The 57,671-nt window shown below is 36.9% G+C and carries 53 protein-coding genes, 15 tRNA genes, 1 rRNA gene, 1 pseudogene and 1 riboswitch; of the genes and pseudogenes, 15 read left to right on the top strand and 55 right to left on the bottom strand.

The features are described from left to right. The first annotated feature begins 118 nt into the window (after positions 1-118). Positions 119-1,144, top strand: coding sequence for an LCP family protein (locus BM012_RS14090; protein ID WP_372491554.1), 1,026 nt, complete (start codon positions 119-121; stop codon positions 1,142-1,144). A gap of 14 nt (positions 1,145-1,158) precedes the next feature. Here the strand turns inward: BM012_RS14090 and BM012_RS14085 are convergent, their stop codons facing one another. The 6 genes from BM012_RS14085 to BM012_RS14060 all read right to left on the bottom strand — a co-directional run bounded on the left by BM012_RS14085 (position 1,159) and on the right by BM012_RS14060 (position 9,773). Next, entirely contained in the window at positions 1,159-1,587 is a 429-nt protein-coding gene (locus BM012_RS14085; protein WP_061803209.1) for a GNAT family N-acetyltransferase, read from the bottom strand. Between the two features lie 410 nt (positions 1,588-1,997). Continuing rightward, a complete protein-coding gene (locus tag BM012_RS14080; protein ID WP_061803208.1) occupies positions 1,998-3,260 on the bottom strand; it encodes an Nramp family divalent metal transporter in 1,263 nt (420 codons plus the stop codon). A 187-nt stretch (positions 3,261-3,447) separates the two neighbouring features. Next, a complete protein-coding gene (gene mgtE / locus BM012_RS14075) occupies positions 3,448-4,806 on the bottom strand; it encodes a magnesium transporter (RefSeq protein ID WP_061803207.1) in 1,359 nt (452 codons plus the stop codon). A 95-nt stretch (positions 4,807-4,901) separates the two neighbouring features. Beyond that, positions 4,902-5,068: riboswitch (M-box (ykoK) riboswitch) on the bottom strand. A 66-nt stretch (positions 5,069-5,134) separates the two neighbouring features. Further along, positions 5,135-6,139 (bottom strand): zinc-binding alcohol dehydrogenase family protein, encoded by a 1,005-nt coding sequence (locus BM012_RS14070; protein WP_061803206.1) that lies wholly within the window; start codon positions 6,137-6,139, stop codon positions 5,135-5,137. Between the two features lie 116 nt (positions 6,140-6,255). Then, positions 6,256-8,226: an alkaline phosphatase gene (locus BM012_RS14065; RefSeq protein WP_061803205.1), complete on the bottom strand. Its 1,971-nt coding sequence runs from the start codon at positions 8,224-8,226 to the stop codon at positions 6,256-6,258. Positions 8,227-8,366: 140 nt separating this feature from the next. Next, entirely contained in the window at positions 8,367-9,773 is a 1,407-nt protein-coding gene (locus tag BM012_RS14060; RefSeq protein ID WP_061803204.1) for a SpoVR family protein, read from the bottom strand. A gap of 180 nt (positions 9,774-9,953) precedes the next feature. Here BM012_RS14060 and BM012_RS14055 point away from each other — a divergent pair, with 180 nt between their 5' ends. From BM012_RS14055 to BM012_RS14045, 3 genes are all read left to right on the top strand, one after another. Continuing rightward, positions 9,954-11,327, top strand: a complete 1,374-nt coding sequence (locus BM012_RS14055) for an aldehyde dehydrogenase (RefSeq protein WP_061803203.1) — start codon at positions 9,954-9,956, stop codon at positions 11,325-11,327. Between the two features lie 183 nt (positions 11,328-11,510). Continuing rightward, positions 11,511-11,762 carry a YhdB family protein gene (locus BM012_RS14050; protein ID WP_019393958.1) on the top strand — a complete coding sequence of 84 codons (252 nt, stop codon included), beginning with the start codon at positions 11,511-11,513 and terminating at the stop codon, positions 11,760-11,762. Between the two features lie 179 nt (positions 11,763-11,941). Continuing rightward, positions 11,942-12,526 (top strand): biotin transporter BioY, encoded by a 585-nt coding sequence (locus tag BM012_RS14045; RefSeq protein ID WP_061803202.1) that lies wholly within the window; start codon positions 11,942-11,944, stop codon positions 12,524-12,526. 30 nt (positions 12,527-12,556) lie between these two features. On the opposite strand, the gene BM012_RS14040 is transcribed toward BM012_RS14045, so the two are convergent. From BM012_RS14040 to BM012_RS13990, 11 genes and pseudogenes are all read right to left on the bottom strand, one after another. Continuing rightward, on the bottom strand, positions 12,557-13,087 hold the full coding sequence (locus tag BM012_RS14040; protein WP_061803201.1) for an NADPH-dependent FMN reductase: 531 nt from the start codon (positions 13,085-13,087) through the stop codon (positions 12,557-12,559). A 146-nt stretch (positions 13,088-13,233) separates the two neighbouring features. Further along, positions 13,234-14,997, bottom strand: coding sequence for a phospho-sugar mutase (locus BM012_RS14035; RefSeq protein ID WP_061803200.1), 1,764 nt, complete (start codon positions 14,995-14,997; stop codon positions 13,234-13,236). A 132-nt stretch (positions 14,998-15,129) separates the two neighbouring features. Further along, the gene (locus tag BM012_RS14030; protein WP_061803199.1) at positions 15,130-16,800 is read right to left on the bottom strand and encodes a glycerol-3-phosphate dehydrogenase/oxidase; all 1,671 of its coding nucleotides are present in this window, start codon (positions 16,798-16,800) and stop codon (positions 15,130-15,132) included. Positions 16,801-16,979: 179 nt separating this feature from the next. After that, positions 16,980-18,481 (bottom strand): annotated as a pseudogene (glpK, locus tag BM012_RS14025) (glycerol kinase GlpK). A gap of 19 nt (positions 18,482-18,500) precedes the next feature. Further along, positions 18,501-19,328, bottom strand: coding sequence for an MIP/aquaporin family protein (locus tag BM012_RS14020; protein ID WP_061803197.1), 828 nt, complete (start codon positions 19,326-19,328; stop codon positions 18,501-18,503). 183 nt (positions 19,329-19,511) lie between these two features. Then, on the bottom strand, positions 19,512-20,063 hold the full coding sequence (locus BM012_RS14015) for a glycerol-3-phosphate responsive antiterminator (RefSeq protein ID WP_061803196.1): 552 nt from the start codon (positions 20,061-20,063) through the stop codon (positions 19,512-19,514). A gap of 79 nt (positions 20,064-20,142) precedes the next feature. Next, positions 20,143-21,678, bottom strand: coding sequence for a bifunctional GNAT family N-acetyltransferase/carbon-nitrogen hydrolase family protein (locus BM012_RS14010; protein ID WP_061803195.1), 1,536 nt, complete (start codon positions 21,676-21,678; stop codon positions 20,143-20,145). Positions 21,679-21,834: 156 nt separating this feature from the next. After that, positions 21,835-22,233, bottom strand: coding sequence for a YhcU family protein (locus BM012_RS14005; RefSeq protein WP_061803194.1), 399 nt, complete (start codon positions 22,231-22,233; stop codon positions 21,835-21,837). Positions 22,234-22,487: 254 nt separating this feature from the next. Beyond that, complete coding sequence (locus BM012_RS14000; RefSeq protein WP_061803805.1) at positions 22,488-23,270, bottom strand: aldo/keto reductase; 783 nt, start codon at positions 23,268-23,270, stop codon at positions 22,488-22,490. Between the two features lie 168 nt (positions 23,271-23,438). Then, on the bottom strand, positions 23,439-23,843 hold the full coding sequence (locus BM012_RS13995) for a YybH family protein (protein ID WP_061803193.1): 405 nt from the start codon (positions 23,841-23,843) through the stop codon (positions 23,439-23,441). 102 nt (positions 23,844-23,945) lie between these two features. Further along, entirely contained in the window at positions 23,946-24,800 is an 855-nt protein-coding gene (locus tag BM012_RS13990; protein WP_061803192.1) for a cation diffusion facilitator family transporter, read from the bottom strand. A gap of 822 nt (positions 24,801-25,622) precedes the next feature. On the opposite strand from BM012_RS13990, the gene BM012_RS13985 reads away from it, so the two are divergent. The 3 genes from BM012_RS13985 (at position 25,623) to BM012_RS13975 (ending at position 29,424) form a co-directional block, all read left to right on the top strand. Continuing rightward, complete coding sequence (locus tag BM012_RS13985) at positions 25,623-26,921, top strand: tetratricopeptide repeat protein (protein ID WP_061803191.1); 1,299 nt, start codon at positions 25,623-25,625, stop codon at positions 26,919-26,921. Positions 26,922-27,026: 105 nt separating this feature from the next. Beyond that, positions 27,027-27,272 carry an alpha/beta-type small acid-soluble spore protein gene (locus tag BM012_RS13980; RefSeq protein WP_061803190.1) on the top strand — a complete coding sequence of 82 codons (246 nt, stop codon included), beginning with the start codon at positions 27,027-27,029 and terminating at the stop codon, positions 27,270-27,272. A 151-nt stretch (positions 27,273-27,423) separates the two neighbouring features. After that, a complete protein-coding gene (locus tag BM012_RS13975; RefSeq protein ID WP_061803189.1) occupies positions 27,424-29,424 on the top strand; it encodes a penicillin-binding transpeptidase domain-containing protein in 2,001 nt (666 codons plus the stop codon). 31 nt (positions 29,425-29,455) lie between these two features. Here the strand turns inward: BM012_RS13975 and BM012_RS13970 are convergent, their stop codons facing one another. Next, positions 29,456-30,241, bottom strand: a complete 786-nt coding sequence (locus tag BM012_RS13970; RefSeq protein WP_061803804.1) for an alpha/beta hydrolase — start codon at positions 30,239-30,241, stop codon at positions 29,456-29,458. 144 nt (positions 30,242-30,385) lie between these two features. Then, positions 30,386-31,213 carry a penicillin-binding transpeptidase domain-containing protein gene (locus BM012_RS13965; RefSeq protein WP_061803188.1) on the bottom strand — a complete coding sequence of 276 codons (828 nt, stop codon included), beginning with the start codon at positions 31,211-31,213 and terminating at the stop codon, positions 30,386-30,388. A 132-nt stretch (positions 31,214-31,345) separates the two neighbouring features. Here BM012_RS13965 and BM012_RS13960 point away from each other — a divergent pair, with 132 nt between their 5' ends. After that, positions 31,346-32,035 carry an FHA domain-containing protein gene (locus tag BM012_RS13960; protein WP_061803187.1) on the top strand — a complete coding sequence of 230 codons (690 nt, stop codon included), beginning with the start codon at positions 31,346-31,348 and terminating at the stop codon, positions 32,033-32,035. Positions 32,036-32,110: 75 nt separating this feature from the next. Here the strand turns inward: BM012_RS13960 and BM012_RS13955 are convergent, their stop codons facing one another. The 13 genes from BM012_RS13955 to BM012_RS13890 all read right to left on the bottom strand — a co-directional run bounded on the left by BM012_RS13955 (position 32,111) and on the right by BM012_RS13890 (position 42,623). Continuing rightward, positions 32,111-32,419 (bottom strand): gas vesicle protein, encoded by a 309-nt coding sequence (locus tag BM012_RS13955; protein WP_019393977.1) that lies wholly within the window; start codon positions 32,417-32,419, stop codon positions 32,111-32,113. Positions 32,420-32,435: 16 nt separating this feature from the next. Next, entirely contained in the window at positions 32,436-32,720 is a 285-nt protein-coding gene (locus BM012_RS13950) for a gas vesicle protein K (protein WP_019393978.1), read from the bottom strand. Continuing rightward, positions 32,707-32,937, bottom strand: coding sequence for a gas vesicle protein (locus BM012_RS13945; protein ID WP_061803186.1), 231 nt, complete (start codon positions 32,935-32,937; stop codon positions 32,707-32,709). Before BM012_RS13945 ends, BM012_RS13950 begins: the two co-directional genes overlap by 14 nt. 6 nt (positions 32,938-32,943) lie before the next feature. Continuing rightward, positions 32,944-33,768 carry a GvpL/GvpF family gas vesicle protein gene (locus BM012_RS13940; protein WP_061803185.1) on the bottom strand — a complete coding sequence of 275 codons (825 nt, stop codon included), beginning with the start codon at positions 33,766-33,768 and terminating at the stop codon, positions 32,944-32,946. Positions 33,769-33,780: 12 nt separating this feature from the next. Then, positions 33,781-34,035, bottom strand: coding sequence for a gas vesicle protein GvpG (locus BM012_RS13935; RefSeq protein ID WP_061803184.1), 255 nt, complete (start codon positions 34,033-34,035; stop codon positions 33,781-33,783). Then, positions 34,032-34,793: a GvpL/GvpF family gas vesicle protein gene (locus BM012_RS13930; protein ID WP_061803183.1), complete on the bottom strand. Its 762-nt coding sequence runs from the start codon at positions 34,791-34,793 to the stop codon at positions 34,032-34,034. The genes BM012_RS13935 and BM012_RS13930 overlap by 4 nt, the downstream gene beginning before the upstream one ends. Position 34,794: 1 nt before the next feature. Then, positions 34,795-35,706 (bottom strand): gas vesicle protein GvpN, encoded by a 912-nt coding sequence (gene gvpN / locus BM012_RS13925; RefSeq protein WP_082802505.1) that lies wholly within the window; start codon positions 35,704-35,706, stop codon positions 34,795-34,797. Positions 35,707-35,746: 40 nt separating this feature from the next. Continuing rightward, positions 35,747-36,010, bottom strand: coding sequence for a gas vesicle protein GvpO (gene gvpO, locus BM012_RS13920; RefSeq protein ID WP_061803182.1), 264 nt, complete (start codon positions 36,008-36,010; stop codon positions 35,747-35,749). Between the two features lie 63 nt (positions 36,011-36,073). Further along, on the bottom strand, positions 36,074-36,337 hold the full coding sequence (gene gvpA / locus BM012_RS13915) for a gas vesicle structural protein GvpA (protein WP_061803181.1): 264 nt from the start codon (positions 36,335-36,337) through the stop codon (positions 36,074-36,076). Positions 36,338-36,357: 20 nt separating this feature from the next. Continuing rightward, complete coding sequence (locus BM012_RS13910; protein ID WP_061803180.1) at positions 36,358-37,446, bottom strand: hypothetical protein; 1,089 nt, start codon at positions 37,444-37,446, stop codon at positions 36,358-36,360. Between the two features lie 339 nt (positions 37,447-37,785). Beyond that, complete coding sequence (yhbH, locus tag BM012_RS13900; RefSeq protein ID WP_019393988.1) at positions 37,786-38,964, bottom strand: sporulation protein YhbH; 1,179 nt, start codon at positions 38,962-38,964, stop codon at positions 37,786-37,788. 264 nt (positions 38,965-39,228) lie between these two features. Further along, positions 39,229-41,124 (bottom strand): PrkA family serine protein kinase, encoded by a 1,896-nt coding sequence (locus BM012_RS13895; RefSeq protein ID WP_061803178.1) that lies wholly within the window; start codon positions 41,122-41,124, stop codon positions 39,229-39,231. A 413-nt stretch (positions 41,125-41,537) separates the two neighbouring features. Beyond that, positions 41,538-42,623 carry a type II asparaginase gene (locus BM012_RS13890; RefSeq protein ID WP_061803803.1) on the bottom strand — a complete coding sequence of 362 codons (1,086 nt, stop codon included), beginning with the start codon at positions 42,621-42,623 and terminating at the stop codon, positions 41,538-41,540. 305 nt (positions 42,624-42,928) lie between these two features. On the opposite strand from BM012_RS13890, the gene BM012_RS13885 reads away from it, so the two are divergent. Continuing rightward, positions 42,929-43,447, top strand: coding sequence for a helix-turn-helix domain-containing protein (locus BM012_RS13885; protein WP_061803177.1), 519 nt, complete (start codon positions 42,929-42,931; stop codon positions 43,445-43,447). A gap of 13 nt (positions 43,448-43,460) precedes the next feature. Continuing rightward, complete coding sequence (locus BM012_RS13880) at positions 43,461-44,219, top strand: alpha/beta fold hydrolase (RefSeq protein WP_061803176.1); 759 nt, start codon at positions 43,461-43,463, stop codon at positions 44,217-44,219. A 12-nt stretch (positions 44,220-44,231) separates the two neighbouring features. On the opposite strand, the gene trmL is transcribed toward BM012_RS13880, so the two are convergent. The 3 genes from trmL to queG are packed head-to-tail and all read right to left on the bottom strand — an operon-like array spanning position 44,232 to position 46,799. Continuing rightward, positions 44,232-44,705 (bottom strand): tRNA (uridine(34)/cytosine(34)/5-carboxymethylaminomethyluridine(34)-2'-O)-methyltransferase TrmL, encoded by a 474-nt coding sequence (gene trmL, locus BM012_RS13875; RefSeq protein ID WP_019393994.1) that lies wholly within the window; start codon positions 44,703-44,705, stop codon positions 44,232-44,234. A 48-nt stretch (positions 44,706-44,753) separates the two neighbouring features. Then, a complete protein-coding gene (locus BM012_RS13870) occupies positions 44,754-45,626 on the bottom strand; it encodes an amidase domain-containing protein (RefSeq protein WP_061803175.1) in 873 nt (290 codons plus the stop codon). Positions 45,627-45,665: 39 nt separating this feature from the next. Continuing rightward, positions 45,666-46,799: a tRNA epoxyqueuosine(34) reductase QueG gene (queG, locus tag BM012_RS13865; RefSeq protein WP_061803174.1), complete on the bottom strand. Its 1,134-nt coding sequence runs from the start codon at positions 46,797-46,799 to the stop codon at positions 45,666-45,668. Between the two features lie 95 nt (positions 46,800-46,894). Here queG and BM012_RS13860 point away from each other — a divergent pair, with 95 nt between their 5' ends. Next, a complete protein-coding gene (locus tag BM012_RS13860; RefSeq protein ID WP_061803173.1) occupies positions 46,895-47,560 on the top strand; it encodes a B3/B4 domain-containing protein in 666 nt (221 codons plus the stop codon). Positions 47,561-47,665: 105 nt separating this feature from the next. On the opposite strand, the gene BM012_RS13855 is transcribed toward BM012_RS13860, so the two are convergent. Both BM012_RS13855 and BM012_RS13850 read right to left on the bottom strand, forming a co-directional pair. Further along, positions 47,666-47,739: transfer RNA gene (locus tag BM012_RS13855), tRNA-Gly, on the bottom strand. Between the two features lie 226 nt (positions 47,740-47,965). Next, positions 47,966-49,381, bottom strand: coding sequence for an amidase (locus tag BM012_RS13850; RefSeq protein WP_061803172.1), 1,416 nt, complete (start codon positions 49,379-49,381; stop codon positions 47,966-47,968). Between the two features lie 284 nt (positions 49,382-49,665). On the opposite strand from BM012_RS13850, the gene BM012_RS13845 reads away from it, so the two are divergent. Then, the gene (locus tag BM012_RS13845; protein ID WP_061803171.1) at positions 49,666-50,871 is read left to right on the top strand and encodes a NarK family nitrate/nitrite MFS transporter; all 1,206 of its coding nucleotides are present in this window, start codon (positions 49,666-49,668) and stop codon (positions 50,869-50,871) included. A gap of 26 nt (positions 50,872-50,897) precedes the next feature. Here the strand turns inward: BM012_RS13845 and BM012_RS13840 are convergent, their stop codons facing one another. Beyond that, complete coding sequence (locus BM012_RS13840) at positions 50,898-51,878, bottom strand: aldose epimerase family protein (RefSeq protein ID WP_061803170.1); 981 nt, start codon at positions 51,876-51,878, stop codon at positions 50,898-50,900. Positions 51,879-52,034: 156 nt separating this feature from the next. Here BM012_RS13840 and BM012_RS13835 point away from each other — a divergent pair, with 156 nt between their 5' ends. The 3 genes from BM012_RS13835 to BM012_RS13825 all read left to right on the top strand — a co-directional run bounded on the left by BM012_RS13835 (position 52,035) and on the right by BM012_RS13825 (position 53,000). Next, a complete protein-coding gene (locus BM012_RS13835; RefSeq protein ID WP_061803169.1) occupies positions 52,035-52,304 on the top strand; it encodes a hypothetical protein in 270 nt (89 codons plus the stop codon). Positions 52,305-52,345: 41 nt separating this feature from the next. Next, complete coding sequence (locus BM012_RS13830) at positions 52,346-52,603, top strand: hypothetical protein (protein WP_061803168.1); 258 nt, start codon at positions 52,346-52,348, stop codon at positions 52,601-52,603. A gap of 136 nt (positions 52,604-52,739) precedes the next feature. Beyond that, positions 52,740-53,000: a hypothetical protein gene (locus BM012_RS13825; RefSeq protein ID WP_061803167.1), complete on the top strand. Its 261-nt coding sequence runs from the start codon at positions 52,740-52,742 to the stop codon at positions 52,998-53,000. Positions 53,001-53,050: 50 nt separating this feature from the next. Here BM012_RS13825 and dhaK read toward each other — a convergent pair whose 3' ends face one another. The 17 genes from dhaK to rrf form a co-directional block, all read right to left on the bottom strand. Next, positions 53,051-54,799: a dihydroxyacetone kinase subunit DhaK gene (gene dhaK, locus BM012_RS13820; protein ID WP_061803166.1), complete on the bottom strand. Its 1,749-nt coding sequence runs from the start codon at positions 54,797-54,799 to the stop codon at positions 53,051-53,053. Between the two features lie 328 nt (positions 54,800-55,127). Further along, positions 55,128-55,877: a glucose 1-dehydrogenase gene (locus tag BM012_RS13815; RefSeq protein WP_061803165.1), complete on the bottom strand. Its 750-nt coding sequence runs from the start codon at positions 55,875-55,877 to the stop codon at positions 55,128-55,130. Between the two features lie 353 nt (positions 55,878-56,230). Beyond that, positions 56,231-56,311: transfer RNA gene (locus tag BM012_RS13810), tRNA-Leu, on the bottom strand. A 41-nt stretch (positions 56,312-56,352) separates the two neighbouring features. Then, positions 56,353-56,423, bottom strand: a tRNA-Cys gene (locus BM012_RS13805). Between the two features lie 13 nt (positions 56,424-56,436). After that, positions 56,437-56,511, bottom strand: a tRNA-Gly gene (locus BM012_RS13800). A 4-nt stretch (positions 56,512-56,515) separates the two neighbouring features. Further along, positions 56,516-56,590, bottom strand: a tRNA-Gln gene (locus tag BM012_RS13795). Between the two features lie 48 nt (positions 56,591-56,638). Further along, positions 56,639-56,714 (bottom strand) — tRNA-His (locus BM012_RS13790). A 10-nt stretch (positions 56,715-56,724) separates the two neighbouring features. Next, a tRNA-Trp gene (locus BM012_RS13785) sits at positions 56,725-56,798 on the bottom strand. Positions 56,799-56,806: 8 nt separating this feature from the next. Further along, a tRNA-Tyr gene (locus BM012_RS13780) sits at positions 56,807-56,891 on the bottom strand. A 24-nt stretch (positions 56,892-56,915) separates the two neighbouring features. Then, positions 56,916-56,991: transfer RNA gene (locus BM012_RS13775), tRNA-Phe, on the bottom strand. Between the two features lie 19 nt (positions 56,992-57,010). Further along, positions 57,011-57,086, bottom strand: a tRNA-Asp gene (locus tag BM012_RS13770). A 3-nt stretch (positions 57,087-57,089) separates the two neighbouring features. Continuing rightward, positions 57,090-57,166, bottom strand: a tRNA-Met gene (locus tag BM012_RS13765). 14 nt (positions 57,167-57,180) lie between these two features. Further along, positions 57,181-57,256 (bottom strand) — tRNA-Val (locus BM012_RS13760). Between the two features lie 30 nt (positions 57,257-57,286). Next, positions 57,287-57,361, bottom strand: a tRNA-Glu gene (locus BM012_RS13755). A gap of 13 nt (positions 57,362-57,374) precedes the next feature. Next, a tRNA-Ser gene (locus tag BM012_RS13750) sits at positions 57,375-57,466 on the bottom strand. A gap of 3 nt (positions 57,467-57,469) precedes the next feature. After that, positions 57,470-57,544 (bottom strand) — tRNA-Asn (locus BM012_RS13745). Between the two features lie 9 nt (positions 57,545-57,553). After that, positions 57,554-57,669, bottom strand: a 5S ribosomal RNA gene (gene rrf, locus BM012_RS13740). Between the last annotated feature and the right edge of the window lie 2 nt (positions 57,670-57,671).

The following is a 57,671-nucleotide window of genomic DNA, read 5'->3' as shown; positions in this document are numbered from 1 at the left end:
CTCTTCTTAAAATAATAAAAGAACACATTGTTCTCAATCGGTAAATAGACCTTTTATTAGCAGGGTTATTCAATCAAGAAATTGATTTTATTGATAAATATTCCTACGTTTACGACATATGGTATACTGTACAAAAGAACTATGTACAAAAAGAAACTATTATTCAGAGTGCAAGAGGTGCGAATCCATGCGACAAGAAGCACGAAGGCAAAGAAGAAAAAATCGCAAGAAACGAACTCGGAATTTTTTAAGAATTTTATTGCTTCTATTTTTGGTTGTAGCAGGTTATTCAATTTATCAATACATACAAGGCTTTGATCGTTCTGATTCTAATCTTAATCAGTTTCAAGATTTTAAAGGAGCTGATGAGCTTCCAACACGGACAAATGTTTTAATTCTTGGTGGAGACGCCAGAGGAGATGAAACACCGAGAACAGACACCATTATGATCGCACACTACAACTTTGATACAAACAAAGCAAAAGTAGTTTCTATCATGCGTGATTCTTATGTAAAGATTCCTGGTCACGGCAAAAATAAAATTAATGCAGCATACGCTATTGGCGGACCAGAACTTCTTCGAAAGACAATTAAAGAGAATTTTGGAGTGAATGTTCACTATTATGCTATTGTTGACTTCAAAGGCTTCCCAAAAATTGTAGACACCATTGCTCCAGACGGAATTGAAGTAGACATTCCATATGAAATGTCACATGGTATTCATATGACTTTAAAGCCTGGTAAACAAACCCTTCACGGTGAGGAACTTCTTGGATATGTACGATTCCGCCATGATGCCCAAAGCGATTTTGGGCGGGTTAAAAGACAGCAGGAAGTCATCGGAAAACTAAAGGATCAAGCAGTTCAAGTGACAAACATCTTAAAAATTCCGAAGCTAGCAGGCATCGTCAATTCAAATCTTGAAACCAATTTAGGCACAGGACAACTTGCATGGATCGCTAAAGAGTTTCTATCAAGTGATAATCGTGAAGTTGAAAGCTTCCGCCTCCCTATAGAAGACGGATTTACTGAAGAAAACCTAGGTGGTAGCATTGGTGCTGCTCTTGTTCTTGATATTGATAAAAATAAAGAAGCTTTACAAAAATTTTTAGATGATGAAAATGAAAAGTCGTCCAACCAATAAAGGTGGGCGGCTTTTTATGTAAATTCTCGCTTAAACGTATAGCTTTTTCTGTCAAAGCCTGCTTTTTCTTCATAGAAGCGGTGGGCATCGTGTCTCTGTAATCCAGATGAAAGAGTCATGTTAACACACCCCCACTTTTTCGATTTTTCTTCAACGAAACGTAGAAGTCTTTCTCCATGTCCTTTTGAACGCTCCTTTTCACTCACAACAAGATCACAAACCCACACAGAATGACCATCATAAAGCGTCAGTTTAGGCATATATCCTGCTGCAGCAACAACTTCTCCTTCCTCATTAAAAACTCCCGCTAGCTCATATTGATGAGCTTCCTTTGCTTCTTGAACCCTTTTTTTATACGTACCAATTGTTAAATGTGGTCTCAACTGATTTATAACAGGAAAAGCAGATAAAACTTCATCTTCATTTACTAATACTTTAATCATTTCTATCTTCTCCCCTACTTATTTTCTCTCTACTTCTAATATACTACAATATGTTATCCTAATTATAGAAGATAAAGAAAATTAATACAGTAATTATAAGGAAGGTTGATCAATATTCTAGTTTTAAAAAGATCTTTGTTTTTTCTATTAGGAGCTGGACTTATCTCACTTTTCATTAGTTTTGCATCCCCATCATTTGCACCCACACTCTCTTTTATATGCACGGGGCTTTTAATTTGATTGATTGCGGTTTTTATCCATGAGCTAGGGGATCTGATCTTTGGCCAACTGGTTGGGCCTAGACTTAACTTTCTTACTGCTAGACCACTTACAATCTACAAAAGAGACGGCAAACTCAAACTTTCAGAGAATAAACAAGAAACTCCCCCTGAATGCAGGGGGAGCTTTTTTTATACAAAGTCTAAAAGTAGAAAAAGATTAAGACCGATAACAAGTGCTGCTACTCCCCATGCTACAATCGTTGTTATTCGACGGTTCACAAGACTTCCCATCAGTTTCTTATTGCTTGTAAACATAATTAAAGGAACAAGCGCAAAACCAATCCCAAACGATAAAATCACTTGGCTAACTACAAGTGCTTTTGTTGGATTAATCCCTAGCGCGATAATAACAATAGGAGGAACAATTGTTACAAAACGTCTAACATATAACGGAATCCGTTTTTTAATAAAGCCTTGCATTACCATATCCCCTGCCATCGTTCCAACAGATGAGCTAGAAAGACCAGCAATCAAAAGACCAATTCCAAAGAAAACGGCAGCTGCTGGGCCAACAAGATTTCCTAATTCAGTGTATGCTACATCAATATCTTCTACATGAAGACCATTTTTGAAAAACAAAGCAGCAGCAACAATCAGCATACTTGCATTGACAGCTCCTGCAATAACCATTGCAATAACAATATCTACAAACTCAAACTGAAAGATTTTTTTACGTTCTGCTTCACTTTTTCCGACAACCCTTTTTTGAGTTAAGCCTGAGTGTAAGTAAATTGCATGTGGCATCACTGTAGCTCCTAGAATTCCAACAGCTAACAATAAACTATTCATTCCTTCTAGTCCTGGTACAAAGAGACCATGCATAACTGCTCCTGGTTCTGGTTTTGCATAGAATACTTCGATTACAAATGACAGGGCCACCATGAACAAGAGGCTGGTAATCCCCGCCTCAAGGTGTCTGGCTCCTCGTCTTTGCAGCTCTAAAATTAAGAAAGAGCCAACAGCTGCAATACAAGCAGACGGTAAAAGCGGAATATGAAAGAGCAAGTTAAATCCTAAAGCTGCACCAATAAACTCAGCAAGATCTGTTGCCATAATAACAAGCTCTGCCTGAATCCACAGTCCAATGGAAACCCATTTAGAAAAACGCTCACTTGCTACTTCAGGTAAGTTTTTGCCTGTTGCAATCCCAAGCTTTGCTGATAACGTTTGAATTAATAATGCCATAATATTGGAAAACAGAATAACCCACAGCAAAAGGTATCCATATTGAGATCCCGCTGAAATGTTTGTCGCAAAGTTGCCTGGATCAATATAAGCAACAGCTGCAATAAAAGCAGGGCCTAAAAAAGGAAGAAAACGTCTTATTCCTTTTGTTTTTCCGCTTAAAACATGTTGAGCAGGATCTATTTTATCCATAAACTGTTCACTCATTTTATCACCTTTTTACTTCAGTCATTTATTTGTCGCGAAACTATCTATTTTTCGATCAACTATATTTTTTTACCTAACGCAACTTTTAACATTATAATATTCCTCTCCCTTCTTATTGTCAATGAAGAAAGTGTCAAAAAATAAAAAGAGTAAAAAGAATTTTCTTCTTTTTACTCTTTTCCCCTCTTTATAATAAATGATGTAAGAAAACTGTAGCTATTTTAAAATAAATAAGCAGTGATAAAATATCGTTTAGCGTTGTAATGAGCGGTCCTGAAGCAATTGCAGGGTCAACCTTTAGTTTGGATAATAAGAGCGGAATAATAGTTCCTGCAAGTGTTCCAATGATTAAGGTAAAAACAAGAGATGAACTTACAACAAAACTTAATACAAGACTTCCTTGCCAAACATAAGCAATAATAAAAAGCAAAATAGAACAAGTAATTCCGATTAAAGCTCCTACCCCAAATTCCCGTAAGATAAGACGAGTAACAACTGCTTTGTTCATTTCTTGACCAACAATACCTCTTACAACAACAGCAAGCGACTGCGTCCCTGTATTTCCTGTCATTCCAGAAATGAGTGGCATAAAAAATGATAAGGCAACAACTTTTTGCAATGTTTCTTCAAACTGACTAATAATACTTCCTGAAATAAGTCCAACAAATAAAAGCAAAACAAGCCATGGAAGGCGTCGATAAGAAGCAATCCATACTTTTGTATCAAAATCGATTGATTTCCCTGTTGCTGAAAGCTTTTCAATGTCTTCGTTCGCTTCTTGAATCACAACGTCAATAATGTCATCAACCGTAATAATCCCAACAAGCACATTATTTTCTTCAACAACTGGAATGGCTAGAAAATCATATCTTTCAATAATGCTCGCAACTTCTTCTTGATCCATCTCTACAGGAACAGAAATAACGCGTGAAAACATAATGTCTTCAATTTTCTCATCCATCTCAGCTAAGATTAAATCTCTGTATGAAACAACTCCCATGAGTTGCTTTTCATTATTAATCACGTAAATATAGTTAATGGATTCGGCAAGCTCGGCGAAAATTTTTAGTTTGTCTACTGTCTCTCTTACAGTATATTGTTCAGGAATCCAAACATAGCGGTTGGTCATAATCCGTCCAGCTGTTTCAGCTTCGTATTCCATTAGTTTCTGAACTGCTGTAGATTCTTCTGTTGTCATCCCTGATAAATACTGCTCTTTCACATCTGGTGTTACTTCATCTAAAAGATGTGCAAGATCATCATTGTCCATTAAATCCAATACTTCCCCAAGGTCATTAACATTGATTTGTTCAACAAGCTCAAGTTGCTCGTCGCGATCAATTTCTTCAATAAGTGATGCTTGCTGCTCTGTTTCAAGTACATCTAAAAACTTAGGACGCTGTTCTTCTGAAAGCATCACATATATTTCAGCAATATCATAAGGCTGTAGTTCTTCAAGAATTACTTGAATACCATTTGTTTTTTCTTGTTCCAGAAGATGCGAAATTCTTTCTACGATTTCTTCGTATGTCATATCTTGAATCATGATTGATTCCCCCTCTCTTATGCTGCAACAAAAGCACAAAAAAAACACACCTTAAGGAAGGTGTGTTTTTGTTTTTTTGCATACTAAATAACGCTTCATACCCTCCATTCGTAGAGCTTTAGCACTGTACGGCATAGGTTCTAAAACCAGCTACGTTAAGAATTACCTTATGTCGATAATTCCTGTTGACCCATTGGCGTCTTTGGACATTTTTGGGCAGCAGCATTTCTCCGTACAGGAGCCTCACCTAACGAGGTATATTCTTTTGTCTGTGATGAGTGTAGCTAACATTGTAAAATAAGTCAACTACTATTATAACTGAAAAATGTTATTGTCCCCATCCTTCTACAACAATTTTTCCAATCATTTTTCCTTTTTCAACTTTTCCATGAGCTTGTCTCATATTTTCAGCATTGATTGGGCTTATTGTCTCTTGCAGAGTATGCTGTAAATTCCCCTTTTCTAACTCTTCTCCAACCTTGTTTAAAATATGATGCTGGTCAACCATATCATCAGTTTCATAGAGAGGTCTTGTAAACATAAATTCCCAAAAGAAAGAAATGCTTTTATCCTGTAAAAGTTTTAAATCGATAGGCTCTTCATTTTCAACAATAGAGCAAATCTTCCCTTGTGGACGAATTACTTTACTCATCTCTTTCCAATGTTTATCTGTGCTATGCAAACAGAAGATATTGTCAACGCTCTCCATTCCATGCTCTTTTAACTGTTCTTCCATTGATTCATAATGATTAATAATAAAATCGGCTCCAAGACCTTTACACCATTCACTTGTTTCAATACGAGAAGATGTTGCAATAACAGTTAACCCCGCCTGTTTCGCAAGCTGAATGGCAATAGATCCAACTCCGCCACCTCCATTAATAATCAGAATGCTTTCTCCTTCTTGAACATGAAGGCGTTGAAATAATCCTTCCCAAGCTGTAAGAGTTGTGAGCGGCATTGCCGCTGCTTCAGCAAAAGAGAGATTTTCAGGTTTTCGTCCAACAATGCGTTCATCAACAAGATGATATTCGCTATTTGTGCCTTGTCTACCAATGCTTCCTGCGTAGTAAACTTTATCCCCTTTTTTAAAAAGTGAACATTCTTCTCCTACTTCTTCAACAATACCTGACGCATCAAAGCCAAGAATTTTTGGTTTCTCTTCTTCTTTATCTTTTGGTGCCCGAACTTTCGTATCAACAGGATTAACAGATACTGCTTGTACACGAATTAATAAATCATGACCTGTAGGATTTCCTTGTTCGACTTCAACATCTACTAAACTCTCTTCATTTGTTATTGGTAAGTATTTATAAAGACCAACCGCCTTCATCTTTTTTCCTCCTTATCATTCCTTCTATCTTGTTCTTTCCTTTTATATTTTCCCACTTCAAAAAAGAAGAAACGCGAAAAGCCGCTGCGAGTTGGCAGCGGCTAAGTTATCTTGTTTTATTTTGTTAATACGCGGTGCATGAAGACAGAGAACTGATCACGCTTGATTTTTTCAAAAGGAGCATATGTGCCATCCTCTTTCCCTGTTGTAATACCGTTTTGGTAAAGAATTTTGACATTCTCTTTATGAGAAGGAGATACAGAATCAAGATCTGCTAGATTTACTTCTTTATTGTTTTTCTTTAAGTCAAATGCTTTAACAAGCACACTTGCCATTTGTTCACGAGAAAGCTTGTCATTTACACCAAACGTTCCATCTCCATAACCGTTAAAAATGCCTGCTTCTTTCAGAGCTGCAACAGCTTCAGCATATTCAGCATCTTTATCTACGTCTTTAAATGAATTTAAATCTTGTGGAACTGGTAAATCTAGTGCCCGTTGAAGCATAATTGCTGCTTGAACACGCGTTAACTGCTGTGATGGATTAAACTTTCCGTTGCTTCCTTTTACAATACCTTTTTCTGCTAATGCCATAATTGCTTCATAGCCAAATGTTTTCTCATTAATATCACTGAACTTAATTTTCTCGCTATCTCCATTACCTTTATGACTCTCTTCTAAAATTTTGAACATGTGCTTGGCTTGATCAACGTTATCACTCATACCTGCAAACATTTCTTTTCCAGGTCCATATGCATAAACAGGAACATCTTCACCAGTATGTGCTGTTGTTGTCCATCCTGTATATGAATGAGCATCAATGATACGCTCAATAGCGTTGTCAATATTTGTAACAAGAGCGCTCTCGTCTACTTTTTTCATATTTCCTGTCTCATCATCTACTTGTTGATCATTTTTAGCTGCTTGTTTTACGCTGTTTATTTCTTCTTTTGTTAATTCAAGGTCAAGGTATTTGCCTAATACAGATTCAACGCTCTCCCCATCAGCAATTTGCTGAGCCATAAAGTCTGGCGTGCGTTTCGCGGCTTTTACAGCTTCTGGAACCCACTTTTGTACACCTGAACCATTCTTATCATTTGCTCCTAGTGTGAAACCACCTGTTGAATGATCAGCTGTTGCCACGACAAGCGTATGCTTGTCCTTTTTAGCAAATTCAATGGCTGACTCGTATGCTCTTTCAAAGTCTTCTACTTCACTCATTGCTCCTACAATATCATGATCATGTGCTGCCCAATCAATTTGACTTCCTTCAACCATAAGGAAAAATCCATCTTCATCTTGTTCTAAACGCTCTAACGCAGAATCTGTCATTTCCTTTAGTGAAGGATCTTCTTCAGAGCGATCAAGCATTTTTGGCATTCCAACTTCAGAGAAGAGCCCTAAAACTTGTTTATTGTCGTCATTCAACATATCTTCACGATTAGAAACATAGCTATATCCGTCTTCTTGGAAGGCTTTTGTTAAATCACTATCATCTCTTTTAAAGTTTGTTAAACCTCCACCTAAAATAACGTCAATTTTATGTTCTCCATTGATCATTTCATTATAATAGTCATCTGCAATTCCATCTTTGTTTTTACGATCTGGATCATGCGCTCCAAATGCAGCTGGTGTTGCATCCGTTATATCTGATGTTGTAACAAGCCCTGTTGCTAAACCTTCTTCTTTTGCCTGCTCAAGAACTGTTTTTACTTCCTTTTTATTATGATCAACAGAAACAGCTCCATTGTATGTTTTATTTCCTGTTGCTAAAGCTGTACCTGCAGCAGCTGAATCAGTTATGGTATTTTGGGCATATGGATATGTACTTTGTAAACCAACTAAATTCGGATCAAAAGCTGTTGGCTCCATCTTTTGTGTTTCTTTATTATCTTTCATATAACGCTGTGCTGTCGTATATGACGTTCCCATTCCATCTCCAACAAGGAAAATGATATTTTTAATTTCTGGCTCTTTCTGCTCTGCCGCATCAACGCTTCCTGCGCCTCCGCCTAATAAACCGCTAATGGCAATAGTTGACATTGTTGCAAATGGAATTAATTTTTTCTTCATTGCTTTTTTGAACATTTCTGATTCTCTCCCCTGAATAAGTTAGTTTTTCTTTTCCATCTAAGATGATATCTTCCTTTCATTAACCTATTGTTAATCTAGCATTAACTTTTTATAAATATTAAAAGACGAGTGTCATATGTGACACTCGCCTTTTTTTACAAGATTTTTCGATGTACTGCATTTCCATCATATGAAAATAGCACTTGCTTTCCTTCTAAGCTCGTTTCCATATGAACAGTACGCCCCCAAAGCTGATACGTATATGGAAGTACTTTTTCTAAGTACTTCACATCAAGTTCAATATCTTCATACCAGTGTTTTAAATAAAGCTCTCCATTTTTCAGATAATCTCCATCTGTAACTGTGATATAAGGGAATCCTCCATTTACTCTCATACTTACAAGCTGATCACGCACTTCCGTCCATTGTTTATCAACAATTTTATAATCACGACCTTGCTTTGCAAACAGATACATATCTTCACGCATAACAAGATCTTTTGTTAAGTAATTTCGAATAAATGAAATATCAGATTCCACTTCACGTACTTCGAACATTTTATCTCGTCCTGAATTCGCTTTAACCCCAAGACGTTTCATTTCCTCCGTTGGGTTGTTATACCGCTCTTCAATATCTTCAAAGATTTTCAATCCTAAATAGTAGGGATTAATCGTTGTACGCGATGGCTGCACAACGTCTGCATTTAATTTAGCAAACTCAATGGCTTCACTGCTTGTTAGCTCCAGTTCACGAATGATACGTGCATGCCAGAAAGAAGCCCATCCTTCGTTCATTACTTTTGTCTCAAGCTGAGGCCAAAAATAAAGCATTTCTTCTCTCATCATCGTTAAAATATCGCGCTGCCATTCTTCTAATTCACGACTGTACTGTTCGATAAATAAGAGAATATCTTTTTCAGGCTGTGGCGGTAACTTCTTCTTCTTTTTTTTCTTCTCTTTTTTCACTTTATCTCCATCAAGAGCCCAAAGATCATCGTAAGGTGTTTCAACTGTTGTTTCTTCTTCCTCTTCTTCATCCATCGTCCAAGAAAGTTTTGGACGCATAAGAGATGGATCAATATGCTCCTGGATAGATAAAACAGCATCCAAAAACTTTTCAACCTCACGTTTTCCATGCAAAATTTCGTATTGGGTAATTCTTTCAGCAGTAGCTGCCATACTATCTACCATATCTCGGTTCGTATTGGCAAAACGCGCATTGTTTTTAAAAAAGTCGCAGTGTGCTAAAACGTGAGCAACAATAAGCTTATTTTGAATAAGAGAATTAGAATCAAGCAGAAATGCATAGCATGGGTTTGAGTTGATGACAAGCTCATAGATTTTACTCAATCCTAAATCATAGTGAAGCTTCATTTTGTGAAACTGTTTACCAAAACTCCAGTGCGAGAAACGAGTAGGCATTCCATATGATCCAAATGTATAAATAATTTCAGACGGACAAATCTCATAACGCATTGGATAAAAATCTAATCCAAAGCCTTCAGCAATCTCCGTTATCTCCTCAATTGCACGATAAAGTTGCTTTTGCTGAGTGTCGTTCATAGGCTCTCCCCTTTCACCTTCATATCCTATAGTATGAATATGCTTGTTTGTTCATGATGAAGAGATACATTTTTTCTCTCTTTTTTGTATAGAAAAAGAGAGAGAAAGACATTATTTGTTGTTTAGGAAAGGAAAACGTTTTATATTCTAAGAGAAGACCGGGTTATAAGGAGAGGTTCGATGAAAAACAGGATTTTATCTCTTATTGAAAAGCAGCGAGCTTTTTTTGAGACTGATACTACAAAAGATGTTGCTTTTCGCAAAGAAAACTTAACAAAGCTTAAAAGTGCTGTAAAACGCTATGAACAACAATTGCTAGATGCGTTGCAAAGAGATTTACATAAATCTGAGACAGAAGCGTATATGACGGAAATTGCTTTTATATATGAAGAAATTCGTTTTGTTCTAAAAAATCTTGATTCATGGACAAAACCTCAAAAAGTAAAAACACCTGTAAGTCACCTCGGATCTAAAAGTTACCTTTATAGAGAGCCATATGGTGTGACTTTGATTATTGCGCCTTGGAATTACCCTGTTCAGCTTCAGTTCTCTCCACTTATTGGAGCAATTTCTGGAGGACATACAGCCCTTTTAAAACCATCCGAATACACACCTACCGTTTCTAGATGGATTTCTGAGCTTATCCAAGAAACTTTCCCTTCTGAATATATTGCCCTTGTTGAAGGAGGAGTTGAAGAAAGTCAGGCCCTTTTGAATGAACGTTTTGACTATATTTTCTTTACAGGAAGCGTTGCAGTAGGAAAAGAAGTGATGAAAGCTGCTGCAAACTATTTAACACCGCTCACACTTGAGCTTGGTGGCAAGAGTCCTTGCATTGTTGATCAAGATGCAAATATAGAGCTTGCCGCAAAACGAATTGCATGGGGGAAATTCACCAATGCTGGTCAAACATGCATTGCTCCTGACTATGTTATTGTTCATGAGCAAATAAGAGAGGAATTTGTACAACAGTTGAAAGCCGTTGTAAAAGAGTTCTACGGAGAAACCCCTCTTAACAGTGAAAAGTTCGGGAAAATTGTAAGCAAACGTCATTTCACAAGACTGCTCGCATTTTTACAAGATGGGGATATTGAGTTTGGAGGACAATATGAAGAAGTTGAAAATTGCATATCTCCTACCCTTTTAGAAAATATAACGTGGGAAGACAGCGTAATGAAGGAAGAAATTTTCGGTCCTATTTTACCTCTCCTTTCTTTCACAAAATTTGAAGACCTTAAAAATCATCTAGATAAAGCTCCGAATCCGCTTGCGCTTTATTACTTTTCAGAAGATGAGAAAAAGCAAGAAAAGATTATTAACTCTTTCTCCTTCGGTGGAGGCTGTATCAATGACACAGTTATGCATGTAGCGAACACACACCTTCCTTTTGGGGGAGTTGGAGAAAGCGGGATGGGCAAATACCATGGAAAAGGAAGCTTTGATGCTTTTACACATGAAAAAGGCATTCTAAAACAAACAACAAAGTTTGATCTTCCTGTTCGCTATCCTTCGTTTAAAAACAGCTTAAAATATGTGAAGAAGTTGTTAAAGTAACCTCACAGAAGGCTTGCTCGTATTATTTGTTTTTTGAACTCGATTTTATACAGCAGAAAAAGTTAACAGTGTTGTTCTTATCACACTGTCACTATTTTGCTTTTTTGTCCAACATTTGTTCAGTAACAAATAAGCCAAACTGTCATACAATAATATCGACTCCTTCAAAGGGGAGGAAAAGCAATGAACATGTTGGACTATGACAGAGCGCTTTACTACACACATCGATCACAGTGGGACAACCTGTTGATTTTGATGGTGAGAACAAACGATGATTTGTTATCAAAAAGGATTGAACACTTTTTACACGCCTATAACTTCGAGCGAAACGAGCGAATTGTGGAAGAAAATTTATACTCTTTGCTATGTTATATTGACTATGCAGGAGAACAAGCGCTTCAGTCTGAGCTGAACGCTATGGAACAATCTTTATAAACAAACTTTTTAACGCATACCCCTAAAAAGGTATGCCTTTTTTCTTTTATACTTATTTTCTGCTCCTTTTTTATTTTTATTCATCTTTTGAATGTAAACTGAGAAATATTATCTGTTGACTGATGTAACTCTCTTTCGTTAAGATAAAAAGCGTATTCTATCATCAGGAGGAACACTACGTGAACAAAAGACAATTTCGGGCGATTGACATTACATACGCAAGTGTCTTTGTAGCCCTTACTGCGATTGGAGCTAACATTGCTTCTTTTGCTCCATTTTTACATTTTGGAAATGTAACTCCAACACTTCAACCATTCTTTGCTATTCTAGCTGGTGCTTTGCTCGGTAGCCGGTTAGGTGCTTTTTCTATGCTCGCTTACATGGTTGTAGGACTTGCTGGAGCTCCAGTGTTTGCTGAGTTTTATAGTGGTCTTAGCGCTTTGTTTACCCAAACAGGCGGATTTATCATTTCCTATATTTTTGCTGCTTATATTGTAGGTAAAATTGTCGAGCGAAAAGAAAATCCAACGCTTGGTACATTTATGGTTGCATCGTATATCGGCATTATTTTTATTTATCTGTTTAGCGTTAACTATATGTACTTAGCTCTTAATACGTGGATTAATACTCCAATGTCTTATAAAGCACTGTGGATTTTCATGGGTGGATTTTTTATTAAAGATGTGATTTTTACATTTTTAGGTGGTCTTATTGCTCCCCGTTTTCACGCTTTATTTAAAAAGACAGGATTTCAAAAAAAATAAGAAGCAGGATGAAATCCTGCCTCTTATTTTTTATGCTTTTGCAAACTCTTTATAAAGCTTTGTATATTTTTTAAGCTCTTCCATAAATCCTTCTAATGCTTCTGAAGCCTCTGGAACAAGGAGATCGCTGTCTTTTTCAAACATCGGTGGATCAAATACAATTTGTTTTGGTAATGCATTCGCATAAAGAGCACGCATTACATCACGCATGCTATTCAATGCATTAATACCGCCTTTTCCACCGCCTGCTACTGCAAGAAGTCCAACTGGTTTTCCTTTAAACTGTTCAAACGTTAAGAAATCAAGCATATTCTTCAGCGCTCCACTCATGCTTCCATGATATTCTGGCGTTGTTAAAATAATAGCATCTGCACTATGTACAAGCTCTTTTACTTTTACTACGTTTTCTAATTCGTGTTGCTCACTTGTTCCGTTAAAAACAGGTAACACTGTTTCACTTAAATCAATCAAATCTAAGCTGTATTTTTCTGCTAAAAAACGGCTTAAAATACGCGTTCTTCCACTTTCACGCGGTGTTCCATTAATTACAACAATCTTCATTATAAAATCCTCCTATAATATGGTGTTGTCAATGGACTTTTTCTATAAAAGTCTTCATTTATTAAACGTACCACATTTTTCCCTTTTTCCGCTATCTTAATATTATTAAAAGAAAGTTGCCCCAGTTTAAATGGAGAAACATTTCTTTATTTTTGGATTCCTTCTTCATTACTTTCTAAAATAGCTGCTACTTTGTCCATAATACTATTGTTAAGCTGTTCTAGCTTTAACACGCTTTCCTCATTAGTGTCGGAAACAACTCCAAAGTAAAACTTCACTTTTGGCTCTGTACCAGAAGGGCGAAGACAAAACCATGAGCCATCTTCTAAGAAATACTTTAAAACATTTGAGGAAGGAAGAGACATTGTTTCTGTTTCTCCATTTTCTAGGTGCGCTCTTTTTTGTACTTGATAATCTTCGATTGTTTTAACTCGAAGACCAGCTACTTCTCCTGGAGGGGCAGCACGGAAAGATGTTAAAAGGTGCTCAATCTGAGCAGATCCTTCTTTTCCTTTTAACGTAAGTGATTTTAAATTTTCTTTATAATAGCCGTATTCTTCATAGATATCTTGCATAACGTGACAAAGCGTTTTGCCTTGTTGTTTATAAAATGCACACGCTTCTACAGCTAAGATCAGTGCTTGAATTGCATCTTTATCTCGGCAAAAGTCTCTAACTAAATAGCCGTAGCTCTCTTCATAACCGAATAAAAATGTGTGGTCGTTTGTTTGTTCAAACTGTTTAATTTTCTCACCGATAAATTTAAATCCAGTAAGGGTATCAATTGCTGTAAGCTTATAATCCTCTGCAATCTTGCGCCCAAGCTCAGAAGTTACAATTGTTTTTAGAACAGCTCCATTTTTAGGAAGATTTCCACTCTTTTCAAGCTGTGATAAAAGATATTTTAGTAAAAGTGCTCCTGTTTGGTTTCCTGTTAGAAGCGTATATTCTCCGTCGTCTTTTCGAACAGCAAGTCCAACTCGGTCTGCATCAGGATCTGTTGCAAGAAGAACGTCTGCTTTTACATCTTTCCCGTCTTTAATCGCATATGAAAAAGCCTCAGCTTCTTCAGGATTTGGAGAAAGCACGGTTGTAAAATTAGGGTCTGGCATTGCTTGCTTTGCTACAACATGAACATGTTTATAACCGAGCGTTTCAAACGCTTTTGTTGCTGATTTATAAGCTGTTCCATGCAAAGGTGTAAAAACTACTCTTACGTTGTCTTTAGCTTCCTGTGAAAGTTCTTTTGAGACGCTAACTTCTTGAAGTTTCTTGTTGTATGCTTCATCAAGTGTATCGTCAAGCATAACAAGCAAACCTTCTTTTTTTAGTTTCTCTTTTTCTTTCACTTTAATCTTCAGCTCATTTTCGATACCGTTTACATAAGAGATTAACTCATCAGCACTTTTAGGCGGAAGCTGCCCTCCATCCATTCCGTATACTTTGTAACCGTTATATTCAGGTGGATTATGACTTGCTGTTATAACAATACCACCAAAAGCATGCAACTCTCGAACGGCAAACGAAAGCTGTGGCGTTGGCTTAAGTTCTGTAAAAAGATAGGTTTTAATTCCATATGAAGAAAGAGTTTTAGCAGCTTCAAGAGCAAATTGTGGGGACTTATGGCGAGAATCATACGCAATCACAACTCCGCGGTTTTTCGCTTCTTCTCCCGCGTTTTCAATATACTGAGCAAATCCAGCTGATGCCTTCCTTACTGTATAAAGATTCATACGATTTGTTCCGACTCCAATTTCGCCTCTCATTCCACCTGTACCAAATTCTAGATTTTTATAAAAATGCTCTTCAAGCAATCTCTCATCATGCTTAATACTATCTAAACTTTTTCTCATTTCATTTTCTAATTCAATTTCACTATCCCAACGCAAAAAATGCTGATGCCAGCTCATCTTTCTCCTCCTTAATGATGAATCTTAAATCTCATTTTATAAAATTCTCTTCCATTTATATTACCATGTTTCTTTATAACTTAACGAAAAAAAATCCCATCTCGTTTCACTTTTTAAGATGGGATTTTCTGCTTACTGTGCAAGAGCTGTGTCATCTTCTTCATCAACAGGAACAACTGCATCATGAAGATGTTTTTCAAGCTCTTGTCTATATAATTCTTTTTGTTCACGCGTCCAGCCTAGTTTTGAAGCCATAAGATTAATGACTTCAACTTTCCATTCATGCACCCATGAAATATTAAAGAAAAGCGCTCCAGTACGGCGAATGAAAAAATCAACAGGTTTTACGACCATCTCATGTTCTAGTCCGTACATAACTTGAGCATAAACAACCCGAGGAACGTTTGTCTGTTCACCATTTTTCACATACTCATATACTTTATCGATATTTGAACCATAGCGTTTTGCTAATTTTTCAGCTTGTTTGCGATCAAGACCAATCTTTGTTCCTTCTTGAACTTTTTGTTTTACAAAACTTTCAAATTTCTGAGATCCTCCAAACTCTCCCCCTGAAAGTGAAAGATGCTTAGTTTGACAAGGAAGAAACGAAACATTATATTCCTCTTCGATTTTTTTCGTTACAGAATCTAAAACCATTTCAGCCATTTTACGATAGCCTGTTAGCTTTCCACCTGCAATTGTAATTAAGCCTGATTTCGATTCCCAAATTTCATCTTTACGCGAAATTTCAGAAGCCCCTTTTCCTTGTTCATTAATAAGCGGGCGAAGTCCCGTCCAGCTTGACTCTACATCTTTCTCGGTAATGTTTACAGCCGGAAACATGTAGTTAATTGATTTAATGACATATTCACGATCTGCTTTTGTCATTCTCGGATGAACAAGATCTCCATCATAAACTGTATCAGTTGTGCCAACATAAGTTTTTCCATCACGAGGAATCGCAAATACCATGCGGCCGTCAGGTGTATCAAAATAAATAGCTTGCTGTAATGGGAAACGTTCCGCATCAATAACTAAGTGAATTCCCTTTGTATGAACAAGCGTTTTCCCTTCTTTTGAGCGATCCTCTTCACGAAGTGTATCAACCCAAGGTCCTGCAGCATTAATAATCTTTTTAGCATAAATTTGGTACGCTTTTTTAGTTGTCTGATCTACAACAACCGCTCCCACAACTTTGTTATCTTCGTAAAGAAAGCTTTCTACTTTTGCATAATTTACAAGAGTAGCTCCTTTTTCAACTGCTTTCTTCGCTACTTCGATAGTCAGGCGAGCGTCATCTGTTTTATATTCAACATAGTAGCCGCCACCTCGTAGGTTCTCAGCTTTTACGAGTGGCTCACGTCTTAATGTTTCTTTTCGTGAAAACATTTGACGTCGCTCGCTTCGTTTAACACCTGCAAGAAAGTCATACATGCGAAGACCGATCGATGTTGTGAAACTTCCAAACGTTCCTCCTTTATGGAAAGGAAGCATCATCCACTCAGGTGTTGTAACATGCGGTGCATTTTCGTATACGATAGCTCTTTCTTTTCCAACTTCCGCTACCATTTTCACTTCAAACTGTTTTAAATAACGCAGTCCACCGTGCACGAGCTTTGTAGAACGACTTGACGTTCCTCCTGCGAAATCCTGCATTTCTACAAGTCCCATCTTCAATCCGCGCGTTGCCCCGTCTAAAGCAATTCCACTTCCTGTAATACCACCACCGATAACTAATACATCAAACTGCTGCTTTTCCATCTCGCTTAATGTTGCAGCACGATTTTCCCCTGAAAAACTCATGAATAATTCCTCCTTTTGAGAGTAAATAAAAAGAGACCACAAGCCCCTTATGATATTTATATACCCATAAGGTCCTGTGGTCTCTCCTATTCTCCAACCATTTATTAACTTATTTTTAATATATCACACTTTTATCCTTTTGTGAATCTTTCTGTTTCACACTTCAGAAGATTCTTTCTTTATTTGAACACCATTGCTGCTTCAACAGCTTTTTTCCATCCATCGTACAACTTCGTACGCTGCTCGTCTTCCATTTTCGCTTCAAACGCTTTTTCAACATCCCACTGCTCTGCTATTTCATTACGACTTTCCCAGAATCCAACAGCAAGCCCTGCAAGGTATGCTGCTCCAAGAGCTGTTGTTTCATTAATTGTAGGTCTTTCAACAGGAACATCTAAAATATCGCTTTGGAACTGCATAAGAAAATCATTTTTAACAGCTCCTCCGTCAACACGTAAACGCTTAATTTCCATGCCTGCATCTTCTTTCATAGCATCAAGGACATCACGTGTTTGATAAGCTAGTGATTCAAGTGTTGCTCGAACAAAATGCTCTTTTTTAGTTCCACGAGTCAACCCAAACATTGCACCGCGCACATCGCTATCCCAATACGGTGTTCCTAATCCAACAAAAGCAGGGACCATATAAACTCCATCTGTTGATTCAACACGTTCTGCGTATTTTTGACTATCTGCAGCATTATTAAACATACGAAGCCCATCCCGAAGCCATTGAATAGCCGAACCAGCTACAAAAATACTACCTTCAAGCGCATACTCTACTTCCCCATCAATTCCCCATCAATTCCCCATGCAATCGTTGTTAACAAACCATGCTCAGACTTAACAGCTTTTTCTCCTGTGTTCATAAGCATGAAACAACCTGTGCCATACGTATTTTTAGCCATCCCTTTTTCAAAGCACGCTTGCCCAAACAGTGCTGATTGCTGGTCACCAGCTGCGCCTGCAATAGGTACTTTCTGACCGAAAAAGTGGTAATCGATTGTTTCTGCATATACTTCTGAAGACGGCTTTACTTCTGGAAGCATAGACGCTGGAACACCTAGAATCTCTAGCAATTCTTCATCCCATTTTAAATCATAGATATTGAACATAAGCGTACGCGATGCATTTGAATAGTCTGTAACGTGCGCTTTTCCACCAGATAGTTTCCAAATAAGCCACGTATCAATTGTCCCAAATAACAGCTCACCATTTTCTGCTTTCTCACGTGCTCCATCTACATTATCCAAAATCCATTTTACTTTTGTGCCTGCAAAATAAGCATCAATTAAAAGCCCTGTTTTATCACGGAACATATCGTTATAGCCTTTTTCTTTTAGTTCATTACAAATGTTGCTTGTTTGACGAGATTGCCAAACAATCGCATTATAAACAGGTTGGCCTGTATTTTTATCCCATACAACTGTTGTTTCACGCTGATTTGTAATTCCAATTCCCTCAACTTGATTTGCTTTTACTCCTGATTCTGATAAACATGATGCAATACAAGATAAAATGGAGCTCCAAATTTCATTTGCATTGTGTTCAACCCAGCCAGGTTTTGGAAAATATTGCGTGAATTCTTTCTGTGATGTGTGAACAATTTCGCCTTTTTTGTTAAATAAAATAGCTCTTGAGCTTGTTGTTCCTTGATCTAATGCTAAAATGTATGTGCTCATAACTTTCGCCCCCTCTAAATTAGTTTACTTCTCTTTTTATTTCTCCTGCTACATAGTCTTGTTTCTTAGACATGCCGTACGCCACTGCTAGTATTACAACAACAACGGCTACTACTCCCCAATATACAGCACTTGTTGTTCCTTCAAATATTATTTTATAAAATACTGCCCCTAAACTTCCACCAAGAATAGGCCCAACAACAGGAATCCATGCGTATTTCCAGTTTGAATCTCCTTTTCCTTCGATTGGAAGCAACGCGTGTGCAATACGTGGTCCTAAGTCTCTTGCGGGATTAATTGCATATCCTGTTGTTCCCCCTAGAGAAAGGCCAATACTTAAAATAAGAAACCCAACGATAAGCGGGTTTAAACCTTCTGTAAACTTATTTGCTCCTATTGTTAATAATCCTAGAACAAGAATGAATGTTCCAATCATCTCACTTAATAAGTTTGAAAACGGGTGATAGATGGCTGGTCCTGTTGAAAATACGCCAAGCTTTGCGCCTGGGTCATCCGTTGCTTTCCAGTGTGGTAAATAGTGAAAGTAAACAATAACTGCTCCTAAAAAGGCTCCAATCATTTGAGCTAAAATATAAAGCGGAACATCTCCCCAAGCAAACTGACCAGCTAATGCCATTCCAATTGTTACAGCTGGATTCAAATGTGCACCGCTTACACTTCCAACTGCGTAAACTCCCATTGTTACCGCTAATCCCCAGCCAAAAGTAATTACAATCCAGTCACTTTTATGAGCGAGCGATTTTTTTAAGTTAACCCCTGCGCAAACTCCTCCGCCTAGTATAATTAAAATCATTGTCCCGACTATTTCCGCTGTAAAAGTACCCATGGGAATCCATCCCCTTTGCTCATATTTTTCTAAAAATCTATTAATGGCAATGTGACAAACTGCAAAAAACCACAGTATACCCCTAAGGTTGATTAGGGATGTACTGTGGTTCTTGTCTCCGTCACGTGTATTAACTTTGATACTAGAGTACTAGAAATTGAAAGCGTTGTCAAACCCTTTTCACTACTTTTTTTTCCAAAGCTCTTCATTAGACGTTGTAACAGCTGCGGCTCCTGATTCCAATGCTTTTTCAATTTCGTGCTCCGCTCGAATAAGTCCTCCTGCAAGAACAGGGGTATTCGTTTTTTCCTTTATTTCCTCAATAAGATGAGGAACAACTCCAGGAAGGAGCTCTATGTAGTCTGGTTTTCCTTTATTAATAACAGCGAAGCTTTTTTCAAGTGCTTGACTGTCTAAAAGAAAAACGCGTTGAATGGCATATACCCCTTTTTGTTTGGCTTTTAGAATTACATTTAAACGCGTTGAAATAATACCAGCAGGCTTAATTTCCTGACATAAAAAATCCACAGCATGTTCATCGTGTTTTAGACCACTAATTAAATCAACATGGAAAATTAGCTTTTTATCGTGCTCTTGAGCCGCACGCGCTATTCCCTTTAAATGACCTAAATAACATTCTAATAAAACTCCATATTGATATGGAGAACGTAAAAAACGTTCAAGCTGCTTCATATCACGAATAGCTGGGATAATTTGTTGATCTTCAAAGCTCACAATTTTTCCTCCATTATAATTTATTTCATATTAAAAAAGCATCCTTAGGGAAAAAGGAAATAAGGATGCCCTTTTAACATTACTTCTTATAGTGAACAGTGTAAATATCACGACGACGATCTTTTAACTGTCGAACTGTTCCTGACTGACGTTGGCGACGTAGAATTTCTAAATCAACATCTCCAATAACGACCATTTCAATATTAGGATTGCATTCACCTACAATGCCATCGCGTGCAAATTCAAAATCAGAAGGAGCAAAAATAGCGGACTGAGCATATTGAATGTCCATATTCTCCACTTGTGGTAAGTTTCCAACTGTTCCTGCAATAACAGTATAAATCTGGTTTTCCACTGCTCTTGATTGAGCACAATAGCGCACACGTAAATAGCCTTGGCGATCCTCTGTACAGAACGGAGTAAAGATAATTTTGGCTCCTTTTTCTGTCGCAATACGTGCAAGCTCAGGAAATTCAATATCATAGCAGATTTGAATAGCAATTGGCCCACAGTCTGTATCAAATACTTCCACTTCTTCTCCAGCTGAAATTCCCCACCATTTCCGCTCATTTGGTGTAATGTGAAGCTTATATTGCTTTTCAATTGTTCCATCTCTTCTGAAAAGATACGCAATATTATAAATGTGCTCATCTTCTTCTACAAAATGTGATCCACCAATGATGTTAACATTGTACTTTACAGCAAGATCTGTAAAAAGCTCAATATATTCTTCAGTATACTCTGTTACACGCTGAACTGCTTTTCTAGGAATATGCTCATTTAAAAATGACATAAGCTGTGTTGTAAAGATTTCAGGAAATACGCAGAAATCAGCTCCGGCATCATATGCAACATCAATATAATACTCAGCTTGCTGTGCAAAATCTTCAAATGAGTTAATTTGTTTCATTGCATACTGTACTACACAAATCCTTACTGGAAAAGATGTTTTGTAGTGACGCTTTGATTTTGCTACATAATCAATATTGTTCCATTCCATAAGCGTTGCATACTGATTTGAAGCTTCATCATCAGGCAAATAGTTTGGATTAATTCGCATAACGGTAAATCCATTCATAAGCTGGAATGAAAGAACAGGATCATAAATTTTATGTTCTTTCACTTCTTCTACATATTCACGTGGAGTAAATTCATCTGCATATTTATGATAATTAGGAATTCTTCCTCCAATAATAATGCTTTTTAAATTGTGAGCTCGCGCTAAATCTCTACGCGCTTCATAAAGACGTCGCCCAATTTTCATTCCTCGAAATTGAGGGTGAACCATAACTTCAATTCCATACAAGTTATACCCATCACTATTGTGATTTGTAATATAACCTTCGTCTGTTATATCATCCCACGTGTGTTTATCATCATACTCATCAAAGTTTATAATTAAGCTTGAACAAGACCCAATAATTTCTCCATCAAACTCGACACAAATCTGTCCTTCTGGGAAAATATCCAGATGACTTTGAAGCTGATCTTTTTTCCACGGGTCCATTCCAGGAAAGCAAAGTTCTTGAAGCTCAATAATTTTGTCAATGTCTTTATGTTCAATATTACGCATAATAACTTTCTTCTCAAATTTGGATAAATCAATTTCTGACATGCATCTGTAGCTCCTTTTTCAACATTCTTTATATTGTTCCCTTTTTTGTAAAAGTAAAACTTTCTAAGCTGAATCACTACAAATCTGTACTTTCATTATAGTCGGAAAAGCGAAAGGGGGGAACTAGAAAAAGACAGCGGGAAAACCCGCTGCCATTCAGTTCACAATGAAGCGATATTCATAATGCCCGTGGGTAATCTGATAACGTTCTTTCGAGAAATAATCCATTTCAAACGGAAATAAAAACCCATATTTCTCTAAAATAGAAATATTGTGATGAAAAAGCTTTCGATCCTGGTTTGTAATTTCTCTCGTTTGGACAGTTTCAATAAGATTAGTAATCGTTTGCATGCTGCTAATAACCTTTAAAGCTTCATGCAAAAAGCTATTATATGCTTTTTGCTTTGCATAGCTTATTGAAAGAAACTGAACATTTTTGTATGTTTGGATTTCTTCCTGAGAAAAGTAGCAGGGTAAAACATTATAGACTAAGTGCTCGCTCATTTCTTCTATGTATGCTTCCATCTCCGGTGTTGCGGCATTTAAAACTTTCACGTTCCCTCCACCTCTTTTTTATCCTTTTTCTTCTGCTTACAATACTAACATATTTTCCAATTAAAAAGGTGAGGTAGTTATTTCTAAAACATGCCGTAAAACCTAGATAAATAACATTTTATTTCCTTTTTTTATTTTTTTAGACCTATTTCATGTAGATGAAGAAGTGGTTTTTATTTTCAATAAATTTACTGTTATGGAAATATAAAAACCCCATAAAAAAAGTTCCCTTCTTTAGAAGGGAACTTTTTTTATTAGAAATCGAAATTATCTGGATCAGGCCCAACACGCTCATTTTTGTTTAGAGCATTAATTTCATTCATTTCTTCTGATGTTAATTGGAAATCAAAAATATCGGCATTTTGAATGATGCGATGTTCCTTTGTTGATTTTGGAATTGTCACAACTTCATTTTGTAAATCCCAACGTAAAATGACTTGTGCTGCTGATTTGTTATACTTGTCAGCAATACGAGTAATTGTTTCATCTTGCAAAAGCTCTCCTTGCTTAAGCGGAGACCATGCTTCAAGCTGAATACCTTTATCTTTACAAAAAGCATGAAGTTCTTTTTGAGTAAGGTGCGGATGATACTCTACCTGGTTTACCATTGGTACAATTTCAGCATCTGTTAGTAAATCTTCTAAATGATGAATTTGGAAGTTACTAACTCCAATAGCACGAATGCGTCCATCTTTATATAATTTCTCAAGTGCTTTCCACGTTTCTTTATATTTTCCTTCAACAGGCCAGTGAATCAAATATAAATCAAGGTATTCAAGACCAAGCTTTTCAAGCGTTGTATCAAATGCTTTTAACGTTGTTTCATACCCTTGATCACTGTTCCAAACTTTAGAGGTTACAAAGAGGCGTTCACGGTCAACTCCAGAGTCAGCGATACCTTTTCCAACACCTTCTTCATTTCCATATACAGCAGCAGTATCAATGCTAATGTAACCTGCTTTGATTGCTGATTTCACAGATTTAATCACTTCTGATCCATCCTCAACTTTGAATACACCTAGCCCAAACCAAGGCATTTCAATTCCATTATGTAAAGTTGTTGTAGATTGTAAAGAGTTTGTCACCTTAATTCCTCCTTTTTCTTTTTTATTAACATGTCCATTTTCTCATAGTTCACTTTTAACATAAAATATTTTGCCTATCTTAGTCGTTCCTATACAAAAAAGGAAGAAAACAGGAATGTTCTATTGCTGCTCTTCGTTTGGAATCAAATCTGTACCATATGAGTTATCAATGGCACAAAGCCATCTTCCTTCTGTACTTTTTCGAAATACATATGTTGCTCTTCTCTCCATTGGATATTTGGAATCTTCTTTATTGGCATCAAGAAACGTTTGTGAAAGAACAAGAGCTGTATCTCCTGCTTCTAAGATCACCATCTCTCCTTGAGTTGGTACAATGCTATTATTAAAATATTTCGCAATTGCAATAAAAGCTTTTTTGATTTCCTCTTTTCCTTTTGCAATCATTCCTTGTTTTACCACTAGGACTGCGTCATCTGTATAATAGTTCATTAACATATCAAAATCCTCATTTTGAATAGCTGTATCACATTCACGAATTATTTCCTTTAACTCATGTTCTGCCATATTTTATCCTCCTTTTTTATGCTTTGTACTTTATTCTAGAAAAGCCAATAGAATCCTATTTTTAAGCTAAAAAAGGAAGGAGAAATTTCTCCTTCCTTTTCCTTAATGATCTGGTTCGATATGAACGTGAATCATCGAAATTTGATGTTTAGTTTCGAGCTCTTCTTCAATCTCATCTGCAATCTCATGACTGCGTACAACACTAAGCTCCGGATTAACGGTCACTGTAACATCAAGCACAACATCATTACCATGCATGCGCGCTCTTAAATCTTTAACATCATTTACTCCTGTAATAGCCTTGACAGCTTCTTTATATTCACCCATTTTGTCTTCATCAAATCCATCTGTTAATAAAAGCGACGTTTCTTTAAAAATCTCAAAAGCCGTTTTACAAATAATAAGCCCAACAACTAGAGCTGCAAGTGGATCTAACCATGAAAGACCAAAATATGCTCCAATGATTCCTACAACAGCCCCAACGCTTACAAGAGCATCTGAAAGATTGTCTTTTGCAACAGCTTTTAATGCTCCACTTTGCAATTTATCAGCAAGGCGCTTGTTGTAAAGAAAAACACAGAACATTACAACGGCTGCTCCTGCGCCCACTAAAGCGGCTAAAAGACTTGGAGTTGTTGCTTCTTGATGCCAAAGAGACTGAACCGCTTCATATAAAACTTGGAATCCAATAACCATCATAATAAACGAGGCAAGTAAAGAAGAAATATTTTCAGCTCTTGAATGTCCGTACGGATGGTTTTTATCTCGAGGTTTCTTTGAAATTTTCAAACCGATTAAAACAGCTACTGAGGCGATAATATCCGTAAAGTTATTTAATCCATCTGCACTTAAAGCTTCTGAGTTCGCTATGTTCCCAATAAACAGTTTAAGCGTTGAAAGGATAAGATAAGTATAAATACTAACCCATGCGCCACGCTCCGCGCTCACTATATCCACGCTCCTTCATCTAACTGCGCTACTGAATATTTAGTCTTCCTTACATTCTTTCCTTTTAACCAACTTTATAACGTATGTAGAAAAGACATTATTTGCAGCAAAATTAGTTTACCAAACCGCGTCATAGTGGGTCTACAGAAACATAATTGCCTCTATGAACTACTATAGCTTAAAGAAAAAAAATTGAACAAAACCAAACTGTTTTTCCCTTAGGCAAATTATTTCTTATTTACTAGTTTTCTGTTGATAGGCTAATAGTCGGCACTCTAAAGAAAGAAAATGTATATTTATGTAAAAATATACCTACTAAAAAATATTCGAATACGAATATTTTATTTTACAGTGAGAATATACCTAGTTTTTTTACGTTTTACATTATTTTAAACTATGTATAACATACAATTTATGTTAATATTTAAAGTATAACCATTAACACTTTAATATTTATTAATTACTAAAATGGTATCTATATGTAATATAAAAGGCGTTGTTAAGCCATTTATTCATTTCCTTCTATTTTAACTCTTTGTTATTTATTTAGATTTTAATGTGTTTTATTTTCTGTCTATTCGTATACAACTATATGATTGAAATATGCAATAAAAGGATAAATAGGAAATATTAATCTGAATTTTCAAAACACCTTATCGATTGCTTAATGAAAAAATGTATATAATACCCTTTTATTCAAATATTAAAAAACAAATATTGGATAAGTCTCGATCTATTTATAATAGTAATTAAAATTTATTGAAAATACTTAAAATACAACTAAAAAACATTTGTAGGTACAATATCTTATTTTAGAAAGTGTGAGATTATATGAGAACTGTTGGAGAACGAATAAAACTACAGCGTAAAAGCCTTGGCTTCACTCAAGGTGACCTTTCTGGTCCAAACTTAAGTCACTCAATGATTAGCTTGATTGAACGTAATCATACAAAGCCCTCTTTAAAAACACTTGAGCATATCGCTTCAAAACTCGGCGTTTCCGTAAGCTATCTCTTAGGTGAAGCAGAAAACAATGATTCAGTGGAAGTTGAGACAAACAACAAAGAACGCGTAATAAGCATGTGCATTGCGCTAATCAATTCTAAAAAATATGAAAATGCTTATAAAGCTCTAGAGCCACTAACACATGATGAAAATAATTTCACAATTCGCGGAAAAGCACTTAAACTGTTGTCTGAAATCTCGGTGAATAAAGGAGAGTATGAAGAAGCTGTTCGTTATCTTAATGACTGTCTTGTTTATATTACTCCATTTGATTTAAATTATCATATCGAAGTATACTCTTCTCTTGCAACATGTTATCGACAGTTAGAAAACTACTCAAGCTGTATTGATCATGCCTTATATGCGTCTATTTTATTGAGAACACAATATCATGAATTTGATAAAATCGTGCATTTAAAAGTTCTCTATGATTTAGCATATGGATACTGTAAAACAAATCAATTTATGAGAGGAATTGTTCATATTAAAGAAGCTCTTTCTCTTATGGAGACAAGCTCTGTTTTTTATCAAGAAGATCGTTTCTATATGTTAAAGGGATTAGCAGAACTTCACCTTGAACAACCTAAAGAAGGAATTCAATCGACACTTTATGCTCTAAGCCGTATTGATAGATCCTCTCCAGATTCCAACTATAGTGATTGTCTTTTACATCTTGGTATCCTTTACCGCCAAGTTGGAGAGCTTTCTAAATCTCAAGACTACTTGAAGAAGAGCTTAACTATTGCCAAGACGCATCATCAGGAACATCACGTTGTGGATACTTATTATGAGCTAGCAGCAACAGCATATGAACAGCAAAATTTAGAAGCAGCAGAAGAATATTGCCAGCAAGGTATTCTTTACTCTCATTCTTTTAAAGAATCAAAAGCTAGACTTTTGGCAATGATGGCACGTATTAAATTCAAGCAAAATTCTCTTGGTGAATCGCTTATTTATATTAATGACTGTGAGAAATTCTGTAAGGAATTTAATATTTCCTATATTCTATCACATTGCTATGCAATTAAAGCACAAATTCTCGAAGAACAACAAAACTATGCTGAAGCAAATGATATGCTAAAAAAATCTAATAATTTATTATCGTCTATGTACAGCTCTTCATAAAAGCTTTCCTTTTTAAGTTCTAGAACTTAAAAAGGAGGGCTTTTTTCATTTTTTACATAGTTCTTTAGCAAAGAGCAAACGCTAAATAAAAAAGGAGGAAGTATAATGAGCAAACAAAAAAAGCCTGAAATGATTGCATTCAAAAAAGAAGTTATGAAAAAAGCGGGATATCGTACTGACGGAGAAGACGTAAAGTATGAAATAGCACAGGAATTGAACATCCCTTTAAACAAAGGAAGAAATCGAAACCTAACATCTGAAAATGCTGGGAAAATCGGCGGACAAATTGGAAGCAAGATGGTAAAAGAACTAATTCAGCAAGCGAAGCTCCAGCTGAATAAACCAAAATAAATCGAACGTCTCTCTCCCCTCTGTCTCTTCTCAATCAATTGTACTAATATTATTTATCTGTTATCATCCAATTGTTAGGTTACTTTTACTATGTTTTCCATTATGATGAAAACATAGCATAGTTTTATACTACAAGGGGGAGAGCACGACGTTGAAGAAAAAAATATATTTTATCGCTTTTTTATGCTTATGTATAACAGCGCTTGTTTCCTGTTCAAATCAACCAACTGCTGAAGAACGGGTTAAAGAATTTGTTGCTTCATGGAACAAGCAAGATTTTAAGAAAATGTACACTTACCTTGATGAAAAATCTAAGAATTCTATTAAAGAACAAGACTTTGTATCAAAATATGAAAATATTTATAGCGGAATTGAAACAAAGAACTTAAAAGTAAGTGTTAAAGAAGAAAAAGATAACCGTTTCAAAGTAACAATGAAGATGGATACAATGGCTGGCAAACTTCAATGGAATGAAACGATTAAAGCTGTTGAAGAGGAACAGTCAAAAGATCAAAGTTGGTATGTAAACTGGTCACCTTCTCTTATTGTTCCTGATTTGAAGGACAAAGAAAAAGTTCGCGTTTCTACTATCAAAGCTGAGCGTGGAAGTATTACAGATCGAAATGGAACACCGCTTGCTTTCAATGGGACAGCTACGCAAATTGGTGTTATTCCAGGTGAACTTGGAAACACAAATGGTGCAAAAGAAAAACTTGCAGCTATTTTAAATATGAGTATAGAAGAGATTGATAAAAAACTTAATCAGTCTTGGGTAAAAGAAAACTTGTTTGTACCCTTAAAGACCGTAAGCTCAACAAATGAAGAAATTATTACTAAGGCGAAAGAACTTCAAGGTGTCGGAACACAAGACGTAACTTCACGAGTTTACCAATGCGAGGAATCTTGTGCCCATCTTATTGGATACGTTGGAGACATCACAGCTGAAATGTTAGAAAAGAAAAAGGATGAAGGATATACAGCAAGTTCTGTCATTGGTAAAACAGGTCTGGAATCTCTCTATGAATCAAAGCTTCGCGCCAAGGACGGAGCAGTCATTTATATTGCAGATCAAGATGGAAAGAAGCGAAAAGAACTCTTAAAAAAGAATGCAGAAAATGGACAAGACATACAGCTAACGATTGACTCAAACGTGCAAGAATCTATTTATAATCAGTTAAAAAATGGAGAAGGCGTTGGGGTAGCTCTTCAACCTAAAACAGGAGAAATTTTAGCTCTTGTTAGCGCTCCTTCTTATAATCCAGCTGATTTTGTATTAGGAATAAGCGCAGATGAGTATGAAGCCCTTTCTAACAATGAGCATAAACCACTTCTAAACCGTTTTAAAGCTACTTTTTCACCTGGGTCTACATTTAAACTTCTAACAGCAGGCATGCTTTTAGAAAACGATGTATGGTCTCCAGATCAAAAACTTGCAATAAGCGGGCCATGGCAAAAAGATAAAAGCTGGGGAAGCTTTCATGTAAATCGCGTTGGAAGCTCACCAAACGTTAATCTTTATGATGCCCTTGTTACATCAGACAATATTTACTTTGCACAAGGAGCTGTAAAGTTAGGCGCCGAAAAGTTCCTCGAAGGAGCAAAAAATTACGGATTTGGAGAGAAACTTCCGCTTAAAGGATACGATGTGTCTACATCAACTATTTCGAAAGACGAAAAAATGGAATCTGACCTTTTATTAGCTAATACAGCATATGGACAAGGTGAAGTACAAGTGAATCCAATTCATTTAGCTTCAATCTATACGTCTATTGTAAACAATGGGAATATGATAACTCCCGTTTTGTTGAAAAGTGAAAAAAGCAGTCAAGTTTGGAAAGAACACGTAATGTCTGAAAAAACAACTGAAGAAGTACGAAAAGGATTAATCGGAGTTATTGAAGATACTCACGGAACAGCTCGTGCCGCAAAAATTCCTGGAGTAACGCTTGCAGGTAAAACAGGAACAGCAGAACTTAAAAAGTCTCAAGGCGAACAAGGAGCTGAAAACGGTTGGTTTGTGATGACAGATGTTGATAACCCTTCTCTTCTTGTAACAATGATGGTAAGCAATGCGGACGGAGGAAGCCACTCTGTCGTACCGAAAGTAAAAAAGGTATTTGAAGATTATTACGCATCTAATCCTCTACAATAATAAATAAGGACCGATCATCATTGATCGGTCCTTATTTTGCTGCTCTTAGTGGAATGACATTGTTAAACTTTTGAAGGTTGCTTTCAATAAAAGAAGTACACTGTTTTACAATTGTATCTTGATCAAAGTCCATTGAAGCAACATGGTAAGAGTTAGGGAGCATCACTTGTTTCTTATCTTGGGAAGACACATGGTTCAACAAATACGTACTATTTGAAGCAGGCACAACATGATCTTCAGGTGATGTTAAGCATAATAGCGGTGCTTCAATAGCTGATAATTTAAATGAAACAACTTTCATAAATGAGAGAAGCTCCCTGATAGACTTCATCGGTGCATGCGTATACGTAATCTCTACTGCTTCTTTATTATGAATATCCGGTCTTCCTTCTTCAACAAAACGATCATTTACAATTTGATCTAAGTGCTCCATTTCAGGAATGGAATTTATAGCAGGATTAATAAGCATAATACCGTCGATATCTTTATGTGTTAATGCTAAGTTCGCTGTTAATGTTCCACCCATTGACTGACCAAGCACAAATACTTTGCTACACTGAGCTTTCAATTTTTTATAGCCTTCTTCAATGCTTGCTACCCAATCCTTATACGTGCATTTTTCAAGGTCATAATGATGAGTACCGTGACCTTTTAACCTTGTAGCATATACCGTGTACCCTTGTTCTGCTAAACGATGTGCAACATATTCCATACTTTGTGGAGTTCCCATAAATCCATGTGAAATTAAAATACCAACTTCATTTCCTTTTATAAAAAATGATTCAGCGCCGTCCATTACTTTGTACTGTTCTTTCATCATGTTTTGCCTCCCTTTTTCAATGTTTAGCTTTGATTCCGACTCTTTATTTTCTTGTCTTTATTTTAATTCATACAATTCCGACCTGTCAACTAAAAATTAAAAATTGACTTTTCTCCTATAAATATAAAAATGCGTCTCTATTTAAAGAGACGCACCTTTTAATACACCATATTTTTTAAAGATTTTTTCCGTGATTTTTTTCGCTTGTGCACTCTCATCACTATTACCGCTACCTTCAATATTTGTAACGAATACATATGGATGTCCTTTTACAGTCACAAACCCTATGTACCATCCACTCTTGTGCTCTCCTTTTGAACCTTTTACACTATGAAGAGTATATGTTCCTGTTTCTTTTTCAATCATTATTCTCTTCACTTTCTTCATGGAAGAAGAAGAAAAAGGTAAATCTTCATGATACAGAGACTCTAAAAAATTAGCTTGTTCAAGCGGAGATATCTGTAAACTATTATCTTCCCAAAACAAATGATTTTGCTCTGTTTTTTCATTTCCATAGTTTAAGCGTTGAAGCCATTTATTTACGTTATCTATCCCCATGTCTTTTACGATCTCTTTTTCATACCAAGGAGCTGAGCTACGTAATGATGAAGCAAGGGAAAGATCTCTGTTCCATTCGTCCACACCTTGATCACTTCCATCCCATCTTTTTACTTCATATTCATCTTTAACTGTTTTCGTTTCGAGAGCAATTAAAGAACTAGGAATTTGAAAAGTTCCAATAGGTGCTTGACGACTCGAAGCTCTTTTTTTATTATATATTAATGTCTTATTATTCTCTAAGTCTCGTAAGATGAATGTGCCTTTCTTTCCATTAAACTCATCTTGCACGTCCATTTTTTCAACGCTTAGTTCTTTTTGAAAACCCGTTTGTGCTTTTGTATGTTCTACAAAGTAAATAATCACAAAAGCAATTAGTAAAACAATAACAAGGCTAACAGTCCTTTTCATTGTTTTCCCTCCTTGCTAACACTGTCTAATGTTATCATAGCGAGTAAGCAATGGTGTGACAATGAAAAAAAACTGAAAATAAGATGATAATTGTCTGAAAAAACAGATACCAAAAAGGAGCCTGTCGTCCCAATGGATACTTATCCAAAATTGTTCGTTGAGTGTGGAGAACCTTTCACACAAGGAGCATATATATATGTAGATCAGTTTGAAATTTTATTTGGTAGAGTTGGAACAAACTCAAAACCTGATATCGCTTTTTCGAATGCTTTCGTTTCAAGAAGACATTTCGCCATTCAGTATTGCAGTGGACAAGCTTCCATTGTTGATTTGAACAGCAAGCATGGAACAAAGGTAAACGGACGTCCTTTAACTCCACACTTACCTTTTACATTAAAGCATGGTGATATAATTTCAGCTGCAAATGAAACAGTAGTTTTACATTTTTCTTCATTAGATCTTGATCAAACGCTTGATTTCCAACCTATTTCACATGAAATGATTCACTGTAATGGTACTTCTTTACCTTTTACAATGGATGAAATCAAACAAACTGTCACATATAAAAAACAAACATGTACGCTTTCCGACAAGGAATTTCTTTTCTTCTATAAGCTTGCTCATTCTTTAAATGAGTTTGTTTTAAAAACAGATATAAAAAAAGAAGTATGGCCTGAGCGTGAACTTTTAGAGGACGGAGTCCCTGATGTTCATGCAGAAGAGCTAAATGCTCTTGTTTATCGAATGAGAAGAAAACTTCATAATGATTTCACGATTGAAGTTATCCGTGGTAAAGGATATATTCTTCATCTAAACGAATAGACTGTTTATACCATTGAAAAGGATAAGAGCGAACCATTTTCTCTTTTCCTTTCCAATGGTATAATTTTATTCCTCTCATTTTTTCTCACCCTCAATTTCTTTTGTTTCTAATTTTTTCTCCAATTGCTCAATTCGTTCATTTAATTTTAAATTTTGATGCTCAAGCTGTTCTGTTGCTTTTGAAGAAAAATATGAATCAGTTTCCCACCAGTCCATTCCCATTTCTTTCGCTTTATCAACTGAAGCAACAACAAGCCTAATTTTAATTGTTAAAAGTTCAACATCTGCTAAACCAACTTTAATGTCTCCTGCGATTACAACTCCTTTATCTAGAATTGTTTCTAATACATCTACAATTGTAGCTGAATTTGAAGAATGTTCCATTGTTCACACTCCTTTGCTACATTAAGTTACCAAGAGGGCCTAAATTAATGTTTAGATCTTCTTCATCAAGATCAAATATCTCTCTTAGTTCTTCCATTTTCATCTCCAAGTTCATAAGGGCTGTTCCAAGCTTCTCAATTTCCTCATCTGTCAAAGATCCCCCTTCAACACGACGCATCGCATGGCGTTCAACAAGCTGCCTGATGAGCTCTACTAATGTAAGAACAAGCTGTGCTAAACCTTGCTCGGCATTTTCGGGATCAAGCTCAATTCGCCCCTTGTCTTGCTTAAGTGCTCCCATATTCTTTTGCACCCCCTTCAATCGTGTTTGTTGATAAAGTCATCATTTTTTCAACGGCTACAACGAGGACACGTAAATCTAAATACACAAGATCAATATCGGCAATCGAAATAACGAGCTCACCTCGAAGTGCGATTCCTTTATCTAAAATAACGTCAAGAATATCAAGTAATGTTACTTCCTGATGTCTATCTTCAACAGTTACTTCTTCACCCACTTCCCATCACTCTCCTTCTACTTTGGCGAAATAGTAGCAAGGCCATGGTCCTGTTGCTTCAAGCTGTAATCCGTACGTCTTATATTTTTCTCCTAAATTTCCGACTTCATCTAAAAAGCGTTTGACATCGCCTTCTTTAATAAGATAAACACTGTTCCAGCTCATCTCATCTTGTCGTCCTGTTACCTTTTGATTCCAATTCTTTTTAATTCCTGACTTACTTGTTAAAGCACTTAGCTCTTCATGAATTTCTTTTGAAAGTCTCTTTTTCTCTTCACTAATTTTCTCTTGTAATAACCGCTCTAACTTCTTACGTTCAAAATACTGTCTTCCTTTTGATAGTGACTTAATTTCCTCACTTTTGGTTTTTATATCTTTATTATTTTCTTCAACATAAGGCTTTAACTGTTTTTCATCGCTATATATTTTTAGCGTCCACTCTTCTTTTCCTACAAGCTCCTTAAAAAGCTTAGAAAGTTCTTTGTTCACTGAACTCATCTTCTCTTGCACATTTTCTTCACTTTTGAAAACTGTGCAAAAATGCAGCGGTAAAAGTGTATATTCTTTATTCAACTTTTTAAGCGTCTCATGGTGATGCAGGGCTTTTTCATGAAGCCATTTCATGTCTTCTGTTTTCTTTTCTAATGTCTCTTCACTATAATGCTCATCATTTAATTTGCAGGCAATAGCAGTGATTCCTTGCTGTTCTAGGGTGTATATAGGATGTTCTCCATCAAATCCTACAAAAGATTCCAACTTTCCTTCTGTAACTTCAGATGAAGGAACAAATCCATATACGTAAATTAATTTCGTACTTGTGGCAGTTTTCAATGTGTATCCTCCTTACTTTGAGTTTTTCATCTCTTCCCATTGCTCTTGCTCACGTCGCTTTGCAACTTCGTATCGTTCTAGAAGCTCCTGTTCCTTTTCTTCATAATCACGCTCTGATATCTCTTCCATTTCGTGCATCATTTGCAGATTCATGAGCTGTTGCTGGATGTGGTTAATATCGTAGAGCTGTCTGTCTGCTTCCTCTTTAATTTTTTCTCCGATCTTTACAACAAGATCAATTGGCCCTGTAACGATTTTTTGAATCATTGAACTTTCCTTGCCTCTAGTTTGATATCAATAAAGTTGTAAGCAGGCCATGGTCCTGTATATTTAAACTCTACTTTATCTTCCCACTGTTCATAAAGCTCGTTTACTTTAGCATCAAATTCTTTTTCTTTTTCCGTTTCAACAAGAAATGAAGTATTAAGAAGCATTTTTTCTCCTAGTGTTTGCGTTTGTTTAGCCGAAGCTGCAATCTCAGCTAACGGTAGGAAAATGGCTTGCGCGGCTTCTTCCCCTTTGCTTTTCATAAAGTTTCTAGCAAAATCTCCAAGCTCAATTCTGTCATAGTAAGATGCTTCTTTTGATTTGTTTTCGATTTTTTTCTTTAACTTCTGGGCTTTTGACTGATTGTTCATCTCTTCCTGTAGCCATTCTTTTTTCGCAATAACTTTTAACCCAACTTCAAATCGGCCTTCGATTTGCGGAAAAAGCTCTTGAAGGTTTTCATATAAATTTTGGAGTAAAAGCTCAATATCTTCTTCTGATTGAAATACGTTACCAAAACTCATTGGAATCACATCTGTTTGCTCCATAACAGCTGAAATCGTATTTTGATGGTTCATGACATTTTCTTTTTTAGGGTGATAAATTTTAATAGGTGCCTCGGCTACAATCATTGCAAATTCTTTATAAGGGATGGCTAACAGCTGACGTTCTTCTCCATCAAGTACAGCCCTTCCTAAATCATCTACACTATCTTTTTTAATAATACAAAATGGATACTTCCCTAATTCTTCACTCATCTTAGTTTCCTCCCCATAGTTTTTTCATTTCTCTTACAAGATAATTACGAGTTTGCTCTTTACTTTTATACCCCAAATTTCTATGAATGGTAAATTCAATAATGTCAAAAATCAGTTTTTGAAATCGTTCATTGTCTGGGTTAATCTCAATTTTTGCTTTTTGGGCAATAGAGCCAATCATAATAGATGAACGCAGACCAGGACCAACTTCTCCATTTTCCATACATTTTGAACGGATCTTTTTCATAAATGTAATAATAAAAGCTGCTTCTCTATCACTAACTTCTGTGCGGTCTTTTAAAATGTAAGCCTCTGTTCGCTCATCTACTGTATCTACATCAATTGTAATCATTCGGTCTTGAAGCGCATCCTGTGTTCGATAAGTACCAACGTATTCCTCAGGATTGCTCGTAAAAATGATGGAGAAATCGGGATGAACTGGAATATGAGATTCTTCATCTTTTATACCGTATAAGGGAAGAATTCCTTCTTCAACAACGGATAGAAACAAATTGTTTGTTTCAGGTTTTGATCTCGTGAATTCATCGTACACAACGGTATGACCATTTTTCACAGCTCTTACTAAGCGACCATCAACTCTATTTTCCGTTAGTTTCTCTTCTTGTTTCCGAACAGAGCGAACGAAATTATCTACTGTCTTATTACTCGTGTAACCGCTCATTCCACCAATTAAATCTTCATTTCTCATTTCATAGTTTCCTTGCAAAAAAGTTAGTGGGCGATTCATTCGACTTGCTACATAAAGAGCAAGCGATGTTTTTCCGACTCCAGATGGTCCTGTAAAATGAACTGGAAAACGTGCGGATAAATAGTCAACAGCACGATCTGCTAGGTCCTCTAACTCTGGATAAAGAATAAATTCGTTGTTGAGTCGTTCTTGTAGTTTTTCCATTTTTCATCATTCTTCTCCTTTCTCAAATACGCGAAGAAGACTAATCAGGAACAATTACTTCACTGCGTGGTCTAAGACTTCTTCGTTCAAAAGAAACGACTTCCATTTCCTCATTTACTTGGGTATGATAGATCCCAATGAGCTCATCTTTTGCGTATGCTTTCATATACTCTCGCTCTTCAAGCACTTCCACAAAAGCTTCCCATCCTTCATCATTTGGTTTAACTGAAATCACTTTGTGTGGAGGATTAATATATTCCTCAAAAAACACATGAATTTCATCTAAAATCTTTCTCATACTCATCTTTATAAGTCCCCTTAATGAATGGAGTAGCCAAGGCAGAGAGCTGCCCTGGCTTTTGTTTTCTTATCCTCTTTCTCTAGCATTGCTTGGTTGCTGAAGTTGGAATTCCCCTTCATCCATTAGATCATCTCGGATTAAACCAACAGCTTCAGCATAGCGTAACCATGTATCAACACTTGCAATAACAACTCGGGCTTCTACTGTAATAAGCTCAATTCCAACAAGAGAAATTTTTGCGTAAGCATCAATTACTACCCCTTTATCGAGAATACGGTCAACAACTTCTGCAAGACTTGAGCCATCAGTACTTTTCTGAATGGCAGCCATTTTGCATCACTCCTTTATTTTTACTGTTTTTTTCCTTTAGAAGATGTAACGTTTTTAATGTCATTTGCCCCTTTAATGTCAGAGCTTGTCTTCACTCCGCTTGTATCATTCCCTAAGTTTTGAAGCTGTGCTGTTAACTGTTCAACAGGATCACCGCCATCATCGCTATCATTACCGCCAAGCAGATTTCCTGTTAATCCTTGGGCAACGTTCTGCACGTCTCCAGATGTCAGCTGCTTCAGAAGGTTTTTCGCCTCATCTCCTCCAGCCGACAACTTCTCTGTTAAAGCATTGATTTGATCATCACTAAGCTGATCTGTTAGCTGGCCGAGCAGCTCGCCGCTGTCTTTTGAATCTGAATCTTGTAGCATTTTTTGAAGATCTTCATTGCTAATTCCGCTTTTCTCCTGATCTTCATCATCTGAGTCGTCTGAATCTTCCTCTTCACTTTCTTCTTTTCCATCTGAAAGTTTATCTTGCAAAGACTGAAGCTGCTCATCGCTTAATTGATCCGCGATTTCTTCTCCTCCATCAAGCTGACTCAGCAGGTTCTTTACGTCATCACTGCCTCCGCTTTCTTTTGATTCCCCATTTAAAAGTGTAATAAGCTTATCAATTAATCCATCTTTTCCTTCACTATCAAGTTGACCAACAAGGTCTTTCACTTCATCGATACTTCCACTTTCTTTTGATTCCCCATTTAGAAGCGTAATAATTTTGTCGATAAGGCCGTCTTTCTCTGTTTTTTCTCCACCTGATTGTTGTGAAGAAGAGAAATCATCGCTTAATTTTTCAATGTTGTCTAACACTTGTGAAAGCTTCTCATCGAGAGAAGATAGCGCTTCTTGTACAGAGTCATCGCTTTCCTTGCTCTCTTTACTTTCTTCATCTTGAAACATGCTTCGGATTTCTTGACGATCTTCTTGTGATAACTCTCCAATAAGAGATTGAAGAATTTCTTTCGCATCTTCTTGTTCTACTTCAGATAAAACGTCTTTCAATGAATCTAGCGTTAATTCATTTTTTTCTTGTGAAGATTTGCTTTGTTTTGTCGTTCCTTTTCGAGTTCCACTTTTCTTTTCTGTTTGACTTTTTGCTTGTTTAGTCATGTGCTTTCCCTCCCTGGAAACGTTTTCTATAGTATTGATATGTTTCATTACCATAAGCCTTATCTTCATTCATTGTTAAATACTTTGTTCTTCTCCTGTTCAAGGTTTTACGTTTTTTCCTTTTTCTTTTTCTTAATGCAAAGGCTGTGGTGATTCCTAATCCAGAAATTAAACTGCTAATCCACAGCGTCTTTCTCGTAATCAACTTGTTTATCACTCCTTAATTAAAGTGATTTATAAGTTATGTACACGTGATGAGCCAAAACTAAACAGGTATTTCAGTTCCAATTTTTTCTTAATGTTTTTCTCCAAAAAAAGAAACAGGCAAATTGCCTGCTTCTATGCGTATTTCGTGCCATCTTCTTCTTTTCGGAAAAAGCTTTTCATTGCATGAAAAACGTCTGCTTTTTGTTTTAAAATAAAGTGGCGGAACTTTGGATCATTCATGTTTCGGTAAGCACTCATAAGTGTTGAATGACGGTTATATTGATTCACTTCTCCATAACCAAACATGTTAGACACTTTCATAAGCTCTTCAACAAGTTTCACACAGCGAGCGTTATCAGATGTTAAATTATCTCCATCTGAGAAATGAAACGGATAAATGTTATATCGCTCTGGCGAGTATTTACCATTTACAAGCTCAAGAGCTTTTCGGTAAGCACTCGAGCAAATCGTTCCACCGCTTTCTCCTTTTGAGAAAAATTCTTCCTCTGTAACAACTTTAGCTTCTGTATGATGAGCAATAAATTCAATATCTACAGTTTCATACTTTGTACGTAAGAAACGAGCCATCCAAAAGAAAAAGCTTCGGGCCATATATTTCTCCCATATTCCCATCGAACCACTTGTATCCATCATTGCAAGTACAACTGCTTTGGATTCTCGTTTCTGAACCTCATTCCACGTTTTAAATTTTAAATCCTCTGGATAAATCGGATGGAATTTTGGCTTTCCTGTCATCGCATTTCGCTTATAAGCAGAAAGCATCGTTCTTTTTTTATCAATGTTGCCCATAAGACCTGTTCGACGAATGTCATTAAATTCAATATGTTCAATTGTAACTTCGTCATTTTCTTTACGTTTTAAGTTCGGGAGCTCAAGCTGCGAAAACAATGCCTCTTCAAGCTCTAAAATGGATACTTCTGCTTCATAATAATCATTTCCTGCTTGATCTCCTGCTCCTTGCCCTTTCCCTGCACCTTTTTGGCCTTGCCCACCTGAGCCATCTCTTGCTACTACATCTCCGACTTTGCTTTTTCCATTTCCTTGACCAACGTGTTTGTTTTTATCGTAGTTATAGCGAATACGATATTCGTCAAGAGAACGAATCGGGATTTTCACAACGTCACGACCATTAGACATAATAATGTTTTCTTCTGAGATTAAATCTGGAAGATTGTTTTTGATAGCTTCTTGAATCTTTTCCTGATGTCTTTTTTGGTCGTCGTAGCCTTTTCGGTGGAGGGACCAGTTTTCCTGTGAGATCGCAAAACTTTGCTTATCTTCTTTTTTCATTTTGTACCCTCCTTACATGTTTAGAAAAACTTGGCTAACTCAGAAAAATATCTGGTTAGCCATTAATCACGATATTCACAATTTCTAGTTCAACAGCATATAATATGCTGACTTCCTCTCTCTTAAAGCGTTTATTACTCTATACTATGCAAAACTACCCTAAAATTGACAAACTTTTTAGATAATTATCTTTCTAGTTGGACAACCTGTTTGTGATGAAAAGAAAACCCCCACTTATCGCTAAACAGTGGGGGTATAAGCGTGCTACCTGTTCAAAAGACTACCAACGTAACGAAGTAGATCATTTGCTGACGTAGAATTGTATCCATGCTCATCAATTAAGCGTGCGACAACTTCATTAATTTTCTTCAACTGTTGCTCATCAGGTGTTTTCGATGAAGTGGTAATTTTCACTACGTCTTTTAAATCTGCAAAAAGTTTCTTTTGAATAGCTTCACGAAGACGTTCATGAGAATTGTAGTCAAAACGTTTTCCTTTGCGAGCATAGGCAGAAATACGAATGAGAATCTCTTCACGGAATGCTTTTTTCGCATTTTCTGAAATTCCAATTTGTTCTTCAATGGAGCGCATAAGCTTCTCATCTGGACTCATTTCTTCTCCTGTTAACGGATCGCGAAGCTTATTTTTATTGCAGTATGCTTCAACATTATCAAGATAGTTATCCATTAAAGTTTTAGCGGATTCTTCATAAGAGTAGACAAAAGCTTTTTGAACTTCTTTTTTCGCAATGTTGTCATACTCTTTACGGGCAAGTGAAATATAGTTCAAGTAACGCTCTCTGTCTTCATTGGTGATTGAAGCATGCTGTGCAAGCCCTTCTTTTAAGGAACGAAGCACATCAAGAGCATTAATTGTAGACATTTCTTTTCGAATAATTGTAGAAGATATGCGGTTAATAACATAACGTGGATCAATACCGCTCATGCCTTCATCAGCATGCTCTGCTTTTAATTCCTCTACATCTGCTTCATTATAGCCTTCAACAGATTGGCCATCATAAAGGCGCATCTTCTTCACTAGATCAATATCGCCTTTTTTCGGTTCTTTTAAACGAGTTAGAATTGTAAACATTGAAGCAACTTTCAATGTATGTGGAGCAATGTGGATGTCAGATACATCACTTTCGCTAATCATTTTTTCATAAATTTTCTCTTCTTCTGTTGCCTTGAGGTTATATGGAACAGGCATAACAATAATTCGGGAATGCAATGCTTCATTCTTCTTATTTGCAATGAATGAGCGATACTCTGTTTCATTTGTATGAGCCACAATAAGTTCATCAGCGCTAATTAATGCAAAGCGCCCTGCTTTGAAGTTTCCTTCTTGTGTTAATGATAAAAGATGCCAAAGAAACTTCTCATCACACTTTAACATCTCCTGAAACTCCATCATTCCTCGGTTTGCTTTATTTAATTCTCCATCAAATCGGTATGCCCGTGGATCTGATTCAGAACCATACTCTGCGATAGTTGAAAAATCAATGCTTCCTGTTAAATCTGCAATATCCTGAGATTTCGGATCTGATGGACTGAATGTTCCAATCCCTGTTCGCTTATCTTCTGAAAAGAAAATACGTTCAACAATTACGTCTTCAATGCGTCCATCATAGTCTTGTTCAACGCGCATTGTATTTAACGGCGACAAGTTTCCTTCGATACGAATACCATACTCGCTGAAGAAATCGTCACGAAGGTGATGTGGAATTAAATGAAGCGGATCTTCGTGCATCGGGCATCCTTTGATCGCATACACTGCACCTTCATCTGTTAAAGAATATTGCTCAAGTCCTCTTTTAAGCATTGTTACAAGCGTTGATTTACCGCCACTAACAGGTCCCATGAGAAGTAAAATACGCTTTCTTACATCAAGACGTTTCGCCGCTGGATGAAAGTATTCTTCAACTAAACGCTCAAGCGAATCCTCAAGACCAAATAAACTTTCACTAAAAAAGTTATATTTCTTCTTTCCATTCACTTTTTCTGTTCCTGCGCTTTTAATCATGTTATAAACGCGAGCATGTGCTGATTGAGCAATCCAAGGGTTTTCCTTTACCATCTCTAAATACTCACCAAACGTACCTTCCCACTTTAAGCGCTGTTCTTCTTCTCTATACTGTTCCACCTTTTTTAATATATCCATTAACAGGACCTCCTCCTACCGTCAATGCTAGAAAACGAGATTAATACACTCTATGCATCAAAAATCTTGAACATGCTCTTTAAATACATAATTGCTAAATTTTGTCCATAATCACATTCACAGAAAGCGCTTCATTCGTTATAATGAGCTTAAGAAAGGAGATGTCAAACAATGCATACATTGATTATGATTGGTGTCAGCTTAGCTTTCTTATCAGCTATCTTTACAGCAGGTTATAACGACAAACAGACTGTTAAACGAAAATAGAAGCGTGTTTTTAACATATGAGAGACAAGGGAAAACATTCCCTTGTCTTTTTCTTTTTTTGTGATCAATCACCCGCGGAAGTTGCACAAATTAAAAAAGAAAGCAAAATCTTTAACACTAAGATTTTGCTTTCTCTAGTCTACTGATTAATATTCATCAAAGTATTGCTGAATCTTCTCTTTATCCTCCGTTTTTGTTAAAGAGAGCATAAGTAAAATTCGTGCCTTTTGAGGATTTAAGGAATTAGCAGAAATATAGTCTTTAGGTGTTACAACTCCATTTCCTGTGCGAGAGGATCTAACAATCTCTATACCCGCATCTTCCGCTTCTTTCGCAGCTTCGTCTGCTACTTCTGACATTGATCCATTTCCTGAACCTGCATAAACAATTCCTTTCGAATCTGCATCAACCGCTGCTTTGAATAAATAATTTCCTTCATTTTGGTGCCCATACAAAATATCAACTTGCGGGAGCTTTTCGATTGTTGAAATATCAAAGTCCGTTTCAGTTGTATGCTTACGCGTAATCGTATTATTAAAGTAAACATCATCAGCAATTGTGCCTATATAGCCCATTTCTTCAGCTTTAAACGTATCTGGAGCCGTAGTGTTTGTTTTTGTCACATAGCGAGCAGAAGCAATACGGTCGTTCAAAACAACCATTGTCCCTTTTCCTCGTGCTTCTTTACTTGAAGCTACCTTCACAGCATTGTATAAATTTAAAGGTCCGTCTGCACTTATTGCTGTTGCAGGTCGCATCGCTCCTACTACAACGACAGGTTTATCACTTTTTACAACAAGATTTAAAAAGTAGGCCGTTTCCTCTAATGTATCTGTACCATGGGTAATGACAATTCCATCTACATTATCTGAAGCAAGAAGCTCGTTTACTCGTTTTCCTAATTTTAAAAGAATCTCATTTGTTACATCAGGACTGCCTATATTGACAACTTGTTCACCATCCACATTAGCAATCTCCTTCATTTCAGGAACGGCTTTAATAAGTTCATCAACTCCAACTTCCCCAGCTTTGTAGTCTGTTGTAGATGTATTTGACTCTCCTCCTCCTGCAATAGTACCTCCAGTTGCTAAAATTTGAACGTTTGGAAGTCTGTTATTTTCTCCAGCTTTTGTGTCTTTTACCTCTTCATTCGACTCCGAAGAGGATACCTTTACACTGCTATCTTCTTGACCTTTCTCTTGCGCGGTTGTTCCACATCCTACAAGAAGCATAAAAGGCAAAACAAAAGCTAATGATTTATTTCTAAATTTTTTGTTAATTTCCAATAAGATCTCTCCCTTTTTTTGTTTACTGTTTACTACAATTAATGACATTATAAAAGTAGACAATAAGGGATTCACTATTTATGTCAGATAAGATAACTATAAAAGCAAAATATTTTTGTTCATGTTATATAAAGCTACATGAAGGTAAAAACCATTCACATATGTAGGTGTTAGCCAAACCCAAGTCTTTACTTTTACTTTCTTTTATACTACCATTATCAATAATGATAACAGTAAGGGAGATAGTATTTATGAAGAAAAAAGTAGACCTACTGCTCCATCCTGTAAGAATGAGAATTGTTCAGGCTCTTGTTGAAGAAAACATGACAGCTTATGGGCTGATTCATAAACTAAAAGACGTTCCACAAGCTACAATGTATCGCCAGCTCCAGACCTTGCTCAAAGAAGAGCTCATTCAAGTGATCGAAGAAAAGATGGTTAAAGGATCTGTTGAAAAAGTATATGGAGCAGTAAAAAGTGCTGTTAATATTTCTAAAGAAGAATTCCAAGCTTATTCAAATGAAGAACATCTTCGTTTCTTTATGACATATCATACGCATCTTTTAACAGAAGTACAAAATTATTTATTAAATGAAAACAAAACGAAAGATTTTGGCTACGGATTTACACCTTTTCATTTAACAGAAGAAGAGAAAAAAGATTTTTTCGCCCGTTATAAAGCTTTAATGGAAGAGTTCTCTTCTAAAGAACCTCATGAAGGTCGAACAAAACTTACGTTAGCAACCATATTTATACCAACTACAGAATAGGAGTGTGGAAAGAATGCAAGTAAGACAAATCCAAAAAAGAGATATTGGCGGAATTGAATTATATTATGAACGCTCTTATGTAAAAAAAGAACAGCCCACGCTTATATTTGAATCTGGCTATGGATGTCCTTCAGTCTATTGGGATTCTATTAAAGATAAAGTAAGTGAATTTGCAAATTGCTTTTTCTATGACCGTGCAGGAATTGGAGAAAGCACGTATGATGGACGTCCACAGCACAGCAAACAATGCGTAGAAAATCTGCGCCTTCTGCTACAAGAAGCTAATATCCAACCTCCCTATATTCTTATTGGTCATTCTTTCGGAGGAGCAAATGTGAGATTATTTTCTCATACATATCCTAAAGAAGTAGAAGCAGTGATTCTCTTAGATTCTTGTCATGAAGATCAAAATAGAGTGATGGCTCCTTTGTTTAGCGAAGAAGTAAAAGAAGGATATTTTGGACAGTTCTCTGCTCAAGGAAGTGAAGCTTCTTTAGAAGAATTCGAAGAAAGTCTAGAGCAAATTCGTAATTGTCATTCTTTAGAAGATATCCCACTCATTATAGCAAGTGCAAGCTTACCTTCTTACCATACAGAAGCCTCTTTTGCAGCATGGGATTTGTTTCAGCGAGACCTTACTCGCCTTTCTGTAAATAGTAAAAGAATGATTATTCAAAATGCAGGGCATGCCCTTCATATTGATCAACCTGAAGCAGTTGTTCAGCTTATTCAAAACGTTGTAGAAGAATTAAAAAATAACCCTAGCCTCTAGCTAGGGTTATTTTTATTTTAAATGAGCAAAATTTTGTTGACGAAGTGCTTCATACACAAGAATAGCTGCCGTATTTGATAAGTTCAATGCTCGAACTTTATCATTCATTGGCAAGCGTAAGCATTTGTCAGCATACTTTTCTTGAATATAGTCTGGCAGACCATTTGTTTCACGACCAAACACAAAGAAATAATCTTTATCAGGTTGATCAAACCCGTACTTCATATAGTTTTGGTCACCGAACTTTGTAATAAAATAAAAATCGCCGTCTTTATTTTTCTCAAATAGTTCGTCAAGTGAATCATAATAAACAACTTTTACGTGCTGCCAATAATCAAGTCCTGCTCTTTTTAACATTTTATCGTCTGTCGAAAATCCTAATGGACGAATTAAGTGTAATGTTGTATCTGTTGCTGCGCATGTACGAGCAATGTTTCCAGTGTTAGCCGGAATTTCTGGTTGATATAAAACAACGTTTAATCCCACAATTGTCACCTCTACAAAAAAATCTATCCATCATTATACCACTAAAGGTTATGGATTAATATGAAAAAAAGCGTATTTAATATTTGGCGTATAAGCAGTTGAGTCTTTGTAGTCCCAATAACGCATCCTGCTGTCGTACGTGTTAGCATTCACAAGTGGCATACCATTTAAATCCCGATTTACAACAATTGTTGTATGATTCCACTTACGATCGCCTTCAAAATCATAGCAAATAACGTCACCTGGAATAAGTTGTTGGGCACTTCCTACTTCCTTCGCTCCAAGTCCTCCACTTTTCAGCAAGCGATGAAAAGCATTAGCAACAGACCAGCTGTAGCTCCATGAATCATTTTGCATCCACCAGCCTTTAGAACGATTTGGATACCCTCTCATCGAGATTCCGCCTTCGTGAAGACATTGAGAAATATAGTTTGTGCAATTCACTTCAAATGTATGATACTGCGGATTTCGTTCCTGCCACCAAAGCTCCGCATATTGAACAGCTTGCAAACGATTATATGTTCCGCGGATATCAACTTCTTCAAACTTCAAGTCTGCTTTGCTTTTCGTGTCTTTAATAAATGGATTATGCTCTTCATCTTTTACAAGCGTATCTTTAAAAAACTGAGCACTGCGTTTTTCCACATTTTCTTCCATGTAAAAGAAGTCACCTTGCTTAATAAAAGACTTCAAATGAACGTTGTACTCGACAAACGTTTCTTCTCCTTCTTCTCGATAAGAAGAAACTGCCCCTTTTGCCTGACACTTAACAATCATTGCTCCCCTTTTTTCTAGCGAAGCCTTCTTCCGTTCACATTGGTCTTCAATAAGGGTCCAGAAATCATTACGTATCTCTCCATTTGCATAGCTTGCCACCCTTGCTTCTGTTAAAAGCTGAAGAATATATCGTTTTGTTTTCATAAGCTTTATCACCCCTTAAAAGCTTATGATGGAAAAAGGCTAACTATTTACAAGGCGTAACCCTTTCTTAATTTCTTCAATAACTTCTTCCTCTTTTTCTTTTAAAAGAGCCGTTTCTAATTCTCTTACTGCTTCATTTGTTCCGATTTTCCCTAGCGCCCATGCTGCCGTTCCTCTAATAACAGGACGCACATCACCTTTTAAAAGCTTTATTAACTCTGGAACCGCTGTTTCGTCTTTAAAATGAGCAAGTGCAATAATGGCATTACGTTGGATCGGTTTCTTTCCTCTCCATGAACCTGAAACATGACCATATTTCTCTTTAAATTCGCGATTGCTCATTTGAAGAAGCGGTTTTAACTTTGGTTTAGCAATTTCAGGGTCTGGTTCTAATTCAGCATGAAGATGAAAATCTTTTCCTTTATTTTCAGGACAAACCGTCTGACATGTGTCACACCCATACAAGCGATTGCCAATTTTCGTCCGAAATTCATCTGGTAAAAATCCTTTTGTTTGTGTAAGGAACGCAATACAGCGATGTGAATTCAATTGTCCACCTTGCACAAGAGCACCTGTTGGACAAACATCAATACATTTATTACACGTACCGCAGCCATCTTCAACAGGCTGATCTGGTTCAAATGGAAGAGTTGTAACCATCTCCCCAAGATAAACATATGAACCAAATTCAGGCGTAATAATAGCGCAGTTCTTTCCGCTCCAGCCAATCCCCGCTCGCTCAGCAACAGCGCGATCTGAAAGTTCTCCTGTATCAACCATTGATTTCAACCGTGCACTCGGTACTTTTTCTTTAATAAACGCTTCTAATTTATTAAGACGGTCGCGAAGTACGTTATGATAATCATGCCCCCATGAAGCACGACAAAAAATACCGCGACGATCTTCCTTCGTCCCGCGCGGAGCATCTTTCATTTTCGATGGATAAGCAACGGCAATTGCAATAATAGACTTTGCTTCTTCTAATAAAAGATCTGGATTTGTTCTTTTTTCTAAATCTTTCTCTTCAAATCCAGATTCATACCCAAGCTCTCTGTGACGTTCAAGCCGGTTCTTTAACGTTTGAAATGTTGAAGCACTCGCAAATCCGATTTTATCAATACCAATTTCTTTACTATAAGCAATAACTTCTTCTTTAAGTTGATTAATATACATCCCAATCCTCCTTTCTGTTTAAGACTTAAATTTGGTAGTTTTCTTCTCTACCCTTTATACTAAAGGAAATGAACTGAAAAAGGAGATGGAATCCAATGGAAATCAAACTTTCTAATACACTTATTGAGAAAGTTCCTGGTTTTAAAGTAGGTGTTATCCAATACAACAACATCGAAATTGGGGAGTCACCCCAAATGCTGCGTGGAAGACTTCAGTTATTCCAAGAATCAATTCATTTTGATTTACAAGATAAAAACGTCACAGACTTCGAGGGAATTAAAGAATGGCGCCAAGTATTTAAAACGGTTGGGACTGATCCAAGCCGCTATCGCCCTTCAATTGAGGCATTGTACAGACGTATCAAAAAACATACATACCTACAGCCTGTCCATTCCGGAGTAGACTTAAATAATTTCTTCTCCTTAGAATATCAAGTACCAATAGGTCTCTATGATTTCGATGCCTTAGAAGGCGATATTCTTATTACAATTGGCGATGAAAATGCTCATTACGAAGGCCTGAACGGACGTAATGTGACGTTTTCAAACAGTATTGTTTCGCTTGATAATCAAGGTGCTTTTGGCAGTCCTTATGTTGATTCTGTCCGAACAAAAGTTACGGCAACAACAAAAAATGCTCTGCAAATTGTCTATCTAAAACCTTCAACAGACCTCGATAATGCAGAACGATTACTTTCTTCTCTTCAGCAAATGTTTAATCAAATCCACGGTGGAGAAGGAAGAGCGCTGGTTATCTCTTAAAAACCAGCGCTTTTCTTTTAAAAATAATAAAAAACGCAATGCTTCGTTGATTATCAAACGAAACACTGCGTTGCACACGTAATTGATGGTTAGGTTATGTATTATTGGAGCGGGTGATGAGAATCGAACTCACGACATCAGCTTGGAAGGCTGAGGTTTTACCACTAAACTACACCCGCATGTCCTTTTTTTGTTTCTTAACTACCTGACAATTAATATTATATTAACTTTTCGTTAAGATTGCAAGAGTTTTTTTAAAAATTTTTTAAAAAACTTTACAAATGACATTTGAAGTGAGGTTGAATAATTCATCAAAAAGAATTAAATATACAAGAAGTTATTCATAAATTAAGCTATTGGCTCTTCTCTAAAAAAAGGTTAGGATTTTCTCCTAACCTTCTTTGATTAAAACGGAAATCGCTTTCGTTCACTATATTTCTCATCATAAGCATAGGAAGCACGCAGCACCAACTCATCTTGAAATCGATTCCCGGCAATTTGAAGACCAATTGGCAACCCTGAGGCGGAAAAACCAATAGGAAGTGATGCTGCTGGAAATCCTGTTGTATTATATAAATGCGTTAACAACCAGTCTGAAACAGAACTGATTTTCTTACCGTTAATTTTATCAGGGCCAAGCAATCTGTAATCAAAAGCTGGAACAGCAAGCGTTGGAGATAAAATTAAATCATACGAGCCGAAAAAATCTTGCATTTTGTTCCAAATAGAGGTCCGGATTGGATCAAGATTTTTATATTGCACAGCATTTAATTTTGTTCCTTCCTCAATCATTGCTTTATAGGAATCTGACACCCACTCTGGATTTTCATTTAAAAGAGGCCCGCTTCCAGCAGCTGCTGATGAATACCACATACTTGTGAAAAAGGTGATAAACTCCTCAAGGTTCATGCCGAAATCCATATCAATTTTCTCAACTGTACAACCAAGCTCTTCCCACTTTGACAACGTACTTTCAACAATATGAGCAACTTCCTTGTCCACTTCATAAAGACCAAAGTTTTCAGTATAAGCGATTCTAACTCCTTTTAAATTCCCTTTAAGTTTTTGACTTACCTCTTTATTATACGCAGGCAACGAAAAAGGATCTCTTGTGGAAGGTCCTTGTGTGTTTTCTAGAAACAAAGCAGCATCCAGTGGCGAATGACTCAAAACGCCATGATTGGCAAATGGCGCTGTTGAACCAAAAGCATTTGCTGTGCTATTTGTATTTGGAATAGCCCCGTATGTAGGCTTGAATCCGTATACTCCGCAAAAGCTGGCTGGAATCCGTATAGATCCTCCCCCGTCATTTCCTTCTGCAATTGGTACAAGCCCAGCTCCAACAGCTGCAGCAGAGCCACCGCTCGATCCTCCTGATGTTTTAGAAACGTCCCATGGGTTTTTGGTTGCTCCAAACAATAGGTTGTCTGTTGTTCCAATATGACCAAACTCAGGCGTGTTTGTTTTTCCAATCACAATAGCTCCGGCCCTTTTCAATCGTTCAACAATTACAGCATCTCGATCTGGAATATAGTGTTGAAAAGCAGGTGAACCAAACGTTGTACGAATTCCCTTTGTTAAAGTTAAATCTTTTATAGCAATTGGAATGCCGTGAAAATCCCCTACATTTTCTTCTTTTATTAATCTTTCTTCCGCTTTCTTTGCTTCTTCTCTTACATTTTCATTTAGTGTTACAAACGCATTAATTTTATCGTTATGATCTTCAATGCGTTTTAAAAAGTAATCTGTTACTTCAACTGGAGAAAGTTTTTTCGCTTTCATTTGTGAAACAAGCTCAGAAACTCCAAACTGTTCTAACATAGCCTAACACCTTCTTTTTCTTATCTATTCGTCAGTGTACGAAACTTTTAAACACCGAGTCAACCAACTGTACTTTTTATCCAAAAAAGCTTCTCCGCATTAGTTAAATTAACTAACCATATTTCTAACCACTACGAAAAAACGCCTATTTCACGTTACATTTCCTTACATATCAATTTATTAATTTTTTCACAGATAGTATAAATAAAAAAAGATATCCTTTTCGTACATCTTTATTAAGTTTGAAGGTCATCTGAAACTTATCACTAGAGGGAGGAACAATAATGAAATTATCTCAATTGAAAACAAGTGGTCATGCTCCATCATTATTTTCAGCTTTTTTATACTTTGACGTTAGTTTTATGATTTGGGTACTGCTCGGTGCATTAGGCGTTTATATTACGAATGATTTTGGGCTTTCTCCAAGTGAAAAAGGCTTAATTGTCGCTATTCCTATTTTGGGAGGATCTATTTTCCGTATTCTTTTAGGAATGTTAACAGACCGTATTGGTCCAAGGAAAACAGCTATTATCGGCATGTGTGCTACACTAGTTCCGCTTGTGCTTGGATGGCAGTTTGGAAATACAATAGGAGAGCTGTACATAATCGGGATTTTGCTTGGTGTTGCAGGTGCAAGCTTCTCTGTTGCTTTACCAATGGCAAGTCGTTGGTATCCACCACATCTTCAAGGACTTGCAATGGGGATTGCAGGAGCAGGAAATAGCGGAACCCTTCTAGCTACATTGTTTGGCCCTCGCCTTGCTGAAGTATATGGATGGCACGGTGTAATGGGAATGGCTATTATCCCTCTTTTACTCGTATTCTTAATCTTTATCTTTACAGCAAAAGACGCTCCTTCACAGCCTGCTCCACAACCTTTAAAAGATTATCTTAAAGTTTTTAAATATCGAGATACATGGTTTTTCTGTCTTCTCTATAGCGTAACATTTGGTGGATTTGTTGGCCTTACAAGCTTCTTAAGCATTTTCTTCGTTGACCAGTATGGTTTAAGTAAAGTTGCAGCAGGAGACTTTCTAACACTTTGCGTTGCAGCAGGAAGCTTCGTTCGCCCAATCGGTGGTTTGCTTTCTGATAAATTTGGTGGAGCACGCATTCTTATGTTCTTATATATCGGTGCTGCTCTTTGTATGTTTGGTGTTGCACAACTCCCAGGGCTTGGGCTTGCAATTGCCATTTTATTCGTTGCTATGGCCTGTCTTGGTATGGGAAATGGCGCTGTATTCCAGCTCGTTCCACAGCGTTTTCAAAAGCAAATTGGTATGATTACAGGAATTGTTGGCGCTGCTGGCGGGATTGGAGGGTTTTTTGTTCCAAACTTGCTCGGTACTTTAAAAAGTACAACAAATACGTATGCAACAGGTTTCATCGCCTTTTCGGCAATTATTCTCGTTGCTTTAACCGTTCTTGTTGTTGCCCAGCAAACGTGGAAAAGAACGTGGAATGCTCAAAATGAATCAGTTAAAATTTAAAAAGAAGCACTTTAAAGTGCTTCTTTTTACTGTTTTAGTCGAAATGTATAACGGCTTTCCTCTTGAAACGGCTTTTCGGGATAAAGAACAGCACTAGGGAAATTTTCATGATGAATCGCATCAGGTAATTTCTGCAGTTCAATGCAAATAGCCCCATGTTTAAAGCCATCCCTTCCTTCATTGATTTTCTCTTTTTCGGTTAATCCATTGTTTGTATAAATCACAACGGCTGGCTCTGTTGTTGTTGCATGAAGTTCAACTGTCTTATTTTTATTTTTCAGCACAACTTCTTTGTCTTGAAGTAAAAACCCGTGATCATATCCACCTTCAATGTTAAGCTGGGGGTCATCTTTCGTGATAAAGCTTCCTATCTTGACTTCCTCTCGAAAATCAAATGGTGTATCTTCTACATTGAGTAATGTTCCGGTTGGTATAACTTCCTCTGTTAATTCTGTAAACTTTTGCGAAGAGATTTTCAGCAGGTGATTCTCAATGCCTTCTTCAAAATGTTCAAGATTGAAATGAAAATGAAGGGATGGCGCAAAAAGAGTTGGCTTGTCTGTTTCCGCTTCTGTTTTAACAACTAGCGTCTCGCCTTCTAGTTTATAAGTGACAGAAACGTCAACATTGCCAGGAAATCCACCTTCTCCGTCTTTTGTTTGATATGTAAGAACAGCACAAGTGTCTTCTTCGCTTACATCTACATCCCAAAACTTCGTAGCTAAGTTAGCAGACCCGCTATGCAAATTATGTTCTCCCTCATTTTTTTCAAGCTTATATTCTTTTCCTTCGAGCGTAAATTCAGCATTTGCAATTCGTCCAATAACAGGACCAACGAAGCAATTCAAACAGTGCTTATCATCAAAATAACTATCAATATCAGCATAGTTCATTACAACATTTTGCCCGTTTTCCAATAAGACGTGAGTAATATAAGCACCATAGTTCATAAACTTAACCGTTAACTTCTCATTTTTTAACGTATATTCTCGAATGTTCTCCTTCATTAAATAAGACCCCTTTCCTTTATAACCTCTAGTTTAAGTTGAAATGACGTATCTTATAAAATAAAAACTGTCCCTTTTCCTGATTGTAGTGAAACTTCCATTTACTATCTCCGTCTTATTAGTACAGATATTGAAGAAACAAAAGGAGGAACAACAATGGCTAACCTATTGTTTAGTATTCTTGAAGGAGTTTTAACCTCTGTCCCATCACGCAGAAGTAAGCTTATTAATTCTAAATTTAAAAGGCTAAAAAAAGAGAAATGGTTTCAAGAAATAGTGAATAGATATGGAACACTATTTCAAGCGAATACAGAAGTAAGAAATTTTATTGAAAGAACTAATATTGAAGAAGTATTAAAAGATCCTCTCCAAACAGAACTTTTTCAACTTCAATTGGAAAAAGTATTAGTGAAAGAAAACTTTTAAAAAATAACCATCATTTATCATTTTATAAAGGAGTCTAATCGTTGGGAAATCATTTTGTAAAAAGCGCCGTTGAAGTATTAGCAAACGGCTTCAATATACATCCACTCCAAGAAAATGCGCTTCTTTTTAAATATATGGAAGAGCTATGTTGTAAAGAAAATACCTTATACCTACTTGATGACCTAGAGGCTGTTGCAGAAGCAATCAGAGAATATGATGCTTATCTTCTTATCGATCTTATCTCTCTATATGATTGTAAAGCAGCACAGCAGCTAGATGTTTTAGTTCTGGAAGATTAATAAATATAAAAGAAATGAATTGTATTTTACATGTGCAAGGTGAATTTTTAGCCTTTCAGGACACACACCATTTTCAAAAATGGAAGACTATTTTGATTTAGACAGACAGCAAAACCAAGCATGGAGTATCTTAAACATGGAGTTCCTTTTATATGCAATGAGAAATGAATCTGTTCGTAGGAAGTGGACAGAACTGATTCTAGAATCTGTTGAACAGATTTCAAAACTTATCCAACAAATGGATGTCAAGACGGATGAAAAATCCAAGCTATCTTCTGAAGAGCTAGCTTGGACAATTCTTTCTTTAGAAAATGGTATGGCTATTTTTCATTTTATTGCTAAAGATAACGTTCCCGTGAAGCTGTATGGAAAGGCATTGCAAAATCTTCTTCACTAAGTCTCTCTTCCAAAGAAAAAAAGTCCGGGGAATCTCCCCGGACAAATGCTCTACTTTAAAGAATGAGATAGTTCTGTAAAAATAACGCCTAAAGCATGCGCTCCTGCATCAGGATGGCCTAAGCTTCTTTCCCCAACAGTACCAGCCCGTCCCATTCGAGCCACTATTTCTTTTGTCTTCTCAGCTCCGTTTACAGCCGCTTCTGCTCCTTTATGGAAGGCTGTCTTCATATCCTCACCATGCTCTGCACACTCTTTCCAAGCATCAGCACATGGTACAAGCGCATCCACGAGTGTTTTATCGCCAACTTCTGCTCCTCTACCAAATGAACGCTCTCCAATGTCTTGTATTCCCTCTACAACAGCTTGAAGCATGTCAGAAAACTCTTGCACTGTTAATTCACGTTTCTCTCCTACAGCCTTACCTGCTGCTCTAAAAGCACCACCCCATATTGGACCAGAAGCTCCTCCACAATGTTCCATAATAACTATTGAACTGCTATCTAAAAAACTACCTATGCTTAATGACTCTTCATTGATAATTGTTTTCCACTCACGTTTCAACTGTCTAAACCCTTTAGCAACACTTGTCCCAAAATCACCGTCACCTGCATGAGAATCTAACTTACAAAAAGCTAACTCGTTTTTAATAATCACTTCACTCATTTTATCAACAAGATAAATTATATTTCCTAACGAAATTACATTGTCTTTAACAACACGATACTCTTCTTCTGTCTCTACTTCAAAATGAACAGGCCCTGCTGTTTCTTCTTCCTCAACACCTGCATACTCTACTCGCTGAACAGGTCCATCTACCTTAAATGCTGGTGCATCTGATTTATTAGAAAGCAATGTTTTTAATTCATCGTCCAATTTCATAATAGATAGTGACACACCAGCCATATCAATGCTTGTCATGTAATTTCCAACAAAAGTTCGGTTAACTTTTATATTTCGATTAGAGAACTCTCTTGCTACTGCATTGTTAAAAAGATAAAGCTCCTGCAATGGCGTTCCACCAAATCCATTTACTAATACTGCTATCTCTTCACCTTCTATGTTTAAATCTTTTAGTAAATCACGCACCATACGTGCTGCTAACTCATCAGCACTTGCAATTTTTTCTCGTTTAATGCCTGGCTCTCCATGAATTCCTACACCATACTCCATTTCATCCTCATCAATCTCAAACGTTGGAGAACCGCTTGCAGGTAATGTACAAGATGTAAGAGCAACTCCTATACTGCGCACATTTTCCACTGCCTTTTCTGCAATGGCCTTCACTTCCAACAAGTCTTTCCCTTCTTCGGCTGCAGCACCAGCAATTTTATGTACAAGCACAACGCCAGCTACGCCACGGCGACCAACTGTATATAGACTGTCTTCTACCGCAATATCATCATCAACACGAACATATTCAACATTAATGCCGTCTTCTGAAGCTAAGTGAGCTCCGTTTTTAAAGTTCATAATATCTCCGCTATAGTTCTTAATGATTAGTAGTGTGCCCTTTTTACCCTCTGTTGCTTTAATAGCTTGATAGACTTGAATTTGAGAAGGAGAAGCAAACATATCTCCACATACCGCTGCATCTAACATACCTTTTCCAACCAGTCCAGCATGTGATGGTTCATGACCGCTTCCACCACCGCTAATTAACGTCACTTTGTTGTAGTTCATTTCTTTTTTCTTAATCACTTTATATTTCTTTAGAAGCTCAAGCTCAGGATGAGCCATTACAATTCCATTGCACATTTCCATAACAATATTTTCAGGATTATTAATGATTTTCTTCACTTCATTTTCCTCCTTAAACTATTCTTTATGTGGTTTCGAAATCTACGTAAGAATTAATGCTTGAGGTGAGCATATGTAGATTCCACCTCTATTATCTTTGTTACTTTTTATGTTAGAGTGAATGCGTTTTATTGTAAATGATAAATGTTTTTACTTTAACGTCTCTTATCATTTTGATAATAAATATAGACATAAGTAAGTTATCAAAGAAGATTTGTAAAAGAGCGTTTATAAATAGGAGGAAATCTATTAAAAGGTTGAATACCTCATCAAATGTTTCCGAGCTCCTCACTTTTCCTTACAAAAAAAAGCAGGAATGCTCCTGCTTTCAATGTTCATAAATCATTTTTCGTGTCATTCCACCATCTACAACAAGGTTTGTCCCTGTTACGAAATCATTGTCAGGATGTGTTAGATATAAACAAGCTTTTGCAATATCACTTGGTTTTCCTACTCGTTGCGATGGATGTTGAGTATGATCAATATCACGCAATGATTCATAATCATCTGTTTCAATCCATCCTGGTGAAATGGCATTCACGGTAATTTTATCCTCACCAAAGGAAATAGCTAATGCATGCGTTAAGGCCACAATTCCCCCTTTTGTTGCCGCATATCCTTCTGTATGTGGTTCTGACATTGCCTCTCTTGTTGAGGCCATATTCACAATAGAGCCACCCATTTCATTTTTCTTCATTTCCTTTGCTGCTTCCCTGGAACATAAAAATACGCTTCGTAAGTTTGTATTAATTATGTCATCCCATTCTTCAATGGATAAATCATAAGGAGATTTCCATCTCGTAACGCCAGCGTTATTTACTAAAATATCAATCTTGCCATATGTACGAACAGCTTCTGTCATTAAGTTGATAATTTCCTTTTCATTTCTTACATCTGTTTTAATAAACGTTGCTTTGCCTTCGGCTTGACGAATTTGCGTTTCATGCTTTCTTCCTTCTACTTCATCAAAATCAGCTATTATAACGTTTGCTCCTTTTGCTGCATATTGCTTTGATACTTCTTTCCCAATTCCATTTGCAGCTCCTGTTACAACAACAACCCTTCCATTAAAGGACATAATGCTCCACTCCATTTACATATTGATATATCTTTCATACCCGCAACGATACGGGACACCCACCTCATTTGAAACATTTGCAAAAGTGTTTTTTAACCACTTTTATAATTTCCCATCTTCTCCTTTATATGTATGATATTTAAATTATGAATTTTGAGAAACGCTTCAAAGACTTCCTCTTGCAAGAATTTACTCTTACTAATCTCTATATGAATTTTCTACTTCCTCTTATTAATACATTTCAAAGCACACAACTATATGTACACAATTCAAGCTTATTTTATCATGTTAAACAAGAACAAAAAAAGACCTCAACATAATCGTTGAAGTCTTAATCTCACTATAATATCTGATACCGGTGGTCGGGTTCGAACCGACACTCCAGAGGAACACGATTTTGAGTCGTGCGCGTCTGCCAATTCCGCCACACCGGCATATAAAAAACAAATCTGCTAGAAATAGCAGATACAAAAAAAGGCGGCAACCGGATTTGAACCGGTGATAAAGGTTTTGCAGACCTCTGCCTTACCACTTGGCTATGCCGCCGTCTTAAAGTAGATGGAGCGGAAGACGGGATTCGAACCCGCGACCCCCACCTTGGCAAGGTGGTGTTCTACCACTGAACTACTTCCGCATATTGGCTGGGCTAGCTGGATTCGAACCAACGCATGACGGAGTCAAAGTCCGTTGCCTTACCGCTTGGCTATAGCCCATTTATATGATGCTTGAAAGCATAATATGTATTTTATATGTAAACTAAATGGGGCGATTGATGGGAATCGAACCCACGAGTGCCAGAGCCACAATCTGGTGCGTTAACCACTTCGCCACAACCGCCATTTTAATTTGGCAGGGGCAGTAGGAATCGAACCCACACCGGAGGTTTTGGAGACCTCTGTTCTACCTTTAAACTATGCCCCTGTAAGAAATGGTGGAGGGGGACGGATTCGAACCGCCGAACCCAGAGGGAGCAGATTTACAGTCTGCCGCGTTTAGCCACTTCGCTACCCCTCCATCTTCATTGTCAAACATGATAAATGGTGGCTCAGGACGGAATCGAACCGCCGACACATGGATTTTCAGTCCATTGCTCTACCAACTGAGCTACTGAGCCGTATATAATTTTTAAATAATGGCGGTCCCGACGGGAATCGAACCCGCGATCTCCTGCGTGACAGGCAGGCATGTTAACCGCTACACCACGGGACCTTTTGGTTGCGGGGGCAGGATTTGAACCTACGACCTTCGGGTTATGAGCCCGACGAGCTACCAGACTGCTCCACCCCGCGATATGTTGTTTAAATGGTGGAGGATGACGGGCTCGAACCGCCGACCCTCTGCTTGTAAGGCAGATGCTCTCCCAGCTGAGCTAATCCTCCACAAAAACAGTAGTCTATGTATAGTAATAATGGTGACCCGTACGGGATTCGAACCCGTGTTACCGCCGTGAAAGGGCGGTGTCTTAACCGCTTGACCAACGGGCCATAAGTTGAGTAGTGGCGGAGAGCAAGGGATTCGAACCCTTGAGACAACGTTAGCCGCCTACACGATTTCCAATCGTGCTCCTTCGACCACTCGGACAGCTCTCCAAATGGCTCCACAGGTAGGATTCGAACCTACGACCGATCGGTTAACAGCCGATAGCTCTACCACTGAGCTACTGTGGAATATGGTTAGCCTGGCAACGTCCTACTCTCACAGGGACAAAGTCCCAACTACCATCGGCGCTCAAGAGCTTAACTTCTGTGTTCGGCATGGGAACAGGTGTGACCTCTTGGCTATGGTTACCAGACA

This window comes from Priestia endophytica DSM 13796 (assembly GCF_900115845.1).
GTDB lineage: Bacteria > Bacillota > Bacilli > Bacillales > Bacillaceae_H > Bacillus_I > Bacillus_I endophytica.
Note: the sequence above shows the minus strand (reverse complement) of the source record. Positions and strands in the feature narration are given on the sequence as shown.

Bases quoted from the DNA above. Each gene is read 5' to 3' on its own strand.
- BM012_RS14090 (WP_372491554.1), top strand. From the start codon at position 119: ATGGTATACTGTACAAAAGAACTATGTACAAAAAGAAACTATTATTCA.
- BM012_RS14085 (WP_061803209.1), bottom strand. From the start codon at position 1,587: ATGATTAAAGTATTAGTAAATGAAGATGAAGTTTTATCTGCTTTTCCT.
- BM012_RS14080 (WP_061803208.1), bottom strand. From the start codon at position 3,260: ATGAGTGAACAGTTTATGGATAAAATAGATCCTGCTCAACATGTTTTA.
- mgtE (WP_061803207.1), bottom strand. From the start codon at position 4,806: ATGATTCAAGATATGACATACGAAGAAATCGTAGAAAGAATTTCGCAT.
- BM012_RS14070 (WP_061803206.1), bottom strand. From the start codon at position 6,139: ATGAAGGCGGTTGGTCTTTATAAATACTTACCAATAACAAATGAAGAG.
- BM012_RS14065 (WP_061803205.1), bottom strand. From the start codon at position 8,226: ATGTTCAAAAAAGCAATGAAGAAAAAATTAATTCCATTTGCAACAATG.
- BM012_RS14060 (WP_061803204.1), bottom strand. From the start codon at position 9,773: ATGAACGACACTCAGCAAAAGCAACTTTATCGTGCAATTGAGGAGATA.
- BM012_RS14055 (WP_061803203.1), top strand. From the start codon at position 9,954: ATGAAAAACAGGATTTTATCTCTTATTGAAAAGCAGCGAGCTTTTTTT.
- BM012_RS14050 (WP_019393958.1), top strand. From the start codon at position 11,511: ATGAACATGTTGGACTATGACAGAGCGCTTTACTACACACATCGATCA.
- BM012_RS14040 (WP_061803201.1), bottom strand. From the start codon at position 13,087: ATGAAGATTGTTGTAATTAATGGAACACCGCGTGAAAGTGGAAGAACG.
- BM012_RS14035 (WP_061803200.1), bottom strand. From the start codon at position 14,997: ATGAGCTGGCATCAGCATTTTTTGCGTTGGGATAGTGAAATTGAATTA.
- BM012_RS14030 (WP_061803199.1), bottom strand. From the start codon at position 16,800: ATGAGTTTTTCAGGGGAAAATCGTGCTGCAACATTAAGCGAGATGGAA.
- BM012_RS14020 (WP_061803197.1), bottom strand. From the start codon at position 19,328: ATGGGTACTTTTACAGCGGAAATAGTCGGGACAATGATTTTAATTATA.
- BM012_RS14010 (WP_061803195.1), bottom strand. From the start codon at position 21,678: ATGTCAGAAATTGATTTATCCAAATTTGAGAAGAAAGTTATTATGCGT.
- BM012_RS14000 (WP_061803805.1), bottom strand. From the start codon at position 23,270: ATGCCTTGGTTTGGGCTAGGTGTATTCAAAGTTGAGGATGGATCAGAA.
- BM012_RS13995 (WP_061803193.1), bottom strand. From the start codon at position 23,843: ATGGCAGAACATGAGTTAAAGGAAATAATTCGTGAATGTGATACAGCT.
- BM012_RS13985 (WP_061803191.1), top strand. From the start codon at position 25,623: ATGAGAACTGTTGGAGAACGAATAAAACTACAGCGTAAAAGCCTTGGC.
- BM012_RS13980 (WP_061803190.1), top strand. From the start codon at position 27,027: ATGAGCAAACAAAAAAAGCCTGAAATGATTGCATTCAAAAAAGAAGTT.
- BM012_RS13970 (WP_061803804.1), bottom strand. From the start codon at position 30,241: ATGAAAGAACAGTACAAAGTAATGGACGGCGCTGAATCATTTTTTATA.
- BM012_RS13965 (WP_061803188.1), bottom strand. From the start codon at position 31,213: ATGAAAAGGACTGTTAGCCTTGTTATTGTTTTACTAATTGCTTTTGTG.
- BM012_RS13960 (WP_061803187.1), top strand. From the start codon at position 31,346: ATGGATACTTATCCAAAATTGTTCGTTGAGTGTGGAGAACCTTTCACA.
- BM012_RS13955 (WP_019393977.1), bottom strand. From the start codon at position 32,419: ATGGAACATTCTTCAAATTCAGCTACAATTGTAGATGTATTAGAAACA.
- BM012_RS13950 (WP_019393978.1), bottom strand. From the start codon at position 32,720: ATGGGAGCACTTAAGCAAGACAAGGGGCGAATTGAGCTTGATCCCGAA.
- BM012_RS13935 (WP_061803184.1), bottom strand. From the start codon at position 34,035: ATGATTCAAAAAATCGTTACAGGGCCAATTGATCTTGTTGTAAAGATC.
- BM012_RS13930 (WP_061803183.1), bottom strand. From the start codon at position 34,793: ATGAGTGAAGAATTAGGGAAGTATCCATTTTGTATTATTAAAAAAGAT.
- gvpN (WP_082802505.1), bottom strand. From the start codon at position 35,706: ATGGAAAAACTACAAGAACGACTCAACAACGAATTTATTCTTTATCCA.
- gvpO (WP_061803182.1), bottom strand. From the start codon at position 36,010: ATGAGTATGAGAAAGATTTTAGATGAAATTCATGTGTTTTTTGAGGAA.
- gvpA (WP_061803181.1), bottom strand. From the start codon at position 36,337: ATGGCTGCCATTCAGAAAAGTACTGATGGCTCAAGTCTTGCAGAAGTT.
- BM012_RS13910 (WP_061803180.1), bottom strand. From the start codon at position 37,446: ATGACTAAACAAGCAAAAAGTCAAACAGAAAAGAAAAGTGGAACTCGA.
- yhbH (WP_019393988.1), bottom strand. From the start codon at position 38,964: ATGAAAAAAGAAGATAAGCAAAGTTTTGCGATCTCACAGGAAAACTGG.
- BM012_RS13895 (WP_061803178.1), bottom strand. From the start codon at position 41,124: ATGGATATATTAAAAAAGGTGGAACAGTATAGAGAAGAAGAACAGCGC.
- BM012_RS13890 (WP_061803803.1), bottom strand. From the start codon at position 42,623: ATGCTTCTTGTAGGATGTGGAACAACCGCGCAAGAGAAAGGTCAAGAA.
- BM012_RS13885 (WP_061803177.1), top strand. From the start codon at position 42,929: ATGAAGAAAAAAGTAGACCTACTGCTCCATCCTGTAAGAATGAGAATT.
- BM012_RS13880 (WP_061803176.1), top strand. From the start codon at position 43,461: ATGCAAGTAAGACAAATCCAAAAAAGAGATATTGGCGGAATTGAATTA.
- BM012_RS13870 (WP_061803175.1), bottom strand. From the start codon at position 45,626: ATGAAAACAAAACGATATATTCTTCAGCTTTTAACAGAAGCAAGGGTG.
- queG (WP_061803174.1), bottom strand. From the start codon at position 46,799: ATGTATATTAATCAACTTAAAGAAGAAGTTATTGCTTATAGTAAAGAA.
- BM012_RS13860 (WP_061803173.1), top strand. From the start codon at position 46,895: ATGGAAATCAAACTTTCTAATACACTTATTGAGAAAGTTCCTGGTTTT.
- BM012_RS13850 (WP_061803172.1), bottom strand. From the start codon at position 49,381: ATGTTAGAACAGTTTGGAGTTTCTGAGCTTGTTTCACAAATGAAAGCG.
- BM012_RS13845 (WP_061803171.1), top strand. From the start codon at position 49,666: ATGAAATTATCTCAATTGAAAACAAGTGGTCATGCTCCATCATTATTT.
- BM012_RS13840 (WP_061803170.1), bottom strand. From the start codon at position 51,878: ATGAAGGAGAACATTCGAGAATATACGTTAAAAAATGAGAAGTTAACG.
- BM012_RS13835 (WP_061803169.1), top strand. From the start codon at position 52,035: ATGGCTAACCTATTGTTTAGTATTCTTGAAGGAGTTTTAACCTCTGTC.
- BM012_RS13825 (WP_061803167.1), top strand. From the start codon at position 52,740: ATGGAGTTCCTTTTATATGCAATGAGAAATGAATCTGTTCGTAGGAAG.
- BM012_RS13815 (WP_061803165.1), bottom strand. From the start codon at position 55,877: ATGTCCTTTAATGGAAGGGTTGTTGTTGTAACAGGAGCTGCAAATGGA.